Below are 57,671 nucleotides of genomic sequence, written 5' to 3' on the forward strand. Positions count from 1 at the left end.
CCATGTAATGGTCGGGGGCGAGCTTGGACTCGTCGGAGATGTTGACCTAGATCCGGTGGTTGTGCAAAGGTCGACAGAGCGGATTTTGGCTGCAGTTATCGGCTTGTAAAGCCCCGACAATATTATTAGGATTTCAAGTAACTATACAATAATAAATGGGAGGGGAAGAAGTCGTCCTCAAGGGAGAAATTCACACGAGCCGAGCCGATCACACGGAAGAACGGAATCTATTGGTCGAGGGCGTCGACACGCTTGTTTTGGAAGGTCAGGCGAAGGAAGCGCAGTACGGACTCCGACACCATTGGTTCGCATATGCGATGGCTATCTTCCAGTGGGTAATTGTCCGCAATCTTTACACCGATAATCGGCTTCTCATTGACCTTGCCGACGCGCAAGGGGCGGACATCGAGTTCACAAGGGAGGCCGACACCGACATCGTCACCAACAGCAGCCTCCTCGTCGAAATTTTTTCCGCCGCAGTGTTCTACATTCTTGCGTTCATCTCCATCTTATACGGCCTACTATTGGGCGACGTGGTGACTGGTGCGCTCCTCCTCCTGATGAGCGCCCTCCTACCAATTCTCATCATCCGAGTCTACGAGACGATGCAAGCCGAGGAGAACCGTGACGAAATCATGGCTGACATCATTTCTGATGCCGCAGAGCGCGGTGGGCGCGTCGTCGCCATAATGGGTGGGAAGCACTTCGAAGTAGTGCCCGACCATCTCCCCGATGACATCGATCCCAACCTGCGTCCGCCGCGGCATGGCGTTATCTCCCTACAGACGCTTAAGGACATCGGGGTTCCGGTTTTCGAGGCGTTCAGCGACCTCTTTCTCCTATATACAATTCTCCTGCTCATCGTCAGATACGGTGTGATGGTTCTGTAGCGCCACTACACCCTGCGATAACTCCTCAGGCAGTGTATTAACCTCGATGGCTTGGAGTTCGTGGTCGCCGGTTTGCCGGTGGCCGATATGCAGACCTACGTAACGAACCATTCAATTCAGATTCAGGATTAAACTGGACAAAGAAATCTCTTGCCGACCGTTGCTCTGGAAACGGTTGAATCGGTGGTGGGGGGCCATCGATCACCACACTGTCAATAAAAACGTTTGAATCGGTGGTGTGTCTCAATTACGGAACGTCGATCGTAATCGCTCGCAGATCACCATCGAATAGATAACACTGATTTGTCCGTATTTAGTGACGATGCGAGAACATCGATCTAATTGTCGTGTTATCGTTCATCGCTGCTGCTGCGATCGACTGTTGCGCTATTTTCGGCCCCATTAACACACGCCGTTCCGCTGGTCGCGATCGCGCTCCATCGGTGAGCCGTCGGGCGAATTCCGCTCATGGGCCGTACTTGTCGTGATCGAGCAGCGCCCACGGGTTCGGTGGCTCGTCGTCCCAGAACAGCAGCCCGCCGATCGGATCCTCCGGGTCGCCGTATCGCCTCGGCGGAAGCGTCGCATCGAGCAGTGCGTCGATCGCTTCGGTGAACGTCCCGTCGACGACGTCGGGCCAGGTTGCCGATTAGTGGCCCTCGTCAGTTGCGAACGACAGGCCGAGGCGATACTCGCTGTCGGTGACGACCAGGACACCGAGAGCTTCGAGTTCCGCTTGGTGGTTGTAGATCGTCTTTTTCGAGACGGCGGCCCTATCGGCGGGGTCGCCCTTCGAGAGCGATTCGTCGGCCGCCAGCAGTACCGAGACGCGAGGGTCGTCAAGGCGATCGTCGCCGATGGTCGCGAGCGGTTGACGCTCTCAGATCTTCACGAGCTGTATCGCGGCCACACGGACGTTCGATCGAAGGAAACCCTGAAAGAGCACACGAAAACGTTAACGGCGACCGATCTGTTCGAAATCAAAAATCGGGCTCTGTTGAGACCCTCAGAATGTGTCAGGAATGTTGTGCTGAATACAAAGCGCGAATGTCGCATGAACCGAGGGTGATCAACACCAAGGGCAGATTGATCAGTACAGCCCAAATACGTAGCGGGTTACGTTTCACACCCGATGGCAATGACAGCTACTATCTGATAATTGTCAAAATAAATATAAACTCCGGCAGGATAATCAAGATTCTCATAGTCTGGCAATGAGTCCAATACTTCTTCGCCTTCTTCAAATTCTTCGGCGGATTTTGGATTTACAGTGAATTGTTCATATTCTCCTTTTTGTCCTATCGCTGTCCCGTGGTCTTTATCCGGGTCAGTAGCTTTCTCAAAGATCCGTCTGATAATCGCAACTTCAAATAATTGCTTTTCTTCAGCTGATACTACTGGCGCATCTTTTGGTGGGTCTTCAATTATTTCGACATGAAAAAAGCACTCCTGCCAGCCGGGTTCTTGATTATCAGCCGATGTGCCATCATTCCAAGAGCCACAACCAGTTAAAAGAGTAGAAAGGAAACCCCCTTTGTTACTATGAATGCTCGCCGGTTCATACAAATATTTCTACGAGACAACAGTTAAACCCCCTGTTAGTTGCAACAGCCGCTTTACCTACAATCATTGGTCAGTGCGCACGTGTAGTGAGCGGGTGGTTCACTACTTTCGGTGTGAAACAAACGGAATCGTCGTGCTGCACTAATACTCTATATTCAGCATAGTCACGCAAAAATATCAGTGATTGGGGGTTTCAACAGAGCTAAAAATCGGGGGATGCGAACCACGACGTGGCGGTTTACCGGGCTTGATTAGGCGTAATAGACGAATATGTCCTCGTCGACAATACCCTTGAAATTCTCCCCGTAGAGTTCTTCCAACTGCTCCCCTTGGTCGGGTGACTGTGAACGGAATGCGACACCGACGTTTTTCAACTCGCATAGACGCGTGACTCGTGAGGGTGGGTGGTACTCAGACATCGTTCCCGTTCCGTGAGTCTGTAGCCGGCGCGGTAGATCGGTGGTCTGACCGATGTAGAAGATTCTGTCGGAGGTATACAACTCTGTCGCGAACTCGATGCACTCACCGAACAGCTCCTTTGACCGTCGCTCGAGCGATCGAATTGATTGGGCGTACAGTTCGCATTCGATGCAGTATACGACCGAGTCGTATCCCTTCGCGAGTTGTCGACCTATTTCTCGTAGTTCCATCCGTCCGTCGGTGTCCTCGAGTTCAACCCAATCGTCGGAGTCGATTTTGGGCGGTCTCGTGTCCGCGTTCCAGTCGACGAATCGGTCGTACGATTCGACCTTGTCAGTCCGTATGCTCTGGTCGAGCACACTCTCTTTCGCTTCATCAAGTGAAACGGAGTATTCAAGGAGTTGTGCTAATTCCTGTTCAGCCTGGAACGCATCTAAATTCGTTTTCGATTCCAATTCGCCGACTGCCGATCGGATATCGGCTTCGGGTTCGGGGAATCGGTCGTAGTCAATTCCGTTCATTAATATCAAGGTTCGTATTAGTCCGCCGTCACTATTCCGGTCGCATCCGCGAGTGTCGTCTGATCCGGCTTCTCACCAATTGTCACGACGTCGTGTTCGAATCGCTGTGCTGCGCAGGGTTTGGGTTTCAGTAACGGCACGAGCACGTCGATCCAGTCGTCGATCCAGGCCCCGACCGTCGCGATGAGTGTGGCCCGATCCAACGGCTGACCGAACGCGTCGATCAACGCCGGATCGCCGAGGTCATACCCGAGTCGATCCAGTGCGTCGTACAGAACGCTGTCGACCGTACTCGAACCGATCGTGACCGAGGCGCCAGCGTCCTTGCTCGCGTCGGTCTCGGGGACGTACCACGGAGCGATCGTTGCCGTCCACTTGCGGCCGTCAACGCGTTCGAGCAGTTCCACCGCCTCCAACCGGTCGATGTGCTTCCGGTACGTCTCGCCCGAGCAACCGACGCGATCGAGGATTTCGGAGCGACCGATCGGGTCGTCGGCTTCGAGCACTACTTTCAAGATCTTTCCTGGCGTCGGCGCCCTGACGTCCGGGAGCAGTCGATCCGCCGAGAGCGTCCCGAGCGCGTGTTCGATATCGCCAATCGTCACGTCGCCCGGTCGGTTCGATCTCGCGAGCGTCGTCAGCGCGTCCACGACGTCGAAGGTCGATCCGGTGTAGGCTTCGAACAACCGGACCGTTCGTCGCATGGCGTTGGATTCGCGAGCCGGTGTGAGATTCTTCTTTTCGAGGACAGTCTCGACAGCGTGGCGCATCGCGACGTAGTCGCCGGTCGTCGTCACAGGAACCTCGAGTTCGACCGGGCGGTAGTCCGTGCGATCGTCGAGGCGTTGGTCGTCTCGGGCGGCGATCGCCCTGCGGAGACGTTCGGACAGATCCGAGATTTTGGGCCCAGAGAGCACCCACGACGCCCGGAGATGACCGGACGGGTTGGACGGGTCTGTCTCGAATCCTTTTGCCGTCTTGCGTTTGTGGCTGTCTGGCTCCCAGAAATTGCGGTGCAGCGAGTGACCGTTGTACGATGACTGACGAGTGACAACCTCGGAGACGAACCGGCAGAACTCCGATTCGTTCAGGTTGTTCGGCTCCGGAATCCGGAGTTCGATCGAAATGTCGATTCCGAGAGCGTCGTAGATCGCTGTTGCGGACATAAGCAGGCCGTGGGCACGCCGCATGAGGTCCTGGCGTTCGTCGGGTTCAAGATCGCCGAGCTTGCCGAGTTTCTCGAGCAGAATCGATCGAACCGCGACGTATCGGCCCCGGAAGCGATCGTATTCGCGTTCGTCCCCCGAGAGCCAGCCGACCTGGGCCGCACGAACGAGATGATCGAACGTTTCGCGGGCGGAGAGATTGTCACCAAAGCATCCTTCCAGTTCGTCACCGACCGCCGACGGCGTCAGGACCTTGCCCCATAGCTTATCGTCAAGTAACGCCGTTGCAAGCCGCACCAGTGTGGGTATCGGTCCGCCGTACTGCGTACTCACGGCCAGGTGGTCGTCCATACAACTCACGTAGGTCACGCGTCCATCATCCCACCGCTGTACCGGGTAGTCGTTCATGTTCACACCGTCACGGGCTGTAGCGGCTGTAATTCGGGCATGTAGGGGCCAGCTGCTCCCGTTCAGTTTCGGTAGCCACTGTACGTAACCGTCGCGCGCGGCATCGCCTGTGGCGGCCAGCGCCTCCTCCGCTGTACAGCCGCCCTCCCCCACACCACTCTCGTCGCCGGTGCCATACACTGTACTTGCTGACTGACTTGGGGTCTCAGTAACGCCGCCGGATTCGGACTCGGATTCTTCACCGTCTGATTCCACGAACGTAGCGAAAACAGTCTCCTGACCCGGGTGAACGACTCGAAGGTCGTCCGTGATGAGACTCGCCGCGACCTCGCCACGATCGGAAAGCCCCATCGTGTTTTCGGTGCCGCGTGTGTCGACGTCGACGAACCCGTGGTCGGATTCGAGAGCCTGGATGTATGGCCGAACGGAACCGCGAGAGAGGTCGAGCTCCGGATCGTTGGCGATGTCTTTGACCGTTGCACCGGGATTGCGTTCGAGGTGCTTGAGGATCTGAAGCTTGCCCGCGCGCTTGTTCATCGCCTCGAGCGTGGCGTAGATCGCCGTCGGGTCGGCCGTGTTCGCAGGATCGTCGCTCGCGGCTTGCCGACGCCCCGGCATGTCCATTTCAGTAACGCGATCGACGAACTCTAGGTGGCTCGATTCGAGCTTGCGCGCGACTCGTGGCGAGGTCACGATCGTGACCTCGGCGGCCATCGCCAGTTGTTCGAGCGCGGTCAGCGTCTTGCGGCGCGTCGATGCATGATCTGATTCGAGCCACATCTCGCCGTCGAACCGAACGACGAGTTCGGGGTTAACATCGGCCCCCCGGAGCACCGGCACGATCGTGGCCGCGAGGTCATCGTGTGAAAGCCCGAGTGCGTTACGGCCGGTTCCGATATTTGTCAGTGCCGATCGGGACCACTCGCGAACCTGCTCGTGGAGCTTGCGGTTATCCTCGAGCAAGTCGGCGTTGGCGAGATCGACGTCGTGGTACTGACAGGCGTACGTCGCGAGGACCGATGCAAAGCCGGAGCGTTGGTCCGCGAGGTCGAACTCCGAGACGAGTCGACTGGCGACTGCACTCGGATCGTCATCGCTGGCAACATCACGGACGGCTTCGACGACGGCTGGCAACAGTGCCTCAAGTACGCCCGGCAGCCACGACGAGACGGCCGGCGGTACGTCGGCAGTAATCGTGTTGAGCCGCTGTTGGGCTGGTGGCGTCGGCCGAAGCGCCAGGGACTGAACGTCGAACTCGGGAGCCGGCCGTGGCTTCGGCGGCTCGGGGTCGGTAAGCGTTCGGTCGTCGTCGCCGTTGGCCTCGCCGTAGTAGGCCTTGAGCTGTTCGTCGAGCGGAACGGTTTCGCCGGTCCAATCGGACCACTCTGTGAACTGCTTGCGGAACTGTTCGAGGCGGTACTCGGCCAGCGTCTCGAACCGCGAACGGTTGTGCTCGAACACCGACTCGGCGTAGGTTTCGTACCGATCGCTCTCAACCGGCTTGAGGTCCATCTTGTCGACGTCGGTAACGAACGAATCGATCTGGCGATCGACTTCGGCGGCTTGCTCCGAGTACTGCCCGCAATCGAGGGTGAAGTCATTGTACAACTGAGCCTCTCCAGCACGTTTCGCGAGATAGCGGGAACGCCATTCGGCCGCTGCCTCGCGCGTTGGGAGGCTCTTGAGATATTTCACTTTCGAGGGGGTGTATTGGGCACCGCAGTGTGGACAGTTGACTGTCGTTTGTGCGCGCCACTGCCCGTGTTCGGTCCACTCGTCGACGGGCCGAATCCAGGGAGTCTTGCACGTGGAACAGACGAGCACGTCCCACTCGTCGCTCATCGGTCCCTCACCTCGGCGGATTCAGGCCATATAGCACTCTCCCCGCTCATCCAATCGTGTGCGATCATAGATGTTGAACTCCGATCGCAGAACGCACACCCTCCGCCCGCGAGTCGATAGGAGACTCATGAACGCGAGTCTCGCCAGTCGGCGTGGGGGAAAGTTTAAGGCCAAAGCCGACCAAAACCAGGGTGTTACTAGGGTCCTGGCGTGGCCGGCTTCGGCCTCGCGCCCTGCGGTCAATTTTCCTTAGCTGTGCATATCTGCAACGAACGAACTGCCGGTCCTTAAATCTAGTTTGAGCGTCTGACGTTGTATCCATCAATTTCCCAGGGGAACACTGTGGCCGTGCGTGGCCACGGGTTGGCTGCCCTACCAGCCGAAGACGTGTTTCGAGCCTGCTGCCCTAACAACAGGCCGCGCTGTCCAAGTCGCCGATCGTATTTCATCGCGCGAGCTGCACCTCCTTGATCTCGAACTCCGCAAGCACGCGCTCGATCCACGACGGGACCCGCTCAACGTCGGCGATCGTCTTGCCGGGCGCGCGCAGCGCGGTCACCTCTGCGGCGTTGCGGGCACCTTCGACGGTCCACGAATCGCCGCGGCGTTCGAGTTCGATCACGAAGCTCGAGCGCTCGCCATGGCAGGTCAGATCGACGGTCGTGCCGCTCGGCACGTCGAGTCCGAGTGCTGCGAGGTCGATCGTGGTCGTCGCACCGAGCGCGCCCGCGATCGCGTCGGTTGTGTCTGCGTTCGTGACTGCCATGACATCGGATAGGTCCGATCGGGACTTAACGCTGCGGGGGGTGCTTCCACCCGTTCCACCCTCGCAGTCTTGCGATTTTCTCGAGGTCGATCGTTGTCGATCGATGAGCGAAACCGTCTCGAAGACGGTAGTGTTTTGGGCGCGGGTTTCGTTTGCCATGATCGTAGGCGTCAGTTTGCGGCGTCTGGGCGGCGTGAGTCAGCACGTCCGCCCGGTTTTCGAACGGATTAATCGCCCGGTGAGTCGCATTAACTGACAGTCACTACGATAATGTCGCGACTACTTATAGTTTGGCACCGATATCGATTCCATTCGGAAGTTATAACGATATCAAAAAATTAGTATCCTGTAATACTATGCCTAATCCACCCCGCGATTCGGGCGACGAAATGCACCATCAAGTCGCCTGGATGAAGCCCTCAGACCGCCCTATTGTACGGGAAATAGCAAATTATGGAGGGTGGATGAAACCGGCGACTTTGGCGCTCAATGTTCCATACACTCGAAATCATGTTGCGGCTCGATGTCGAGTTTTATCAGATCACGGTTTGATCGAACGTCACGAAGACACGGCCGCGTACCGGATCACTTCTCTCGGAGAACGGTTTTTATCGGATGACATCGATCCAAGCGAGTTAGAAGACGACGGCGACGGCGAGTGACGATCGACCGTATTACCCACCGACAGGTACATCACACTCCCGTACCTATCTGAACCCAGATATGTACGACCTCACTGGATTCCAGCGAGATCTCCTGTACGTCATCGCCGGCCTCGACGAACCACACGGCCTCGCAATCAAAGAGGAACTCGAACAGTACTACGAGAAAGAGGTCCACCACGGACGGTTGTATCCGAACCTCGATACGATTGTCGACAAGGGACTCGTCGAAAAAGGGGAGGTCGATCGGCGGACCAACTTCTATAGTGTGACTCGCCGTGGCCGGCGTGAGATTGAGGCGCGCCGCGAGTGGGAGGATCAGTACGTCGACGAACTACTGTCCGAATCAGCGTAGCGATCGGCATGGGGAAATTAGAAGGTGACGACGGCAAGTGACGATCCGGACGAACCGGCCCCACTCAGTCCTCGATCGTAGCAACGATATCGGCGAGTACGTTATCGATCATCACCTTAAACTCCAATACTGATGACCACTCATATAGCCGATCGTTTTCATCGAGAGTGCTGAAAAGGGATGTAGTCTGCATCCAGCTATAGTTTTCATGCAAATGCGTGCCTGGATATGACCGTTTCATCATGAACGTTTTATTTTGATACTTTTCATACTCTCGAATAATTGCTTGCTCCCAAGTGACACCGCCCTCATCATCTTCGATAATGGGAACGATCGCGTCTGCATGGTCGGCAATCACTTTGAACTTACAGTGGCCACCGAGATGATCTTCAACGTTTTCTAAAAATTGATCCATTCGAACGGCAGCGAGATCTGCACGCCCCCACTCGTGTGCTTGTTCTCTGAAGTCTGTGATTCTTTTTTCCCTTCGCCCGCGGTCATAATTACCAAGAACGAATATGAGCCCATCATACTGGGGCCGGATTGAGTTGAGTTCAGAATCAAGCCGGTAGACATCTTGCCGCTCGCGAGGAGAAAGCCCCTCATCGCTCAACCACGAATGGTCAACCTCATTCATTGTGTAACTATAGTGATTTAGTAGAACAAAAGCATTTCGACTGATGTGGTGTAGATCAATGTGGTTGCGACCACAACGTTTTTCTTCACCGGTATTGTAGGACAAGACAGATATGCAAAACAGCAATCGTGGCTTGGCGAGAGTGGACCGACAACACGTGCGATCGAAGCCGGCTTTCAATTTGATTCGGTAGTGAAGGAAAAACAACCCCCTGATAGAATAATACAATCCAAATCGACTACGGAATCACACCAGCGATTACGCTGGGTTGGGATATCGGCGGTAACGTCGATACTTACGATGTACAAACAAAAGCGAAATACAGCAGAAAACAAAGCACCAGATCAGACTGAGTTCGACAGCGGTCCGAAAGGAGACCGTAGTACGGAGTTCGTGGCAGAGCGACGAGAACTACTGAACGTTATAACCCAGGAAACGAGATTTGAAATAATTCAAAATATCGTAGGTCACCCGGATCAGTTACCGACCCTGAAAGAACTCGATTACTTCATTCCAGGGGTGTCGAAGAGCACGATTCGGAATCATCTCGACCAATTGCTTGAGAGCGGTGTCGTAGCACGCGTTGAGTTGCCTGAAGATGATCGCTCTCGTAGCTTGCCCCATGTCTTCTATGGGCTGACGAAAGAAGGTCGGGAGATTCTGGAGTCGGCAGACCTTCTCCGTGCTGAGAAGAGTCTACAGGAAACAACGATGAATACGCGACTCACTGAGGACGTGGAACGGTATTACAACGCCCCACGTCCGGATTGGGGGCCAGCCAACCCGTTGAATGTAGACGCTGAGTAGGTTGGTGGCTTCACGACCACAACCATTTTTTTGCGAACTGCAACTTGAGTTTTCACTCCACGATCACCCGCGCCGCGTCGGTCAGGGCGTACTCCTGCGGGTTCCGATCGTCGAGTACGCGTACCAGATTGTACTGCTGGAACTTCTCGCCAAGCCACCCACGGACGGCCCGATCGCCAAACGGATCGTCGACCTTGGATGCGTAGGCGTCGTAGATCGTGGTGCTCGTCGCGGGGCCGATCTCCAACAGCACCTCAAGGACGACGCGCTGATCGCTCGTCAACGAGGAAATCCGCGCGCGAGCGATATCCTCGCCTGCTGAGACCACCGCGTCGCCGATCACGGCGTCCGTGACGACGTCGGCCCTGCCAGTCGCAACCGTATCCAACGCGTTCCGGAGGATGGCTATCGCTTTTCGCGCGTCGCGTTCGGCGGCGTCGGCGATCGCTTCCAACGCAGCCCCCGAGACGATCTCTGATCGGACGCCGGCCGCCTGAATCCGATCTTCGAGAATCGCGACCAGCTCGTGATCGTGGTAGGGTTCGAACTCGACGCGGGTCGCCGTCCCGAGTCGGGAATACACCCGCGGCTCGAGGTCGCCAAACACCTGATGGGGGTTGTTCGCCGCGAGCACGAGTCGGACGTCACCGATCTCGTACAGATCGCGCAGTACGAGTTCGTCGGTGAGTTTGTCCGCCTCGTCGAGAAAAATGATCGTCGGTTCGTCGATCGCGTCCTTGATTCGATACAGCAGCTCATCTACCGCGGTCGAATCGCGCCGGGTCGTGGTCGTGCCGACAAGTTGCTCGAGGATCGTATAGAGCACGCGCGAAGGTTTGTGGTCGGTCCAGCAGTCGGCCGTGACGGTCGTCACGCCATCAAACTCGGCGTCAACTTCGTTCAGGACGGCAGTCGTCGTGCAGGTTTTTCCCGTGCCCGGTGGACCGTGTACGAGTGCTGCTTTCGAAATACCGCCGGCGATATAGGGCGAGAGAAGCGAGGCGAGGTGATTCATCTCATCGTCGCGGTGACGGATCGTCTCCGGTGCGTGATCGTCGCGGAGAGGCGCGCGATCGCGGAGAATATCCTGGCCTGGATGTGGAAACATACTGTCCTGTTCGAATGCGTGTTTCTTAAACTGAGTGGCGATTTCCGAGAGGGCGGTGGTGCTGATATTGCCCGCGTGTGGCGGACGTCCTCTCGATCGGCACGACAGCGAGTAGCGATCGGTCGTATTGCTCTCCGACAGGTATACCATATTTCCGTACCTATCTGAACCCAGATATGCATGACCTCACTGGCTTCCAGCGAGACCTCCTGTACGTCGCCGCTGGCCTCGACGAACCAAACGGCCTCGCAATCAAGGACGAGCTCGAACAGTACTACGAGAAAGAGATCCACCACGGGCGGCTGTATCCGAACCTCGATACGATTGTCGACAAGGGACTCGTCGAAAAAGGGGAAATCGATCGGCGGACCAACTTCTACAGTGTGACACGTCGAGGACGCCGCGAGATCGAGGCGCGCCGCGAGTGGGAAGATCAGTACGTCGATGAACTACTGACCGAATCAGAATAGCGATCGGCGCGCTCGTCCACGAACGGTGGGCTTTTTCTATCACGCATCCGATCAGTGATTTGTGGTGTTCAACCACTCACGCAAGGTCGAATTGCGTGACTAAATAAGAAAGTCGACAGGAGGTGACATCGTGCCTCCAAAAGTTCGCGCGGCCTTGATTGCGGCAGGAGCGACCCTGTGGGCGCAGGGGATTCCATATGGAATCGTGTTCATTGCCGTTGGCGCAGCCGCACCATCCGACGAATCGGTGAACGACCGATAAGTCTGGCCGTCACACCGGCCAGCGTATCGCCTTTTTCTTTGATTCGGCGGTGTAGGCAGGCTTGGTATTGGCGGGTGGCCTACACGTAGTGTTTGTACTGCAATGCCCAAAAGTGTTGTTATGCAACACAGTCCTGAATGTTCGAATATGGTATTATTTAGAAATGTAAATTCTTGTTGCGAGGGATAGACGGTGTCTGGCCCGTCTATTAGAGTCTGTACCGTGGGATTCACAGACCGATCAACCGATCGAGCGGCCGCTCTTGCGCGCGTATCGACTGTGCTGACCGATCAGCGTTGTGGGTCTGAAAATCATACTTTGTATCTGGTATATTGGTCCAAAAACTGGGCACCAATAGCAGTATTAAACTATATCGAATTTCTGGTAAGAACACCAATTTTTATGGTCACGGAGCGCTAGGATACGCATAGCTCAGAGGGGTGTCGTTTCACAGAACGGCCGCGTGCTGGAACACGCGACCCCTGAGCTTCCGAGGTATTAGGAAGCCATGAGTCAATCTGAGACCCGATCTCAAAAGCGTACCGACGACCAACCGATTCGCCACGATCGATCGTATCATACGGTCCCGGCCGACTGGATGCGTCTCGGTCGCGACGAACACGTTCTCGACGATCGCCGCCGCTTCTACGCGAGCAAAGTCTGCTACGAGTACACGATCGAATACGACAGCGCCGCGGCCGGCGGCCTCATCGAGCGTCACCGGCTGTACGTCGCCTACGTCTGCCCCGGGACCGGTGAAGCCGTCGAGCGCATCTACCGTGCGGCCGCGATCGAGACCGACACCGACGCGATCGAGGTCGCGACGTCGGCCGCCGATGGCGAGATCGGCCCCGACGGCTGGGGGACGATCGAGTACGAGGCAATCTGCCCGACCGGTGGCGTGGCCGTGCTCCCGAAGTGCGTCCACCAGGGCGAACCGTTGAACTTCCGCGCGTCCGTGGCGCCGCACCCGGACGAACCCCGGATCGGAGAGAACCGGGACCGATGACGATCGCGCTCGAGGACGCGCTCATCAGCGGGATTCCAATCGGTCCCGGTCAGCGTGCACGTTGCGATCGCTGTGGTACCTGCCCGCGACCGAACCATCGCGTCGAAGTCCTGGTGCTGATCGACGCGACCGAGGTCGACGTCGTCACGATTCGGTGCCGATCATGTCACGAGGTGAGCTCGCGCCGGAGACGGATCGGCCCTGCTGGCTCGCCCGCGGGACGATCGTGGCCTCGGTGGATGTCGCTGGCCGATCGCGGTTGATTCTAAGTGGTGCGTCAGTGATCGATCGGGCTGACAGATAAGGGCCGATCAGCTACTCGGTTTGTGCGATCGCGAAAGAAAGGGGTAGTCGATCCTGAGTCTGGCTCTCTAGCACCACGCCGCTGTGATCGGCTGACGGCCGTCGCACTGGATTTAAGCAAGACTCTCGTATGATCGAAGCGTGCTAACCGGCGTCAGCACGCAGTTTCAGCTAAGATCCACGAAGGGGTTGAAGCAACAATCAGACAGCAGCGTGCTCGTCCCGATCGCGTTTGAGCACTGTGACTGGGTCGTTAAGTATATGTCATAAGCGTATAATTAACGGATCGTGCCGACACACATCAGCATTCAAGACAGTGGTGGCAGACGATGAGATTGCTGACGCGGTTGCAGGCGCGTGCAGACTCTTCCTACGATAATGCCTACCATCACAAGCTCAGGGGGCGGATGTGGGGGGCTCTTGGGGATACACCATTTGACGACCGTCATGACGAAGGACAACCATCCGGACTGTGTTTCTCGAACCCATTTCCTCCTCGAGATATGCGAGAAGAAGATGAACGGACATTGCTTGTCGCATCCCCAGAACGGAGGTTACTCGGAGTCATAGCTGAAAATCTGGACGAACAGCGCGAACTAAATATCGGCGAAATGCCCTTCGAGGTAACGGATATATCGCTACTGGCACCAGACGTTGGAGAACCAGGGACACGGGGCGTCCTTGAGACCGGTACTGGCGTCCTCGTTCGGATCCCTCCCTGGAAGTGCGAGGAGTACGGGATCGAAACCGACGGCGAGAACCCAACGTTCTGGGAACCCGAACATACCCTTGAGCCGCTGAAGACGCAACTTGAGAACAACCTGGACCAGAAACACGATCTGTTCTGTCCGGACGATCTTCCGGGACCAAGCGATCGGCCCGAGGAATTGTTCGACAGCTACGAACTCATCAAAACCTTTGCGCTACCGGTGACGGTTACGCAGGGTGTCGAGATGACCTATATCCTGAGCAAGTGGCGGTTCGGATACGAAGTTCAGGATGACCACCACCGTCGACATCTCAACCTCGCACTTGATTCCGGCATCGGCGAGCGTAATACCCTCGGATTCGGCTTCCTCAACATCGATGAGGATTCGGTGGTTCCCGCCGGAGAGGCTGCACTCGAGACGAGCGATCGGCAAGGGAAAGCGGAATGAGCGGACTCGATGCGGAGACGCTTGAGCAGTATCGTCCGCCGGGCCTGATCACGTCACTCCGGCGAGTTCAGGCGCTCTACGGAGCACTAGCTGAGGCTGCGGACGGGGACACAGTTGGCGGCAAGATGGGCGAGGAGTTCGGGCTCTACTACACGCCAGGCGAACTCGAGGGGTTCACGACGAACGACCCCGGCGAGAAGCAGCGCTACCTGATCAGCGTCGATGTCGACATGACGAGCGATACGATTACAGTTGATGATATTGATATCACTGTAGATTTCCTTACGCCAGAAAAGGTAGATCAGTTAGGATACGCATATTATCGCTGGAAAGGACCAGACAACGGTATTACATGGAGGGGGGCTAAAGGAGGATCTGATGCCCAACAAACTGCTGGTTACTGTATCAGCTGTTTAAACCAATGGACGGACGGAACTGGAAGTGAACCAGCAGTTGGTGCTATTGCAGAAAATCACCCCGATGGTTGGGTGATTAAAATCCTGCAGGAATTAGGTGGGGATAACGACGTACAAGACCACATTCGAAAATTAGTCGAAGAACGCTACACTGACGAAGAACGAGTTGTCGTTACTGTTCGACTTAAGATCGATCCAGAAGAATTAGAGAACGAACCGGATGGGAATGAACCAGAGTGGTTCTATCCAGCAGACGTACACGTTCTCAATGCCGGGATGAAGGCTAGGAAGGATTCAAAGTTAGCGAACAAGAATTTGCCAGATGGCGTATTCTCCCGCGGAGAGAGTGCATGCATGGTGACCGGTGATCGGCAGAAGGTATTCGGAACCACCGAAGATCCCCTCGAATTGTTTACCATTCAACACGCCGAGAAGTTCGACGACATACAGCGAAAAGAATCATGGCGAGATCACCCGGTATCATCGAACGCCGCACTTCTAATCCAATCCGGTGCATCCCTCATCGATGCCTGCCGGACTACCCGCAATGGGCTCAGAGTCTACACCCTGCCGTACTTCCTCGAGATGGATGACCGGAAAGCGGATGCGCTGTACAATGCTATCGACAGCCTAGAAGCATCCGAATTCGAGGAATCTGACCGTCACCAGATGTACCAACTCGAGTGGAGCGTAGAGATGGCTGGCGATCCGGAACTGGCGGAGCAGCTCCGGTTTTACGTGATCTCGTTGCGAAACGACAGCGGCGACATCAACGTCCTCCACGAGGTGCCGGACGTCTCGCTGTACTGGCCCAAGCGGATCGGGGAGGCACACGAAACAGTTCTCCACGACACGAACGCGTTCGGAACGAACGGGCTCGGCGGCCTCGAGTTCGTGGAGAACTGGCAGCCGATCACTGAGGGGACGGGCGCGACCGACGTGGTCAACGCTATTGTCAGTGGTCGATACGCCTGGGGAACAATGCCCAAGATGGCAGGCGACGACGGCGCGATGGCCGACGACATGGCTGAGTGGCTTACCTACGCCCTGTTGACGGGCGAATCGGTTCCAGTCGAACGACTACTCAAGGCCTACGTTGACCGAATTGAGCAGGAGTACGAGCAGGACGACCGTCGGCTTCCGACAAAACAGATCAAAACACAGTTCGCGCAACTCGAGGCGTTAGCCCAAGCTGGGCTACTCGATGGCAGCTCCGAGTATGGCGATCTCGAAACACCATCCAACGCAATGACAGACAAGATACCAACGAGAGACGACATCGCCGAGAACGGCGACCCGACACGCATCGACGTGAGAAGATACCGACTCGAGAACTTTATTGAGGGCCGTGATTCGCTCGCGGCAAATCCAGACCGACAGAGCGCGTTCCTGATTGGTGTACTCGTCGGAATGGTGAGCCACCATCAGACGAACACGCGAAACATGAATCGGACAGTGGTCGATCAGTACCCGCCCGACCGGATAACACTCGACAAGCTCGTCACCGTCTGGCCCGACCTCGTTCATAAGAGCAAAGTGTACGCCAAGGACGTCGACTGGGCCACCGAGACGCTCTTCCCGGAGGTATTAGATCGAGAGACTGACGTCCTCTTACATCCAGACGACTGGGACCTCTCCCTGCGAGACGTCCGGTTCTTCTACGCGCTCGGGATCACCTACGGCCAGCGTGCCGATGCCCGGGCGTACGAACTCGGAGAGGCGATCGATGCGACCGATCCGAAACCGGCCGATGCCGCATAGAACGCTAAACGACTACCAGCCGACCACCGATCAACCCATGTCTGAAACCGACGCCGAATCCGTCACGAACCGCTCCGAAATCGTCTTCGTCACCGACGCACAGGACTGCAACCCCAACGGCAATCCGATGGGAGAGAACCGGCCGCGAATCGATCAGGTTACTCAACAGGCCGCTATCACCGACGTTCGGCTCAAACGCTACCTGCGCGACCAACTAGAGTCTGACGAACATCCGATCTTCGTCAAAAAGACGGGAGACGGAGCCGACGTCCGTGCCGCACTGGCGATCGACCTGTTCGAGAACGTTGAGTCAGTCGACGACCTCAATGGACTCAACGACATCGAATCGGAGTTTCTCGAGCGAGCGACCGACGTTCGCTACTTCGGTGCGACGCTGTCGTTCAACAAAGACCCCGAGGATGATCTCTATCAAGCAGTCAAAGAGCAGTTTCCGAGTCAGTTCACCGGTCCCGTCCAGTTCTCGCCGGCTCGCTCGCTCAACGCCGTCGAAACCAACGAGGAGACCAGCATGCTGACCAGCGTCATCGCGACGCAGGACGACAAGGAACAGGGCGGGTTCGGGCTCGACGACCATCGGATCAAGTATGGAATCTTCCCCTTCCACGGTCTGGTCGACGAACACGGAGCGACGGACACCGCGCTGAGTAGTGCCGACGTCGAACGGCTCGATACGCTCTGCTGGCGCGCGCTGAAGAACCAGACGATCTCCCGAAGCAAGGTCGGACAGGAGCCGCGGTTGTACGTCCGCGCCGAGTACGCGACTGATGGCTACCACGTTGGCGACCTCCACAACGACCTCAAGATCGACGACGAGAAATCGAAGCCAGACGGGGAGTTGCGGTCGGTTCGAGACGTCTGTCTCGACGTGACGAACCTCGTCGAGACGCTCGCACGCGTCGCGGCCGCCGGACACCTCGAAACGGTTCACGTTGCCGGAAGCAGCCGACTGAGCGTAACTTGTGACGGGACCGAGATCGAAACTGCCGACGAGATTGCGCTGGCGCTCAACGAGCACGGCGTTCCCGTTCACGAAATCGACGTCTACGACGAGTTCGACCGGACGCTTCCAGCGGAGTGAACCGATGGCTACACGAGACACCGAAAGCGAGGCAGCAGTTCCGGACGGACTCGAGAGAGTCGATCCGCCGACAATCGAGGAGGGAATACCGTCGAAGTGTCTCTCGTTCGTACTCCGAAGCGACTGGGGACACTTCCGGAGAATAGACAGAACGGTTACTAAACAGACCTACCGGATTCCACCTCGTACGACGGTCGCGGGAATACTGGCGGCAATCGCTGGCGTTCGACGGGACGGCTACTACGATGTCTTCGCGCCGGACAGTTCGGCGATTGCGATCACGCCGATCGATACCGTCCGAACGGTAACGCAACCGACGCTCGGTCTCGGTACGCATCCCGGAGAGACGATGGTCGATGCCGGCGGTACCGGTCGGAAGACGATCAAAGTCAAGTATCCCGACAGCACCGACAATCGTCAGATCCACAGCTATGAACTCCTCATCGATCCAGCGTACCGCATCGACGTCGCTGTCGAAGACGAACGTTTCTACGGCGTTCTGAAACACCGTCTCGAGACTGGAACGTCGTACTATCCGCCGTCGATGGGACTCTCGGAACACCTCGCCTGGATCGAGACCGGCGAAAACGGCGAGGTCGAATTCGAAACGGACACCGTAACGACCGACGGAACCGTGGCGGTCGACAGCGCCGTTCCGGACGGCGTCGACGATGTCGTCTTACAGCCGGACGTTCGTTGCGACGTCGAGCGCGTCCCGGCTTACATGGAGGCTTACGACGGTGGCCGCCGGACGACTGGATTTATCGACTACGCGTTTTCCGACGGGGAACTCGAACTCCGTCCGGAGTCGGTGACCCCGACCACGGTCGGCGACCGAACTGTCGTCTTCGAGTGATCACTACGGACGGTTTCCGAATCATGGAATACGAAACGATTATTTCGCATCCGCGTGACGGCGACGACTTCCTCCTCGAGAACCATCTCGCAGAGGTCGCATCGCGAATGCTCCGTGTAGGGCGGTTCAGAGAGGACGGGTGCTGTTCGGAGCGGACCGTCGCTAGGGTCATCGGCCGACTTCACGACTTCGGGAAGGTAACGCCAGCGTTTCAGGATTATATACACCCCGATCGAACACACGTTGGACCGCAACAACTCACGTATCACGCACGTTTGAGTGCGTTCGCCACTTACTGGGTCATCAACGAACTCGGCGGTGAGCAACGCGACGCTCTCGCTGCCTTCGCGACGGTCTCGAGACACCATGGTGTACTGCCGGACCTGGCTACGCATGTCATCAAAGATATCTACTACAACGAAGTCGACAGCGGCGAGCCGCCGAAAGCGTGGGCCGTTTCACAGGTTGAAACGATCGACGATGCGACACCTCACGCGCAGGCAGCGAACGAGTTTCTGACCGAAGCAGGCTCAGATCGGACGACGTGGAATCGGTTCCGAGACGAGATGCGAGACGGATCGCTCCTCGAGTCGGTCGCAGACGATGTCGCCGAGAGCGTCGGTTTCGGTCTGAATCGAAGTGCGGATCCGAACCGATTTCCCGACACGACGTACGACAGAGCGATCCGCTACTTCGGAGCGCTGACGCTCGCGGATAAAACGAGCGCAGGCGACGTTCCCAAGTCGAATCTGCGGCGAGAGCCGCTTTCTCTTAAGCCACTCGATAACTATGTTGAGCGCCTAGAGGCCGACAGCAAACTCGAACAAGAATTGAACGAGCGACGGGAAGCCGCACGCGAGGAGGCACGAACGAACACAGTCGATCGACTCCTAAGGACTGACGCGGATGTGGGGCGATTAACTCTTCCGACCGGGCTCGGAAAGACGTTTTCGGGGATCACAACGGCGTTTACGCTTCGAGACGAAATCCAAGAGCGGCGCGGTCTAGAGGAGAAGCCGACAGTGATCTACGCGCTCCCCTTTACGTCGATCATTGAACAGACGCGAGAGCTATTCGAGGACCCGGAACTCTGGAACGCCGATCCGCATGGACACGCGTTTACCGTCCATCACTACCTCAGCGAGACAGTAACGCAGGTTGATACCGAACGCGGCACAGACGGTGATCCCGAAACGGATCAGGGAACACGCAACGATGCGCTGCTCGGCGAGAGCTGGCGCTCGGGAACGGTCCTGACGACGTTCGTCCAATTGTTCGAGAGCCTTGCCGGCCCGACGAACAGTGCCAGCCTCAAACTCTCCGCACTGCAGGACGCGGTGATCATCCTTGACGAGCCACAGGCACTTCCAAAGCGGTGGTGGGCCGCAGTTCCGCGTCTCGCTCGGACACTATCGGACGAGTTCGATGCGACGCTCATCGCGATGACGGCCACCCAGCCAGCACTGTTCGAAGCGAGCGACGACTGTGAAACCGTCGAATTGCTCGAGGATACGAAAGCGTACTACGAAGCGGCAAAACGGGTTCGATACACGGTCGACGATTCCGTTTGGGCACTTGGCGATCCGGAAGCCGAGACGACACCCGTCGATCACGAAACTGCTGGTAACAGGATTGTTACTGCGGTGACGACCAATGGGCTCACCGAAGACGAGCCACCACGATCCGCGCTGGCAGTCTGCAACACGATTGCCAGTTCACGGCGACTCACCGAAACTGTAACCGAGGCCGCACCCAGAAACGCCGTTCACGTCGGCAAAGTGTACGAAGAGGTCCTCGAACGCACTTCGATCGACGTTACCAGTCGCTGCAGAGGCGACGACTACGACGAGTTCAATGCCGATCCCGACACGCTCTTTACCGACCCCGACACTCTCGCACATCGAACGCTTGAGCGACTCGGACTCACCGTGGTAGACGAGGACACTCGTGGCGAAAATGAGTCAGTCACCGACCTTCGGTGGGAGTGGGACGACCACATCCGGCCGTCGCTGGCCGTCGCAACGTTCAACTCTCGGTACCGACCGCGCGACCGTCGTGTCCTCATTCGACTGGCCGATGTGCTAACAGCAACCAAGACGCCGTTCGTTCTCGTCTCGACCCAAGCCGTCGAAGCTGGCGTCGACCTAAGCTTCGGACAGGTCTTCAGAGATATTGCGCCGTTAGATAGCATTGTCCAGGCTGCCGGTCGCTGTAACCGTTCGTTCGAATGGGGGCTCGAAGGCGGGACAGTCACGATTTGGCTGCTGGCGGACCCAGACGCACCCAATGCTGGAATCGACCGAACCCCTGCCGCGTGTGTCTACCAGAACGATGTCGGTGAACACCTGTCGATCGTCGCCGAAACGCTCCGTGAAGAGCTGCCGTCAAGCAGCGATATCGACGAACTGCATTTGACCCGAAACGCAGTGCCGGCGTATTTCGATGCGCTACAGGAACAGTCTGTCGCGAGCCAGCAGTTACGGACCTACATCGACGATTTCGAGGCAATGGCGCTCGGACGGACGTCGCTCATTCAGCAGGATTACCCGACCGTCGACGTACTCGTCGCGGTAACGGCTACCGAACGTCGGCTGCTCGAGGACATCGGTGACGCCTTTGCGGCCGGAAATACGCCCAGGGCATACGAGCTTCTACAGTCGGCTGCCGATCTGCGGTTGTCGGTGCCGGCTCGAGACGCCGACGAAGCGCTTACGAGCGTGCCACGCGCCGATCGAAAAGACCGCGGCAATCCGGAGGGCGTACACGTCCTCGCGTTCGACGTTGCTCGAGACGGTGGTGGCTCGTACGATCTCGATGGTGGCGGATTCGTTGCCGACGATGACAGCACAGTCGGAGGGAGATTCACGATATGACCGATGAACTCAGTTACTCCGATTCCGAGCGGATCGACAACCTGATCGAACGCGAACGATCGCCACATCGCGAGCCGTCAGTTCGAATTACCGGCTTGATGGTCCAGTACTATCACGTCTGTAGACGCGAACTCTGGTTCATGTCTCGCGGTATCGATATCGATCGCGGTGCAGCGAACATCCGACGCGGAAGCTATGTTGACGAACATAGCTACCGAAACAAGCGTCGCTCATTTTCCATTGACGGCCGCATCTCGCTGGATCTCCTTGACGACGGCGATGTGATGGAGGTAAAAGTCTCCTCAGCGCTCGAAGAACCGCCTCGAATGCAACTGCTGTACTACCTCTGGTATCTCGACCGGATTCACGAAGTAGAGAAATCCGGTGTATTGGCGTATCCCAAGGAGCGGTCGCGAGAATCGATCGCACTGACCGAGGACACCGCACTGGAGGTCGAGGAAACACTTCGGGGAATCATCGATACTGTCGAGGCCGATAGTCCACCGGACCTCGAAAAGAAACCGTACTGCCACTCATGTCTGTATCAGGACATTTGCTGGCTATAATCATGCCTCAAGATAACCACCACATCTTCGCCGATGGCAAACTGTCGCGTAGTGAAGACACTTTGCGAATCGACACTCTCGCCGGTGAGATGAAACACCTTCCAGTCGAAAGCGTTGGAACGCTATACCTCCACGGACAGATCGATTTCAACACTCGTACACTCGGTCTCCTAAACGATTACGGGACGACCGTGCACGTCTTCGGCTGGAACGACTATTATAAGGGTTCTTATCTTCCAAAACGACAACACCAGTCGGGAAACACCGTCGTCGAACAAGTCAGAGCCTACGATGATCAGGATCGACGGATGCCGATCGCCAGGTCGATGATCCAGGCCAGTATGCATAATATGCGTTCAAACCTGAAATACTACGATACGCGGGATCACGAGTTCGGCGACGCAATCGAGCGGATAGAGCAACAACAAGAACTCGTCGCAGACATCGCTGACATCCAAGAGCTCCGCGGTGCCGAGGCAACTGCCCGCAAAGCATACTACGGCTGTTTCGACGACGTTCTCCGAGACCCGTTCGAACTCTCCCGACGAGAGTATAACCCTCCGTCCAACGAAACGAACGCGCTCATTTCGTTTCTCAACGCGATGGTGTATACCACCTGTGTCTCCGCAATCAGAAAGACGGCACTGGATCCAACGATCGGTTACGTCCACGAACCCGGTGACCGTCGGTTCACCCTCTCGCTCGACATCGCGGATATCTTCAAACCGATACTCGCTGACCGAGTCCTCTTTCGACTCGTCAACCGTCGCCAGCTCAATCTCGACGACTTTGAACGGGAGCTTGAGGGGTGTCTCCTAAATGAAGGCGGCAGACTCACCGTGCTGGAAGCCTACGAGGAAACGCTCGACGAAACGGTCGCCCATCCGCGCTTGAATCGAAACGTGAGCTACAAGACCCTCGTTCAGACCGACGTGTACTCGCTCAAAAAACACATCCTGACTGGAGAGCCATACCGGCCAACTGAACGGTGGTGGTAACGATGTTCGTTCTCATCACCTATGACGTGCCAGCCGATCGGACCGGAATATACCGAAAACTCCTCCGAAAGCACCTCGAGCACATCCAATATTCCGTGTTCCACGGAGATATTACCAAAGGACAACTCGTGACGATCATCCACGAAATTGAAGACCAACTCAAGTCTGACGATTCGATCTATATTTTCCAAGCTGAGGTCTCTGCAGCAGTCGAATGTACAGTTCTCGGTGATGCGGAAGAACCAGGGCAGCGATTCACCTAATTTCGTCGATCCCCCGCCTGTCTCACACAATTGCTGGTCGACGATAGTCGGTCCTCAGAATCAGGAGTATTAAACCCTATGTGGCCGTTACTCCGGATGGTTTCAGCAGGACCTTTGTAGGGTTGAAGCGAGTTCTCGCGTCCCGAGATCTCGCGGTACGTCGCGTTTCAGCAGGACCTTTGTAGGGTTGAAGCTGCATCCTGACCATTCGGGGGAGGGCGAATGACGACGGTTTCAGCAGGACCTTTGTAGGGTTGAAGCGACGAGGACGCGCATGCCGCCCGTGGGCTTTACCGGGTTTCAGCAGGACCTTTGTAGGGTTGAAGCAAGCGCTCTCGCGGCCGATATCGGGCGACTCTACTGTGTTTCAGCAGGACCTTTGTAGGGTTGAAGCGTGGGATGATGATCTCGCGCTCTGGCAGTGCCGAGAGTTTCAGCAGGACCTTTGTAGGGTTGAAGCATGGATGAGTTTGACGAAACCAACGAAATGCTGGTTTCAGCAGGACCTTTGTAGGGTTGAAGCTCATCAGGGATCCCCTCCGAGTTCGTTCAGCGAGTTTCAGCAGGACCTTTGTAGGGTTGAAGCGAAGCAAGGGAGGCCATGAACCGAGCCGAAGATGACAGTTTCAGCAGGACCTTTGTAGGGTTGAAGCGTCTTAGACCGGATTCGGTTCTCACACTCGGTACACAGGTTTCAGCAGGACCTTTGTAGGGTTGAAGCGATAAGCGGCAACCACGTAACGGCAACAATAACGGTTTCAGCAGGACCTTTGTAGGGTTGAAGCACCATAAAGGGAGTAGAAAGGAATTGAACCCTTCTGGTTTCAGCAGGACCTTTGTAGGGTTGAAGCAAGAGCCATGGAGCGACGTGCCATCTACCCATAGAGGTTTCAGCAGGACCTTTGTAGGGTTGAAGCAAACTCTCTCGCCAGGAGACCCGCGAGGCGGTCGGTTTCAGCAGGACCTTTGTAGGGTTGAAGCTTGACTTTGATGAGGTCTCCCTCGACTCGCTCGCGAGGTTTCAGCAGGACCTTTGTAGGGTTGAAGCGAGGGCGATCAGTGTCCAGAGTGCACTGCGCCGCTCGTTTCAGCAGGACCTTTGTAGGGTTGAAGCAAGATGAGAGACGACACACGGATACAAAATTATTCGTTTCAGCAGGACCTTTGTAGGGTTGAAGCACCACGGGCGACGACGAGGAGAAGGACGTCCGAGGTTTCAGCAGGACCTTTGTAGGGTTGAAGCTCGACCCGTAGGAACAAGTGCCAACCAATTCCTTGTTTCAGCAGGACCTTTGTAGGGTTGAAGCAACGGAACGGAGTACGAAGATGACCCACTAACGGCCGTTTCAGCAGGACCTTTGTAGGGTTGAAGCGCGTTGACAGGCGGCATCAACGGACACTTACCTAGTTTCAGCAGGACCTTTGTAGGGTTGAAGCGCCCCTTTCGACCCGGCGGACGTCAGACCGTCCCAGTTTCAGCAGGACCTTTGTAGGGTTGAAGCACCGTCGACCTGCAGACGGAGTCGTGCACCTGCCCGGTTTCAGCAGGACCTTTGTAGGGTTGAAGCGCAAATATTCTATTAATTCATCCCAAGTTTCAGGCGTTTCAGCAGGACCTTTGTAGGGTTGAAGCAAGGAGTACGCGGCGGAGAAGGCGGCTATGCTCGTCGTTTCAGCAGGACCTTTGTAGGGTTGAAGCGCTCTACTCGCAGACGGCCGGCAACGACGGCCGGCTCGTTTCAGCAGGACCTTTGTAGGGTTGAAGCTTCGTCGAAGTCTCCGCTGTCTGGTCACATCCGACGGTTTCAGCAGGACCTTTGTAGGGTTGAAGCACGAGTGCGCGATCTCGAAGTTCCTCGATCGCCTCGTTTCAGCAGGACCTTTGTAGGGTTGAAGCGGTGGTTGTCCCGCTACCGGGGGGGCCACCCAGCATGTTTCAGCAGGACCTTTGTAGGGTTGAAGCACAAGATCCGGATGCAAAACTAGAGGCCGATCTGGTTTCAGCAGGACCTTTGTAGGGTTGAAGCAGTACCCGCAAGGCATCAGCGGACACCTCCGAAGACGGTTTCAGCAGGACCTTTGTAGGGTTGAAGCTGCCAGTTGGCCCGCACCTCGCCGTAGTCGTCGGTGTTTCAGCAGGACCTTTGTAGGGTTGAAGCGCGAGGTATCGCGACCAGTCCGTCATCTGACGCGTTTCAGCAGGACCTTTGTAGGGTTGAAGCGAAGAATTAGCAAGTAAAGCGACCCAAGCTGTAGAGAGTTTCAGCAGGACCTTTGTAGGGTTGAAGCGAAGCGAGGGAGGCCATGAACCGAGCCGAAGATGAGTTTCAGCAGGACCTTTGTAGGGTTGAAGCATCTCCGACATATTCGTTGCCTATTGTGACATCGGAGTTTCAGCAGGACCTTTGTAGGGTTGAAGCATCTCCGACATATTCGTTGCCTATTGTGACATCGGAGTTTCAGCAGGACCTTTGTAGGGTTGAAGCGATCCGGACGACTCGGCGCCGTGGCGATGGAACCTCGTTTCAGCAGGACCTTTGTAGGGTTGAAGCTACACGGAGGGATCGACCGGGTCATCCGGAGAGGAGAGTTTCAGCAGGACCTTTGTAGGGTTGAAGCGGTGAGGTGCCGAAGGGCAGCTCGATATTCGTCAGCGTTTCAGCAGGACCTTTGTAGGGTTGAAGCATCAAGAGGTTCGAATCATGGCTGTAGACGATCGCGTTTCAGCAGGACCTTTGTAGGGTTGAAGCAGGTTGTCTGTCAACCCGGCAATCACGGGGAGAACCGTTTCAGCAGGACCTTTGTAGGGTTGAAGCGGGCCGTAGTAGTTGTCCGCCTTCGCCTTCGCGATCGTTTCAGCAGGACCTTTGTAGGGTTGAAGCGTGTGATACGACGATCGTTACGATCGCTTCGATCCACGTTTCAGCAGGACCTTTGTAGGGTTGAAGCTCGATCGAGGACCTGCGGCGGGCGCTCGCCAACGGAGTTTCAGCAGGACCTTTGTAGGGTTGAAGCTGGCGCGAGATCGAGATCTGGGAGGACGACGAGGAGTTTCAGCAGGACCTCTGTAGGGTTGAAGCGTGGAACCATCAAGGCATAGAGCCTGAACCTGGGGGTTTCAGCAGGACCTTTGTAGGGTTGAAGCGGTATCGAGGTTTCGGCGGACATCGAGCAATACCCGGTTTCAGCAGGACCTTTGTAGGGTTGAAGCGCTACTGAGTTGGACCGATCGTCGCCGCGACCGCTGGTTTCAGCAGGACCTTTGTAGGGTTGAAGCACTGATCCAACTTGTGGGCCTGGCCGCACGCCCGGTTTCAGCAGGACCTTTGTAGGGTTGAAGCGCATTTTGATGGAGATCCCCCCGCGATTCGAGATCGGTTTCAGCAGGACCTTTGTAGGGTTGAAGCAGAATGGAGGTAGAAGAGCCATGGATCTGAGTCACAGTTTCAGCAGGACCTTTGTAGGGTTGAAGCGTGAACGTCACGGACATCGGTCTCGAAGACAGTAGCGTTTCAGCAGGACCTTTGTAGGGTTGAAGCACGGAGGATGACGACGGAACCGTTCAGCCGTGGCAGTTTCAGCAGGACCCTTGTAGGGTTGAAGCGATCTAATTGATACCTTCATCCAACCCGAATTGGGTGTTTCAGCAGGGCCTTTGTAGGGTTGAAGCATCAAATACGTCGAGGACATCCTCGAGCACTACGGGGTTTCAGCAGGATCGTTGTAGGGTTGAAGCGTCGATCGGACGAGTTCTCCCGACGCACAGAAATGGTTTCAGGAGGACCCTCGATGAAAATCACACTCAAGGACGCACTCGTGAGCGGAATTCTGATCGGGCCCGGCCGACTCGCGCACTGCGATCGATGTTTGGCGTGCCTGCGTCCGAACCACCGCGTCGAAGTCCTGGTGCTGATCGACGGCACCGAGGTCGACGTCGTCACGACGCGCTGTGCGAGTTGCGCCCGCGGTGAGCTACATTCTGAGACGTCGCGCCCGTGCTGGCTCGCCCGTGGGACGATCGCGGCATCCGTCGACGGCGCCGGCCAATCGCGGTTGATTCTGAGTGGTGCGAGCGTGATCGATCGGTCGACCGATTAAGAGCCAATCTCCTCGATTCAAAAGAATGGAACAAAAAGTCAGCTTAATTTGCCGACCTTATTGTCACTACGGCGCCGTCGTATCGAAGTCAGCGATGCTGGTACTATCGGACACCTGTGAGTCAAGGGAACTCCCAGAACTGACACTTCCAGTGGTCCTATACGCATGGACAGTGTAGCTACTGTCAGTACCTGGGTTCACAGTTATCGTTGTGCCAGTTGAAGTGGCTACATCCGTGACTGCACCGGAACTGTCGACAACAGCAACACCGTCAGCGTTCCCGAGATTGTTCACGGTGACTTCGACCGTAGGAGTTCCGTCACCTTCAACAGAGACGCCTGCATTAACTGGTTCGCCGCCCATGTTGCTACCCAGATCGAGCACGAATGCGGCTATCACAGCGGCCAAAATGACAGTGATAGCTACCATCAATATGACACCTATGACAGGTGACACTGCGCGTTCTTCCTCGTTACCGATCAGCTTCGGGCCAATTTTGTCTAGCATGATTTCTCATAGCACCACTGAACGGTAGGAAAGCTTATACCCAGGACTATGGTAGCCCGAGACGCGCACAGGAATGGGGGCTTCACACCATCCCAGAGCGCACCTTCCTGCCGTCCCGCATTTTGGTGCTGATAGCAACCAGTCTCCCGACTCCATATATAATTAAGGGATCGTGAATGTCTCGAAGACTGAAAAGGCTTTCAAACTTGATAATCAGGCCTGCATAGAAGGGTTACAGCACCCCCTTGAAGCGCCGCTGTCTATCGATTTCGAATCGGAAAGAGCAGAGCAATAACTGTTATGGCCGATGACTCATACCTACTGCTATGTCAGATTCTCCCCTTCTCGTTGCTCCGCCGGATCTGGCGCGCACCTACAGCGGCCGCGCCTACAGCGATCCGTGGGATGCGGTCGAAGACTACCAGCGCGTCCTCGAGTACAGCGGCCGTCGGCCCAACGCGGGCGGACAGGCGATCGCCTCTGCCCTTAGTCTCCCGCGCGGTCGCGTCCGCCCGTGGCTCGATGGTTCAATCCCGCGCCCTGTCCAGGGTATCCAAACCGCAGAATCACACGGCTGGCTCCCACTTTCCGAAGATAATGAGCACTTTGAGACGATCAACCGTCTCGTCGCATGGGTATGCTCCCTCGGGACGATCAAGCCCAATTTGTTCACGCCGTACTTCCGGTACCGATCAGACGCCGATCGCGATCGCCTCGAAGCGCTCCTCGAAACCCTTGGTCTCGAACCACAACCGTTCCGAACGGATAGTGGCCCTCGAAGTGCTGAAATCTCGATCAGCGAGGACGGCGCCGTCTTCGGTCGCTTACTCGTCTGCCTCGAAGCACCGACCGACGACGAAACGATCGATATCGCACCGCAATACCTCAACGACGTCTCGAAAGCGGCCCAGAGCGACTTCGCACGCGTGTATGTACAAAACCGAGCGGAGCACTGGGAGTGGAACGATCGGTATGTAATCGAGCACGCGAATCGCTCGGATCGCTACCGCCGAAGTCTCGCAACGTTCTTTGCGACGCTCGGGGCCGACGCTGACGTTCACGAGGACGCGATCAGTATCGATAGATGGTTTGTCGAGCAGTTGAATACTGGATCTGTAAATGCCGTCTGACGAGGAGTATCTCGAGGACCTTCTCGAGCTCGCCGACGAGCTGGGGAAGATTCCGAGCCGCACCGAAATGAACGACGAGGGACCACACTCGTCGACACCGTACTACAATCGGTGGGGATCGTGGAACGACGCACTCCGGGCAGCGGGTCTCGACACAAACCACGTGTATCTTTCTGAGGATGATCTCCTCTCCGATCTTAGACGGATCGCAGACGAACACGGCCAGCCGGTATTAGTCGAAGACGTCGAGGAACACGGAAAATACGACCCAGCGACGTATTTCCGACGGTTCGAATCGTGGTTCGACGCTCGGGAGCAAGCGGGTCTGATCGCTGAGGACATCCGGCCGGCACGCCAAGTTGACGAGGACGATTTAATTGAGGCGCTTCGCGATCTCGCGATGGATCTTGGTCGGCCACCGTCGCAATCTGAAATGAACCACCGGGGCGAATATTCGATCAAACCCTACCTTCGTCGGTGGGGATCGTGGTCGAACACACTTGACGCGACGGGTCTTGGAACGCGAGAGTGATCTTGACCGATCGACAGTTGCTTGACCCAAATCCTTTTCGTCGTTGCGTAGCGTAGCCACTACCCGTCCCCCGTCCCTGCCACGGCCACGGGGAGCTTCTATTCGCGGTTTTTCACGACGGTGTACTCGTCGGCTTCGTCTCGCTCAATCTGGTTCCAGATCGCTCGCTTTACCGCATCTTGGATATCGTCGTCGACCGGCCCGACTTCGAGCAACCGATCGAGTGTGTTCCCTGGCATCGAGAGGCTAATTCGTCTTGATTCCGACGAATCGTCACCGTCGGGCTCGTCGCCCATACCCCCATTGTGGCACGGCCAGTCCAATAATCTATGGCATTTCAGAAGTTCGCGACACCTCGCAAATTCTCGCAAATTCTCTTAGCTACTCGCATATCTACGCGAAAACTCACGAAGTCGCGATTGTAAGGGTAACCAATAAGTAAGCGCGCGTGTAGGTACGGATAAGGACAAAACCTCACGTCAGCCACCGTTTCCCGAATAATCCTGTGAAGGAGCGTCCGGGGGTCGGGATAGCCGAGAGGCGACACGTTAGGCGTGAGTATCCGATTCTCTATGAGTTCGACACAACAGTACCATGAGTCGGTAGCACAGGCTACCGAATCCTACGAGCACAACCCGGGGGAGGTGTTCGAGGAAGAGATCGAGCACGATCACACGATCTGCAATCGGTGTTTCCGCGCCCAGTTCCGGCTAGAAACGGTTGCAATCCCAGTCCGCTATGCAGAGGGCGAGTATGGCTACGATCCTGTCGAAGAGGCTGACGTCGGGCAGGAAACCGTTCTCTGTCAAACCCAAGAGCAGACAGCGAACGTCGAGACCTGCCACCCACCGCGGATTGAAGGCCCGATCTACGACCGATCATCGGACGATCCGATCGCGAAGGTCGAAATCCCGCTCGAATGGAAGCGAGCAAATCCGCCGGAGAAAATCTACTGTCGGTGTGGCGCTATCGACCAGGATGGGTCGCGACCACCACTCGCAAAACAAGAAGCTGTCGAGCATGCGATTCGGATCTCCAATCGACTCGAGGAGGCCGACATCGCGCACGATCGCCGGCTTCTAAAAGAACAGGTCTACCGCTGGAAAGGTGAACCGGAGCTCGCGAGCAAAGACGATACACTATTCGAACATGCTGTCCGCATGGCCGTCGAATCGGCACGTGGTCAGACGCCGATCGGAATTCGCGTTGAGGGCGGCGAGGTAGTCAGAAACGGCTGAGAACTCGTTCATGACACGAAAATCAACTCCGAACGACGCAAATAGCCGCTGGTCTCGGCTGATCGGCGGGATCAGCTCATCCATGCCGTCTATCAACTACGAAAAGTTTCGGATGGTGTTTCTTGCGATTGTCATGGTGGCGAGCACGGTCGCGATGCCGCTCTTATTCACAGGCGGAGTCCACGGAGCCACATCAAACCATACCGGATCGGCACTCGCTCAATCTACCGATGACACAAAATACGTCTATTCAGGTGATGGATCTGGAATTGTTAAAAAGATAGACCCCAGTGACCAATCTGTAGAATGTGAATATACGGCACCAGACCGGATTGATGCCATTTATGCCCATCCTGACGGAGAAACAATTTATATCGGTGGATATGGCGGTTATATTCAGGCAGTAAACACTATAGATTGTACGAGACAGTGGGTATACTCTGACTATGACGGAAATGCTGTATATGATTTCGCTGTTAATGGTGATGGGACCCTTTATGCCGGTGGGCATAATGGCAATGTAATAGCTCTTGACACTTCTGATGGATCGAAACTTTGGGAATACACCGGCCACACTAGCTCAGTTTCGGGAGTCGCATACAGTAACGGAAATGTGTATTCTGGTTCGTGGGACAACACGCTCCGTGCTATTGACGCTGACACTGGAACTAGCAAGTGGGTATACGGTGGACACTCGTATTCAGTCCGGTCCGTTGCAACTGACGGGAATGGGACGGTTTTCTCCGGCGGGATAGATGGCGAAGTCCATGCCGTCCATGCGTCTGACGGTACTAACAAATGGAAGTACAACGGTCACGGCTCGTCTAACGTTGAGGGCCTAACTGTTGGAGGGGACGGAACAGTATACACAGCCGCGAGAAACAACGAATCTCACTCGCTAAACCCCTCTGACGGATCACGAAATTGGATTTATGACCACGGTGACGTGGTAAGTGATGTAGCTGCAAGCGGGGATGGAAGTGTATATACTGTAGGTAACTCTGAACTCCACTCAATTTCCACTTCCAATGGTAGCAACGAATGGGTATTCACCGGGCATGCTGGTCCTATTAACGCGGTTGAAACAGCGTATAGTCCGTCAGTTGAATTGACAGACCCAATCACCGGCCGCGTCACCAATCAACACGGCGACCCAGTTGATAACGCGACAGTTCTGGCTCATTCGATCACTGAACCCGCACTCGACGAGTCGGACGCCCGATCGCTCGAACGGCAAGCCAAAGACCTCCGAGACGAGCTCACGAACCCGCTCCCCGAGCAGTGGGACGAGGACTATGATCTCGATGCTCACATGGAGGGCGCGAGCGGGACGTACGCACTCGTGCACGCCCAAGATGACTGGGGCATTTCGTCGTGGTCAACGTCAGCCTCGTCGAACGTCGACGAGCCGAGACTCCAGGTTGACTCGGACCAAACGGTCATCATCTCACTGTGGGACCCTGACGAGGACGGCGGCTGGTTCGACAACCAAGTCGACAATTCGTTTCCCGGCTCCACAACTGACGGCGAGATCACCATCCGGCAACTGAGTCCGACGGGCGAGCCGATCGACTCGACCACCCATGAAACAGAGGTCATCGCGACCACGACCGGCGGCCGGGTCTTCGGCGAAAACGAACATCACGGCGTCCGCGTCGACCTCCCACCAGGAGTCTACCAGGCGGTCCCGGAGGACCATCCCGGGCGCGGCTATACGTTCGTTGTCGGCTCACCGGACGAGCTCGCCCAAGAATTCCACGACGACCTCCGGGACGAAGCTGATCGGCTCACTCGGCGTACCGAGCGAATTCAGGACTTGCTGGCCGACGACGGCCTCGTGGTCGAGACCGCGCGTACGGACGCCAACGGCGAGTTCGCGATCGAAGCGCCGTCGAACGCCGTGACCACGGATCTCAAAGCGATGAAGGCTGACGGTACGATCCTCGAGACCGACGAAAACCCCGGTCTTGATGACCTCCGGAACGCCCAACTCTCCGACTACAACGGGTCGTTCTACCTTCCGAATCCGGTGCCGAAAACCGTCGAACCACCCGCGGAGGACGTGCAAATCACGGTCTACCGATCACCCGAAGTCCCGCTGTCGGATATGGAGTCGTTCGCCGACTTGATGGCATTCCTCGATGAACAGCGGCTCAACGAGACAATTGGAGACCTCCGAAGCGAGTACGATCAACGATTCGACGAGATGGAGCGATCGACTCTCGAACGCGTCTACGCTGACCACCGCACGCTCGTCGAGACGGTCCCCGGCGCCAAGGATCGCTATCTCGATCGATCGGACTTCGATTCGATCCAAGACGCGGAGGGCCTTTCTACGGACGAACTGAGCGAGGAGACCTCGCATATGCAGGTCGCGCTCGCGAACGTCGGTCAGATCGACCCGCCGGAGATCGACGATCCAGAGGACCTACTCGATATCGAGGACGGCCTCCTCTCCGGTGAGCATCCAATCCCTGACGGCGTCGAAGAGGACTCGATTAGCGTCGAACTCCATCCAGTTAATGGGGAGGGCGTCGAAGTCATCGACGAAGAGTATTGGTCGGTAGAGTCGGACGGCTTCTTTGGTGGCCGATCGGTCGTCGTCGAAGACTACCCGGTCGAAGCCGAGGACGCCGCAGCCTACCAACTGCGCGTCCGTGGGGCGGGCGAGGACGGCCTACTTGACTCACCGCTTCCGATCGCGAACCCCGCGTTCGACGGCGAGGTACCCAACATCCGCGCAGTCGATGTGTCGACGCTCTCGCCCGGCCCCGACGAGCGCGTGAGTCTGACGTTTCGGGCTGATGAAGACGCCGGAATCGGCGGGATCGAATCGATCGAGGCGATCGGCCCTGACGGCGAGCAGGTCGACACGTCGATCGACGGCGATACTGCCCGCTTTACGACCAAGGGTGCGGGCGAGCACTTCGTTCGTGCGACGGTCACCGACGACACGGGCTCGCAATTCGTCAAATCGTTCAGCGTGCGCGCGTTGGAGCAACCCCGATCGGACCCACCGACGGTGCGTGCCGAACGCGGCCCGATGGGACTCTACGCGCTTGCTGGCGAGGGCGTGGACGACGCCGAGATCGCTGTCGATGGTGATAAAGTCCGCGTACGGGCGATCGTCCCCGGCGACGAGACGCCGGGAACGATCCACGTCAAACCCGATGCTGCGCTCTCGGGATCGGCGTACGAGATCGATGTCGCCGTACTCGCAGGTCCCGAGGAACGACAGGTCTCGACCAACCTCGAGACGGTGATCCATCTGGATAGCCTCTCGGAAGAGGCCACGCTCTTCCGCGGCGAAGCAAGCACATGGGGCGACCCAATTGAGTGGGACGGCGGCAACCGCTATGGCGAGGTTGTCGAACGAGAGAACGGCAAGATAATTCTCCGTACGTACTCGAACGACAACGGTCAAATCACGGTCTCGATCGACGAGGACCCGGGATTCATCCGATCGAACCAGTACCGGCTTGCGCAATGGATTCCGAGCTTCTCGATTCCATTCCTTGGATCGGCGATCATCCCGGCTGCCGGTGTGGCATCGGCGATTGGCACTGTCGGTGTGGGGCTTGTGGTCGGTCGACGGCGCGTTCTTCCCTAGGCGATCATCATGACACGGAAATCAACCCCGAGCGACGCGAACAGCCGCTGGTCTCGGTTGGCTGGCACGATCAATCTATCCATGGCGTGTAGCGGACAACTCCGAGCGATCATACTCGCGTTTTTGATGGTCGCCTCACTTCCGGTGATGTCGATCGCGTACACTGGCTTCGGGGACGGTGGGACAGCAGTTGCCGCATCTGGAAACAGTTCCGTGACTGACGGGTTCGAGAACTATGATTCGGGCACTACCCCGGGCGGCGATTGGGAGGATACAGGAACTGCTCCTTCTGAAGTCACAATGAATCAGTCCTATGAAGGTGACAAAAGTCTGCAAGTGGGGACCTCCTCCAACAATGGTAAGGTATTTTACAGGAACCAGTCCGTTCATGCGACTGACATTGACGTTTCTGTCACTATGTATTCTCATTCTACTTCCGAGACACGATTTGCATTGCACCCGGAAGGAACAGACGATTCCCGGGTCATTGTGTCTATAGTTGGCGGAGACTTGCAGATCTATGATGGTTCATTCACTGTGATTGACAGTAATGTTAACAACAACGAATGGGTGACGGTCCAGATAAACAATGTTGATCCATCTAACGATACCTTTTCGCTCCGCTGGGAGTCGCCAAACTCGTCAGGAGAGGCTCACGATATAGGATCTGATGGGACGATACCTGACGGAAACTTGGACCCGGAATTGTATTCTGGCGCAGAAGCTCATTTTGATCAGTTTGGATATGGTATTGGATTAGGTGGATTTTCAGAGCCGATCACCGGAACCGTCGTTGATCAACACGGCGACCCAGTTGATAACGCGACCGTCGAAGCATGGGGGATCGCCGAACCAGCACTCGACGAAAATGACGCCCGATCGCTGAAACGCCAAGCCGAGGATCTCCGCGACGAACTCGCCGATCCGATCCCCGAGCAGTGGGACGCCGACTACGATCTCGACGCCCACATGGACGCGGACGGAACGTACGCACTCGTTCACAGTGAGAGCGATTGGGGCGTCTCGAGTTGGTCGACATCGGTCTCCTCGAACGTCGACGACCCACGCCTCCAGATCGACTCGGATCAGACGGTCGTGATCTCGCTGTGGGATCCCGCCGAAGACGGCGGCTGGTTCGACAATCAGGTCGACAATTCGTTCCCGGGCTCAACCACGGACGGCGAAATCACGATCCGGCAACTCGGCCCGACGGGAGAGTCGATCGACTCGACCACGTACGAGACCGAGGTGATCGCGACCACCACGGGTGGAAGAATCACCGGCGAAAACGAACACCATGGCGTCCGCACGCGACTCCCACCGGGCGTCTATCAGGCCGTCCCCGAGGGTCACCCCGAACGTGGATATACGTTCGTTGTTGGCGATCCGGACGAGCTGTGGCAGGCGTTCGAGTCCGACCTTCGTGACGAAGCGAACCGGCTGACCGGTCGCGCCGAGCGCATCCAGTCGATGCTCCAAGAGGAGACGATCGTCCGCGAAACGGCGCGTACCGACGAAAACGGCGAGTTCGAGATCGATATTGCGTCGGATGTGGTCACCGCGGACGTCCGCGCAATGAAAGCCGACGGCACGATTCTCGACGGCCTCGAAGATCCGTCACTCGACGATCTGCGCGAGGCACAAGCGGGCAACTACAACGGATCCTTCTATCTCCCATCGCCAACGCCGAACACTGTCGAACCGCCTGCGGAGGACGTCCAGGTCACAGTCTACCGGTCGCCGGAGGTTCCACTTGGGGATATGCAGTCGCTTTCGGAGCTGCTAGCCTGGCTTGAGGACCAACGCCTCAATGAGACGATAGAGGACCTCCAGAGTGAGTATGATCAGCGGTTCGAGGAGATGGAGCGATCGACGCTCGAGCGCATCTACTCCAACCACCGCATGCTCGTCGAGACGGTCCCCGGCGCCGAAGGTCGCTACCTCGATCGATCGTCGTTCGGCGAGATCCAAGACGCCGAGAGCCTGAGTACGAACGAACTCTCGACTGAGACGACCCATATGCAGGTCGCACTCGCGAACGTCGATCAGATCGAGCCGCCCGAGCTGCCGGATTCGCCGGACAACTTGATCGATCTTGAGGACGGTCATCTCTCCGGCGAGACACCATTACCTCCCGGCGTCGACGAGGATACGATCGCCGTCGAACTCCTTCCGGCGAACGGGCAGGGAGTCGAGACGATCCCCGAGGAGTACTGGCACGTTGAGTCGGGACTTTTCGGCGACAACACGATCGTCGTCGAAGACTACCCGGTACAGGCGACCGATGCACCGGCCTACACGCTTCGGGTCCGTGCAGGCAGTGATGAGGGCTATCTCGACGATCGAATCCCGTTCGTGAATCCTGGATTCGACGGCGAAATCCCAGGAATTCGGGCGATCGACCTGAATACACTTTCTCCCGGTCCCAACGAGCGCGTCTCGATGACGCTCCGGACGAGTGAAGACACCAGCGTTGATGGGATCGACTCGATTGACGTCTTCGGCCCCAACGGCGAGGAGCTCAACACGACGATCGACGGCGACACCACACGATTCTCCACCAACGGAAAGGGCAAGCACTTCATTCGGTTGGCGATCACCGACGAGACTGGATCGACGTTCGTTCGATCTTTCAGCGTGCGTGCGTTGGAACAGAGTCGGTCAGACCCTCCGACGGTTCGGGCTGAACAAAGCACGACTGGTCCGTTCGCAATCGCCGGCGAAGGACTCGATGACGCGGAGATCGCCGTCGACGGCGATGAAATCCGGGTCCGGGCGATCGTTCCGGGCGGCGAAATCCCTGGAAGCATCCACGTCAAGCCGGACGCAGTGATGGACGGCGACACGCACGAGATCGATATCGCTGTGCTCGAGGGGACCGACGAACGGCAGATATCCACGAACGTGGAGGCGGTGATCCATCTCGACTCGATCGCCGAGGACGCCGACGTGTGGCGTGGGTCGCCGAGCTTGCTTGGCCAGCCGATCAAGTGGGACGGAGGCAGCCGCTACGGCGAGGTCATCAAACGCGAGAACGGGAAGGCGATCGTCCGGACGTACACGAACGACGATGGCGCGACGACCATCACGATTGAGGAAGATCCCGATACGTGGCGATCGGCGCAGTACAGCATCGCGTCGAGGATCCCGAGATTCGATATCCCGTTCATCGGATCGATCGCGACGCCATCCGCGTTCGGTGGCATGTCGATCGGGGCGATTGGGATCAGCCTGGTCGTCCACCGACGCCGCACACTTCCCTGAGGTGATTCCATGCAACGCAGACAATTCCTATCGACGATCGGAGCAACGGCAGTCGCAAGTACAACCCCATCGTTCATCGGCCCGATTCGGCTCTCGACACCCGAGGTACTGACACCGCTGGCACTCGCTGACGACGTGGATCTCGACACGTTCGGCACTGAAGGCAACCCGTCGTTCGCTCTCCGCTACGAAAGCGCCGAGGACCGCACGGACCTCCGAAAGTGGGTCGAGTCGACCGACGAGGGGCACGTGATTCGCGACCTCAAATCGGTCAATATGATCGTCGCAACGGTTCCGTGGTCCGAGGCGGGCCGATCGCGCAAGTTCGGCATCGAGACCTTCGACGGCGGATTCGACGACCTTTCGTACCTCGAATTTGCCGACGCGAATACGTTCTTCGAGCGCCCGGAACCGATCGGTCCGGACGGCCTCGCGAGCAGTGCAGATGACGTGAGCCACGATCTTCGGCTACGTGATCGAATCTCGATCGCGGCCCGAACCGGGCGGACAAGCGTCTCGGACGGTATCGACGGCCTCGCGTTCGACGGCGACGCACCAGAAACGAATCTCCGGAACGCGCGCCGACACGTACGCGCGGGCGACGGAGTACTCGACACGGTCGATACGTCGACTGCTCGGGTGACGATCGCTGATACCGGTGCTGACGACGGCGCACACTTCGATGCCGGTGACGGCACGCTCCGGTTTCATGACGACTCGACCGACTATACCGGCGTCGACGATCCGACGGTCGGTGAGGATGGTGCGAGTGCGGTCGCCGACGGAGACGGCCACGGAAGTTGGGTGTCCGCGTGTATCGGCGCGAACAACGCCGACGGCCGGTACTCCGGGTTCGTTCAGGATGCCGAGTTGGTGATCGCGAAGGTACTCGGCGATGACGGTAGCGGATCGATCGGCGATATCGTCGCCGGCGTCGAGCTGGCGATCGAGACCAATTCGGACGTGCTCTGCATGTCACTCGGGTCGGCACAATGGTCCGACGCGTTGGCCGCGGCGCTGGCCGACGCGTGGGAGGCGGGCGTCTTCCCCGTGGTCGCGAGCGGCAACGATCGCTATGCGACGACGTTCGTGGCGCACCCAGCGTCGGCGGAGGACGGCTTCGCGGTCAACGCGACGAACGTCCCCGAATCAGAGGACAGGGACGACACGGAGATCGCGTACTTCGGGAACGTCGGGCCACACAGCGGCATCGGCGACCTCTCGAACGGCGAATCGGAAGGCGCGACGCCGCAACTCGCGGCACCGGGTATGAATATCAAAATCGAACCGGTCGGGACGCTGACCGGCACGAGCATGGCCGCACCGATGGTCGCCGGCGCCGCGGCCGTGCTCGCTGCCGACGGCCACGACAACGAGACGATCCTTGATCGACTCACGACGTGTGCGTACCCGATCCCGAACGCGGGCTACACCGAGACCGAAAACGGGCTGCTCGACCTTGAAGCGGCGCTCAACGGCGACGAGTACGAGGAAGAACAGGCCAACGTCCGATCGGAAGAAGCCGAGATTCGGGATACGATCAACGAGGCCTATTCGGAGACGCGGGGCCGAAAACTCGCTGGGTTGTTCTGACATGTCGATGATGACGCGTCGATCGGTGCTCCAGACGGGCGGGACGATCGCCTTCTTTGGCTGGTGGCCGTTCGGGTCGGACGAGGACGATGATGATCGCGACGACGATCTAAAGTACGACACTAACGGTATCCCTGAGTTTCCTGAGCACATCACTGCTCGCGATGACCTCGGCGACTTGGAGAACTACCAGCCGCGACTCGTGGTCGGGTCCCAACAGGCGAGACACGATATGCAGGGGATGTACGGATGGATCGCCGAGAGCGAGGAGCACGACGTCGACGCGTACTATTACTGGATCCGATCGAACACCCAGCGATCGATCTTTCAGCACCTCTTTGGATTGGATATTGAGTTCAAGGATACGCATTACCTCGATCACGAGCCGATCATCGTCTTCGTCAACTCGGACGGGACAGTTGACAAGGTCGTCTACACGGCCGGCCACCACCTCGCGGCAGAACTTGATGGCGAGTGGGGCCGGTTAATCGAGGATCGCGTTGCCGACCGACGAACACACGTCGTCCTCCGGCAAGTCCGGCCGCACAACCACTTCATGGAGGCTTCAAGCCTGGAGGACGGTGTCTGGGTCCAGGGCTTCGCAGAGTTCGATAGTTGGCTCGATCGACGAGAAACGTGGTACCGAAACGGACGCTACGACAACACGGCCAATGTCGCCGTCATGGACCCATTCGAGTTCTACGAGAGCGACGGACGCACGTTCTGGTGGGCTGACGGGACGACCGATGCGTGGCTCGCGAAAAACGTCTACGTGCGACGGCTCACGATTGGCGATGAACGTGACGAACTTCGATTCGAGGATTGATACCATGACACGACACGCAATCCGCTACACAGTTGGAGGGATCCCACCACCCCCAGTGGTTCCACCGCCGATAAAACCCTACCACACGACGAGCACCAATCGCCGACCAACCCCTTCATCCGAACCTCATTCCAATGAGACCAATCATCAAGAAAGTCGCAACGCTGTTTCTCGTCCTGGCGCTCGTCACGGGCGGCATGGCAGCGTTCGCAGGCACCGCAGCCGCAGACACCACGACCCTCGCCGGCGACGGCACCGACACCGTTACCGGATTCAACGCATCGTCATCTGACTACATCGAACGCTCGATCAACGCCGACGACGGTACGAACGGCTTCGACGGCGACGGGACCGAGACGCTGTTCATGAACGTCTCATACGACGGCCACGACTACGCCGAGATCTCTGCGGCCGTCGACGACGGAACGGCGACGAGCCAGACGGTCAACATGAGCCATGACAAGCTCAAAAAGCTGCCCGGTGATGCCGGTAAAGTCACGACGGTCAACGTCACCACCTGGGGCGAGAATGCCTCGGGCGACACCACGACGGCGGCGACCGAGTTCTCGGTCGATATCACGTTCGCCGACGACCACGCCGTTCGAACGATCCACTCATCGAACAATTCGATCGTCGAGAACATCGAATTGTCCGACGACGATGACGATGGCTGGGTAGCCTCACTGTCAAGTCTCAACCCGCTGTCGAGCAGCGACGAGCTCGTGACGATCGAGGATGACGTCGGGATCGCCGGCTCGCAGACCGACATCAAGGTCTACTCCGAGGATTCCGACGTGACCGAGGTCATCGACAACCAACTCGAAGACAGCGAGGACGGCGATCGCGTCGGGATGTTCATGACCAGCGAGGTCGGCGACGGCATCGTGTACGTCTTCGCCAACGAACCCGGTGAGACGATCACCGGCGACGAGGTCGACGAGGATAAGGATACCTACATCGTCGCCCACGAGGGCGGCCAGATGGACGTTAACCTCGGGTCGGACGACTTCGACGACACCGACGAGACGGCCTCGCTCTCGCTGACCGCGGGAGAGAAGTTCGATCGCAAAGCACTCCAAGACGATCTGGGCTACTCGTGGAGACAGGCATACGGCCTGAGCTTCGACACGTTTAGTCTGAGCGATCTCTGGCCGTTCTGACGCGATCGGCCATCTTCCGATCCGATACATCTTTCGCTCCGTCGGCGTACCGTGGTTCGATTCCACGGGGAGTGCTTATGGCTACGACTGACAGCTACAGCAGTGTCCAGCCGAAGACGTCTCGCGATCGATCGACTCGTCGACGACTCCGCGAGGCATGCACAACCATCCTTGAGGCAGCCTGCCGACCGACGAGTTTCGAGCCCGCCGGCCGGGTCGACCCCGACGGCTACTTTTTCCGATCGGAGGATCACCTCTTTCGAAAAACGTGGACCCGACAAGTCGCAGACGGCGAAGAGCGCGTCCAACTCCGAACAGACGGCCCCACAAGCACGTGGGAACTTGTCTACCAGGGGCCAGATGGCCGATCGACGCCGATCGAGACCGACCTCGAACGCGATAAGGCATACACAGAGGCTGAACAGTACATGGCCGAACTCGATCAGGTTCCGATATTCTGCCGAACGGGCCGTGCGGTGATGTGAAAATACTCGCATTCCCACAATTCAATTTTCTGAACTATGACACAACCAAAACCTGACCGCTATTCGAGACGGCGAGTGCTCAGAACATCGGGAATGGCGTTGACCGCGATCGGGGCGTCGGGCTTTGCAGCGACGAGTGCCGCTGCGGAGAGTTCGTCCCTCCCGCAAGGGATTCTCGCAGACGGCCTCGATGTCGAGGGCGGAGACTTCTGGGCGTTCTTCCGCGGCTTTCGGAGTGCCCGACAAATCCCGTTTTCACGGAAACCCTCGATCGAGAACGTCGCGGACTCGATTCGCAACGAGTTCACCGCTAACGAGGAGCACTGGATCGCATACGGCAACTGGCTCATCGACAAGTACGACGTCGAACCGCTCGGGACGACGACCGTTCAGGTCGATGTGATCGAGGTAAATCGGCTCAGTGACGATGAGCACGTTCCGACGACGATCCAATCCGAGTATGATGAAACGACCGAGCAGCTCACCGCGATCGCGTGGGAAATCGGAGAAGCGGAGGATCCTGATTATCAGGTCGGGATCGAGGACAAACACGCTCGACTCGCGACCGAGGACCTCCAGGAATTCCGGCGTCGGTACATCGACGAATCGGGTGACGGTGAGCACGAACTCCCGGACGGTGAGTACGTGGAAGAACTGAAAGGCCGCTACTGGGACGGCCTCCGCTTCGGCGAAGACAGCCAGACCGTGATCGAACTCCTGGTCGGCGAGGTGACGTCATGACGGGGCACCTCGCACGTCCGATCGCCGTCGCCGCGGTCGTGGTCGCGTTGCTCTCGGTCGCGGCAGTGTCGCCGGCGGCGGCCAGCCACAAGTCGGACTCGAACCCGATCGACGAAATACTCACCGAGGAGGATGACGAGGGCGGTGACGGGTGGGTCGACAAGGCAAAAGGATACGTCCCGACCTACATCGTCGAGGGGATGGCCATTTTTGATGGCCAGTTACAACGGTTTTACTCGGGGTTTAGCATCAACCCTCTCTCGGATGATACCCCCTCGAACGCTGAGCTCGCATCGGAGTTCTCCGCTGCGGTAGCTGAGAACAGCGCGACGTACGAGGCGTTCCTGACGGCCGAAACCGGTCCGTCGAAGGCGTACGACACCCACCGGATCACCTTCGATCATGCGGACAGCGAGGCGCAGACAGTGTATCTCGTCGGATCGGTTGACAACGGATCTTATGAGGACGTAACGGTGCTCTCGGAAGCAGAGTTCGACGAGACCGGCCGCACGGTCGACGAGGAGTGGGTCGTGGTCGGGGACGGTGCGAAAGAGTTCCCGGCGCTCACCAAGGAACTCGCAAAGCGAATCGACGACGATCGCGAGATCGATCGGACGCTGCGGGCACAACTCATCGGGCGGTACTGCGACGTCACAAACCCGATGGGCAACACCTCGCCCGACGACGGGTCCTGCGAGATCCGATCGACCCTCTGGATGGACCACGAGGCAGTTCCCAACTGATCTGATACCCATGACACGCAAACGACGCAATGGACGTCGACGACGCGTTCGGGGAAGCGACGGAAAGCTCTACGACCCAAAGAAACAGGCCGATAACGGCTACCAGGCCCACGAGAATCGAATCCAGACCGCTGCCAGACGCACCCGATGGCGATCGACGGGTGCGATCGGGTGGCTGATCGGGCTCATCACGAGTCTCGTAAGTGGACTTCTGGGGACTACGACGTGGCTGGTTCGGACGTTGTTGGTTCGGCCGGTGAAGATGATTCTGCGCACGCCAGGATCGCTCCTTGAGGGCGGGACTACCCGAATCACAGGCCGTCGTCGACGGAGGCGATAGCGATGCCTGCGATTCGCGACGTCGTTCTGTTTCCGGTAACGGTTATAAGACAGGTCGGACAGATCGCCTCCGGATTATGGTCGTTCGTCCGTACAGTTCGACTTGAGACGTTCATTCCGGAATGGCTCCTCCGACTGACGATCTATGCGATCCCAAAGGCGATCGCGGGCAAGACCCCGGAGGATCAAATCGAAGGGTCGATCATCCTGATCGGCTGGTCGATCGCCACATCGCTGTTCACGGGATTCCTCACGATCGGTTTCGTGCTGTTCTGGGGGATCTTCCTCGGCATCGGAATCGTCCGGTTCAGCGACTGGGGGTCAGCAGCGTGGGATCGCAAACCGTCGATTTCACTGCCCGGGAAAGGAAGCGACGGGCGTTACAAAACCCGCCGGAGGTAACGCTCAGTGATCTTTTCCCCGCTGGGTTGGCTCATGGAGCAGCTCGGTCGCGTTCGCGTCGGCGGCCGTGAAGTTGGCAGCAGGATTCCAACCGAGCACGTCCCGAATCCGGTGCTCAAAGTCGCCTTCTGGCTGATTATCGTCGTTCTCTTCGTCGACGAGTTCCTGATCCTGGTCGCGATTCTCGGCGGCCCGATCGCGCTGCTCGTCGTGGTCGGATTTGTGGCGACGAGTCTGATCGTCACCCGGACGAAGCGAGGCTCCAGAGCAAAACGATCGGTCAAATCTCGAGTTTCGAGGTCGATTTCGGGACGCGAGAAGCGGGGGTACCGAACCCGACGCAAAAGCAAGTGATTCAATCATGCCAAATTCAGGACGAAAACCTCGAGGACAGAATCGTAGTCGAACCAGTACCGGAGGTCCACGCATCGAGAACTTCGAACGGTGGCTCTTCCGGGCCACAGGAAAAGTGCTGTTCCTGTTCATTTTCTGTGCATTCATCTTCATCGGGATGACCCACGATTTGTTGTTCATCGTGGCTCTCGCGGGGATCGCCGTATTCCTCTGGGGTGCGGTGATCTTCCCGACCCAAGAGTTCAAACAGACGGGTCAGTACCTCTGGAGCGGCCGCGCCGGCGAGGATGTCCACAGCCTGTGGTGCCGGATCTTGCCGTGGCGAGGGGGTGGTCGTCGATGACGCGCTCGATCCAACTCGCGTTGGCGATCGCGCTCGTGGTCTCCGTTGTCGTGCCAATCGGCGCGGCGGGCGTGGCGGCTGCCGAAGAGGAGCGTCAGTGTTCGACAGAGGTCTCACACGACGGGTTCCTCACCGACGAGGCCGTGCTCGAGGAGTACAACCAAAGCGGATCAGCGTCGGATGTCGAGCACAATACGCGCCTGACAATCGAGGAAACCTCGGCGTTCTACAGGCTGCAAGCCGAGAACCCGAATTCATACTGCGTTCACATCACTGCGGAGGTCTCGGCAGAGATCCTCCCGCCGACGAATCTTGGCACCGTCGAGTCGAACAACGGGAACACGAAAGCGGAGTGGATCGATATCCACGACTTCGACCAACAGGAGGCCCATACCGAGATATCGTTCGTGATGCCCTCGAATTCGACCGTGCTGTTCGCTCCCTCGAAGCCGACGGTGCTCCTCCCAGCATGGCGAGATAGCCGAAAGCACGATGCAGAGGGAATCATCAAGACAGTCTCTGAGTGGCTGGGGGATGGCGATCTCGAAAAGCGCACGTACACGTTCACAGCAGACGGTTCTCCGTCGGTGACGGTCCCGCTGGTGAATGACGAGAATGACGAACAACGGATCGACGATTGGAACGCTGTCTACCGGACGTCGAAGTCTGAGCCATGGGCGCCGGTCGATCGGAACAGCGACGATCCGGTGTTCTACCAGGAGGTCGACGATGGTGAGAAAATCCGATTCTATTTCAACGACGAGACCGCCGAAGTTGAGTTCAAAGCCAACCCGACTGTACCGGATAAGGCGATCGCCGAGTACCGATCGTTCCGCCGATCGCTCCACGATCTCGGCGACTTCTGGCCGTTCGGAATGGTCGTCCCGATCTCCGGGGTGGTGACATGGTAAGCCTCCAGAATATCGCACTGGGGGTGATTATCCTCACGATATTCGCGGTGAGTATGCTGAACCCCGGTGGGTTCTACGTCGCGCTTATTCTGTCGGCCTTCATCGTCGGACTCGTACTATTCGTCCCGTTCGTACAAGAGTACGTCTTGAGCGTCAACAAGGGCAAAGCGGCCCGGAAAACGCCGGACAAAGGCAACGGAGGGAGTCAGAGAAAATGATGTTCGAACCACTGATCATAATCGCGGTCAGTATCGTCACCGGATACTACCTCTCGACTCAGTACGCTGGCCACGCAACGACTCTCCAGTGCCTCTTTCACCTACTCGTCGCAACGATGTGGCTCCTCGCGGCGATCGTGACGATATACACGGGGTTTTACTTCGCAGGTGCGGTGTTACTCATCCTGTTTTCGTTCTTCTGGCTTTCGAATTACCGGACGATTCGGGATTCGGACCTCCGCCGGAAGACGAGTTCGTGGAACCCCTTCGGATACGAACAGAAGTGACGTCTTCAAACTTCGCCTGTTGTAACGATTATAACGCCTACGATGACCGATATGGAACGATACAACCGTAATCGACACCGCTGGTGCCGGCACCGAACACACCACACAGAGACGAGGAGAGTCCCGTGACACCCCCACCGCTGTTTCTGACGGGGAAGTGTCATCCGAATAAATCGGCGATGCAACTCTACGTTGCAGCCGACGTCGTCGAATCGAGCGACTTCCCCCTTGAACCAGAGGACGACTACCGGGGCATGACCGTCCCAGGAACGGACGCGGTGCTGTTGTGGCCCAAAGGGTGTTCTCCAGAGTTCCCCCTGGAGGTCGACGACTACTCGGATGAACTTGTCCCGTGGCCGCTGAAAGATCGAACGGCGCTCACAAACCGATAATCGAAATTCATGAAATCGCACACAAATACGAACCACGAGCAACGGCGATCGGAGCTCGCAGAGCTTCGGCGAGAACTGCGCGATAAACAGGGGTACCTGAGCGACGACAGCGAGGAGCTGTGGAAGGCGATTTCCCAGTGGATCCTCGAGTCCTACAACGTCCCCGTCGGCAGCTTACAGACGAAGGTCCAGACGGAAATGGCGGAACTACAGGACGACCCGTTGCACAAGATGTATGATCATGCCGACGTCGACGACGGGGAAGAAGCATTCCCCAAGCGGTGTAAGGGCTGTCCCCACTACGGCGTACAGTGCCCGCCGCTGGCCCGGTACCACCCGAAGAAAACCTTCGAGCGGATCCTCGACGAATCGGAGGACGACGACGAATTGCAGGCGGAACTGTCCGCCTACGCGGCGAAACACCATTGCAGCGTCCTACAGGAGATCATTTCAGAGTGGGAACGCGGGTACGCGAACTTCCTGAGCCGCGGTGAGCAACTCCGAACCCTCCTGAACGCGGATATCAAGGGGATTGATTTGGAGACCGTCAACGGTCTCGAACTGGAGTTCGAGAGCCCCGGTGACGCCCTCTCCAGCCCCGCGACGCCGTCGCCGTCGACGGCAGCAGGTCACGGTGATGAGCCGCCGGCGGAAGCGGCTGAACGGATCGAAACCGTTACGGAGTCGATCATGACTGAGGACGAAACCGAGGGAGAAGCATGATCGACGTGCGGAGTGCGATAATCGCCGCGATTGCGGTGCTGGCCGTCGTCGGGATCGGGTACCTCCTCTGGATGCGCCGATCGTCGTTGAACGGCGATCGCGAGCAGATCGAACGCACCCAAGAGGACCTCCGGATGGAGTCCAAGAACGCACAGCGTCCCGAACGCGTCGGGTTCACGACTCGGGCGCGGGTCCAACCGACGACGACGCTGCTCTTCTTTGGTTCTGTGGCCGCGTTCCTGCTCGTCATCTTGGTCGGTGCGTATCAAATGGCGAAGTCGGGCAGTCCGTCGGAAATGGCGTACGCCGATCAGATCGAATTCGCGATTTCGATACTGATAGCCGTCGCGGCCGGCGTCTGGTTCAAGATGCGGTTAGACAGCAAGGCCGGCGAATTGAATATCACGTACGAAGGCGAGACGTCGAACGCGTCTGAGACGTACTACTACGATCGGAATCTCGTCCAGCCGCTGTTTGACGATAAAGGGGATCGCGACGCGCTCTTGGTACCGGTCTTCAAGAAGAATCGGATTCTGGGGCTGTTCTGGTCGCCGAAACTGACGGCTGACGACGACAAAGCGCGCGATCTCGACAAGAACCTCCCTGGCGATCAAGTGACGTACGAAGTCCCGCTCGACCAATCGTCGACGTGGGACCAAGAAGAGGCTCGTATCACCGTTCGGGCAAAAGATGACAGTCTCATTTCGAATCCCGATCGGCGGGCAACGTACGAGTTCGTCCCGTCTGATCGGAAATCTGGCGCCGAAATCCAGACTATGAAAGACGAGATCGAGCAGCTTCGGAAGCACCTCGATCACGAGCGCCGGCTGAACGGCACGCACACCGAGATGATCGAGGCGATGGAGGAAGCCCTGGAGAACCGCAACCACGGCAGCCTCGAACACCTCGACGACGCGAAAAAGATGTTCCTCGATATCATCGAATCGGTGAACACCGACCACGATCGGCGATCCGATCGCTCCGAGTCTCGGAACGACTCACGTGATGGAGTGCTGACCTCGCGGAGTACGGCGAAGGCCGAGTAACACCACCGATTTCACACCAATGAAAACACACACCCAGAGAGTCGTACGGCTAGTCCTCGCTGCACTGCTCGTCCTGAGCGCGATCGGCGCCGCGGCGCCGGCCGTTAGCGCAGCGGGGACGTCGGCGACTCCCGACCCCGTATTGGCTGTCCAAGAGAACGGAAACGCGACTGTGAACGATACTGCCGGCCCGACCGAGGCCTCGCAGGTCCGGCTCACACCAGATATCCCTGACGCGGACTGCGTGTCGATCGAGACGGTCGAAAGCGACGAGACGTACAACACGAGCGGAACGTTCGCGACCTTCTCACTCTCGCAACCGGCCGAATCCGTCCGGGTAAACGAACCCGGAGCAGAGGCCACCGTCATCGGCGACGGATCGGTTGTCCGCGTCGAGTACGGGCCCGACGCGGCGCCGAGGGATTCGGTTTCGCTGTTCTCGCTCGAGCTGTACTTCGCCGACGAGAGCACGAAGACGGTCGAACTCTACGCGACGAATACGGACGTCTCGGCGAATACAAGGATCGACCCGTCCTACCTCGGATTCATCGAGTACGTCGAAGGGAAAGCCGAAGAGGAGGGCTACGAGACCAATCCAGACGGGCTCGAAGCGTACGTCACAGACACCGAGGAACGAGCGCAATTCTTGGAGGGGCTCTGGACTGACCAGATCAACACGTTCATCAGCCTCCGTATCGCGCAGTTGTTCTCGCCTCTCGACTGGATTGCACTGATCGCGGTTATCGCGGGACTGTCGCTGTTCGCGATGCGGAAACACGAGTGGGTCCTTCGAGCACAACAGATCGCGACCTCGAAGGCAGCACTCGCTCGCGAGGCGGTTCGACAGGAACACGAGAAACAGCGGAACGCAGCGGCGAAGCACGCTCTCGAAGAGGTTGAGGGGATCGGACGGAACGACGCTCGCTACTGGAAGAACGTCGGGATCGAGACCGTCGACGACATGATACAGGTCGCCTGCCGCGGGATCGTCGCCGTCGACGAGGACGGCCATATCGTGCAGGACGAGAACGGCAACGACGTCTTCGAACATCACGGTGTGGACGACCTCAAGACACTCGACCCAATCACCGAGAAAGGCCTGCGCGAGAAGACGTGGCTGAAGCCGCTCATCGTCGAAGGCCGGCTTCGAGCGACGACGGCACTATCGAACATCGAACGGGCGCTGTTGACAGCAGAGCGGGACTACTCCCGCGGAAACGAGGTTCGCGAAACGAGGATGCAGGTCCAAGAGATGATCGCCGAACTCCGCGGTGAGCGCGAGTTCGCGAACGCGAAGACGTCGACGTACGGACCGCGCGAACTACCGAGCGCAGACACGCCACGAGACAACGCAAGCGGTGCTACGGGGGCTGATTAGATGAGTCTCGATTTACTCGATCGCGATCCGCACGACCCGAACCCAGGTATCAAAACGCGAATCGTCCGTCGAATCCTCGGCGATCCTCGCAAGGCTCCGACCCGGCTTATCGGCGCCGCGATCTTCGTCCTGATCGGGGTTATCGTCGCCGGCGTGTGGGCAGTGATTCAAACCGAGACCACGACCTCATCATCGTCCTACTGGTTCGTCCGGCTCGTGGGGAGCATCGTCAACACAATGTGGGTGCTCGTCCCCGTCGCGATCTACCTGTTCTGGCGCTATATCGGGGTGCTTCGGAAGCGATACGCCGAGTCGGCCGCCGAGATCACGGGATGGCTTCCGGAGTCGATCGAGCACCTGTCCGACGAAATGCGATCGACCGATCGGACGACGCGTGTCATCGCCACAACCGATCACTCGTTCGAGGAAATCAGGTCGAACGTCGACGCAGCCCTCCGCGGTGAACCCCACGAAGGCGAAGTTGTCGACTACTACGGACGGTACGAATCGAACAACGGTGACGGTCAGCCGGAGGCCCCGGCGTCGGACGATAGCGATCTCGAGTCCCGCCTCGACGAACTCTCGGCTCGCGAGACCGAACTGATCGAGGAGTACAACCGAAAAACCGAGCGGATCGACGATCTTCTCGATGACGCCCTCGGTGCCGATCTCGACCTCAGTGATCCCTCGGCACTCGACGATCGGGTGTCGATGTACGATCTCATGGATGGGGGCGGCCAAGACGCCGTCGACGAAGCTGACCAGCTTCTCGAGGAGTGCGAGGCGATCGAACAGGAACTCGAATCGGTCCGCGACGAACTGGCCGCCGTCCGCGCCGAGATCGAGTCGGAAATCGAACCCGAGAGCGATCTGGATGTACGGTCCCGAGGCCATGATGATGTGTACGCTCTCCCGGAACCGGAACCGGAAACGGACGACGACCACAGCACCGATCGAGTCGCATCGGATCGCCAGTCGATCGGGGACGTATGGGCCAACGCGGACGGGCTACGTGCCAAAGGTCGAGCGGTCGTCGGCCACTGCTATCGGAGGGCGGTAGACGTCGCAATCGCGTCGATCGGCTGGATTGTCGGGCTGATCGCGGGCGTTCTCGGTACGATTGCGAACCTCGTCTCGGGTAGTCCTGGCGATGAACCGGAAGACGAGGACGAGGTCCCGTGGAAGGTCCGATTTGCGGAGGAACTCAAACACTTGGTTCTCGATCTGAACGCGGGACTGCACTCCGATGACCTGCTCTGGAAGTTCGGACTGCCGGCGTTCGTGACGTTCGTTTCGCTGCTGATCCTCGCCCGTCTGTGGGTGCATCCGATCCTTTACATCGTCTTCATCGCGATCGCGATCCTCGTCGGCCTGTTCACGTTCTGGGTGTCGAAAAAGCGCCGATCGAGGCGGCTGCAAATCCACCGACAGCCGGAGGAGTGGAGCTACTGGGACGACGCCGCCGGCCGCGTGAAAACCGTCGAGACGGCGGACGTAGAGTGCTATATGGGCTGGCTTCCCGGTCGTCGGTACGTGTCCTACGATCGCGAGGAGTTCATCACCGAGTTCTCGCTTCGACTCTATCAGCTCACCCACGACGAAAAGGTCTCCCCGTCTGTACTGGAGCAGTACGCCCGAAACATCGCTCAGATGAAGCCGAATCTCCGGGGCCACTTGGAGCAGACCGAGAAGCCGGCAATCCAACAGGAGATCAAAACGGTCGTTGAGGACGCCCCCGAGCAGGTGATCGACAAAGCTGGCCTCGCGATGGAGGTGATCGAGCACCCGCACGAGGATAAGCGGCTGTCGTCCGATCTTGGCCACGACCCACGACTTGTCGCAGACGAATACCGCTGGCTCGTCGAAGAGGGTCACGTTCTCGAAGAGATCGACGTCGAATTTGAGGATGCGAGTGGCCGAACAACGACGAAAACGCTCGTCTACCCGGCCAAAAAGAAACGGCTTCCTGATATGGAGGCGCTGCACTCGCAGTTCTCCGATCGGTTCACCGGATCACACGGCGATCCCTACTACAACCTCCCCGAGTGCAACCCGACCGAAGATCTTCGCGGGTTCGTCCCGTCGCCGCGGGCGGCACAACTGTTCGAAACTGGGGGTGTATAACCATGTCTTCGGAACGAGAGAACCCGGCTCTTGCCCGGTATGACGAGATCCAGGCGAGAGATTCGACCGACGTCGGAACGGCACTGAAAAACCTGAAGCGAAAGCGGATTCAGCGACGTCAGCGCCAGTCGCAGGCGGAACACGAGGCGTTCGTCCGGAAACTCGTCACGGAGGCCCGGGCCGCGATCGCCGGCGAGAGCCACTACCACATCGAGGACCTGCTGCTGACGCTCCACTGGACGATCAAGCAGTCCGAGAACCTGCCGACGGTGCTCGATCCGTCCTACGAAGGCCTGGATGCGGAGACGAAAACTGCGTTCCACGACCACGATCACGTTCGGTCACAGGGTGGATCGCCACCAGACCCGGAGCGAGAACTCGAGACGCTTGCAGAAATCGCGGAAGAACTCGGAATCATGAACTCGATTATCGACACGACGAGATACGCACCTGTACGATTCGCATCGATCGACGAACCCGGCGCAAAGACGACCGTCGACGAACCGACACCGGTCGGTCGGCTTCGGATCCCGAGGGACTCGGCGGTCGACCTCGATGATCGCCTCGTCGAGATTCCGCACCAATCGTGCGATCACATCGGCGCGATCGCGCTCCCGCGTCGCGGGAAGGACTCGACGCTCGTCTCACTCGGGAAGAACCTCCAGTCAGAGCACGGCTACTCGTACATCTCGATCATGGACGACGGCCGGATGGAGACGCCGATGATCGCGATTCCGAACGACGAGCAGGTCATCCAGCAGAACCTCGATCGATTCGAGCAGGAATCCGACGCGATGGCCGCGGACGTGTTCGTGCCGGCGATGGGCGACATTCCCAACCTGCTGCCCTCGAACTTCCGGCTGTTCACGATCGGGATCGACTGTCTTACGCCGCACCTGATCCTCCGCCTCGCGGGCGTCACGAAGAGTGACGAGACGGTCGAGGCCCGGATCAAGAAGGCACTCGACGAGACGCTGACGAACAGCGGGTCGGTGTCCGAGCTCGTCTCCCGACTCCAGGTGTACGCCCGCGAAATGGAGGCGACGATCGAGTGGACCGAGATCGAGGAAAAACGCGCTGGCGAGACCTCGACGTCGACGTACACGGCGCACTATCAGATGGACGCCGAAAGCGCCCTCGAAACGGCGGCGCAACGTCTCGGTCAACTCGCCGCGGAGGGACTGATCACGTCGCCGTCGGCCGCGACGAACCTCGATATGGTCGACGTGATCGCCAATCAAGAACGGGCTGCCGTTCTCTGCTGCAACTTCCTCGGTAGCGGCCTCGAACCGCTGAAATACGTCATCATGGACCTGTGGCTGCGGCTCATCTACAAGGCCCGTGACGAGAACCCCCGGTTGCCTCGCGTTTGTATCGAGATCCGCGAGTTGAAGAATATCGCTCCGTCGAAGATGGCCGACGTCCGGTACAAGGACGATATCAAGACGCTCCGGCAGACGATATTCTTCCTGACAACGCAGGGCGGAAGCCGGCGGATCCTTCTCCTCGGATCCACGCAGAAGTGGAACGACGTCTACAAGCCGGTTCGATCGAACATCGCGATCAAGTTCCTGTTGCAGCTCGGCGAGGACGAGATTGACACGCTCGACAGGACGCACCATTTCTCGTGGGAACAACAGCGCCAACTCTCCGAGTTCGATATCGGCTGGGGAATGATCATCTCCGAAGGGAAGCCCGACTACCCGGTCGAACTCCGCGGGGCGCCGTGCGGCCTCGGCCTCGGCGATCGCCACTGGCGCGATCGGTACGGGATCGCGTGGGGCGCTCGCGTTCGCGAGCACGAGCACGACTCGTGGCGTGGCGACGAGGACGATCCCGAGTGGTGGGTCGACGTCGTCGACTGTGCGGTCTACGAGATCGACGCCGACGGGCCACCGGCGATCGGCGATTGGTTCCTGCTCCGCGAAGACCTGGAGGGCGTCGATACGCGGGTCGCTGACGGGGCGCCGGTCGCGGGCCGGTTCCTCGAGACGCCGGCGGACGATCGGCGGGCGTGGGTCGACGACGCCCTGGAACAGCGCCGCGAGCTCGAGATTCCGAATGATTTGCTCCTACAACCGAGCGGCCACCACAACAAGCAGCGAAGCGTCTCACTCGCCGCAGACGACCTCACCGCAACCGTCGAGGATGTCGCGGACGAGTACGGCGTTCCCGAGCAGATCCGGCCGTGGCTGGAGGATCCGCCGGGCAAACGCGAGAAGCTGATCGAGGCGGTGACCGCTGTCCACGAACACGACGGTCTTCGGACGACTGGCGACGTCGCCGAACACCTCTCCTACAGCGCGTCGACGCTGCGAAACTACTGGTCGAAAGACGACGGTCTCGGGCCGTGCTGGGCGCAAAAAGGGAAGGACTACGTGACGACGCCTATCGGCAAGCAGGCTGCGACGCTGGATTGGGAATCGATCAACGACGACCTGTCTGAGTACGAGTGACCATGAATCGAGACGAATCCAAGATCAAAGACGAGTACCACACGCTCGTCCGTGACGTCTTCGAGGGGGTTGTACGTGAGGTCAACAGCCACTACCCCGCGGAGCGATCGGTCCGACTCGACTGGGAACGGATCAGAGAGTTCGACAAGACGATCGCGAAGACGTTCCTTCGGAACCCGCAGCGGGCGCGCGGCAGTACCGCGGAAGCGATCGAGTGCTGGAACGAGGTCGATATCCCGGACTCGATCGTCCGTGTGCACAACATCCCCGACGAGTACCAGTTCCGCGTCGGGAAGCAGCGAACGATCCATCTCGGTCGGCTCATCACGATTACCGGCGAGGTCGTTGAAATGGACGGCGTCAAACCGTTCGCGAAGATGGCCGCACTCGAATGCCACCAGTGTGGGACGCTGAACTACGTTCCCCAATCGTACGGGAAGATGATCGACCCGCACGCGTGTGAGGGTTGTGAGAAAAAATCCGGTCCGTTCCTGTTCCGGCGACAGCAGTCGGAACTGCTCGACTACCGCAAGGTGATCCTCCAGCGCGCGGATACAAATCTTGACGACGATCCGCCACAGCTCGCCGTCTATCTCACCGAGGACCTCGTCGATCGGATCGGACCTGGAGATCACGTCTCGCTCGTCGGCTACTACGATACCGGCCGCATTCAGAAAAAATCAGTTCTCCAAACGTACCTTGAGACGTGGGATATCGAGTCTCACGAGGAAGGCGTGCTCGCCGATCGACTCTCGCCGGATGAGCTTGCCGACGCGATCTGCGAGGAAGTCGAAGCGAAACAGGACGAAGACCCGTCGTCGTTCGGCGCCGATCGCGAGGCAATCATCGAAACACTCGTCGACGAAGGTGTCCGCCGCAAGGAAGTCGAGTCACAACTGGAGGACCTCATCGATCAGAAGGAAATCAGCGAGATCGGCGGCGGCAAACTGATGGTTACGTAGCAGCCGATCGTCCGTCCGAGATCCCACCGTCGTCCGTACGCGCGTCCATCCTCCGAGGACAACCAGATGTGGCAGAAAAGGCGATCAGCGACCAATCTGAGCGCGTCTGAGGAAACGGTCGTCTGCGTGTCTCCGAGCGCCCGCGGCTACGCGCGTACAATGTAGAGTCTCCGGTGGTTGAAAGACGTCCAGCAATTCAGACCGACACCGTGGTGTCCGGCGAAGTGTTCAGACGTGTCTTCCCCCGAGAACTGTGAGGAAAACGAATATGGAGACAGTATCTGGATACAGATTACCGCTGCCCGTTCTTGTGCTGCTGGACGCGAGCAACGTTTTCTGGATACGATCGATCGCTGTCGAACAGCGGATCGTCGGGAAAGACGCGATCGCGGCAGATCGCGTCAATATCACTGCCGGGTTCGGGCCGATCGCCCGTCACCTTCTCGACGGCGTTGTACCACGACGTCGTGTGCCCCGTCGGGAACACGGGCCACTCGTCGATCGGCGGATCCTGTACGCGCTGCAAGCGCGCGAGCGAGTCGTGAGCGGCGTCGGTCAACCCGACGGGTTCGCGGTCGCGGGACTTGCCGAAGACGTCGTCGACGGACTACCGGCTTCGCCTGTGTAACTTCGTGCTGTCAACTCTGATCTACAATCTGTGGCAGCTGACGGACTACTCCGGGGACTCGTCTAACAGTACTGGTACCGATGGCGTTTGAGACGGCGATCCAACAGTTGAAACGCGACTTCATTGGCCGATGTGATTCTGATAGTCCTCGAGTCCGTGCCTTCTACTTCGGAACAGGGCAGTTGCTGTTCAACTTCTGGTTGCATTCAGCTATGAACTCTCCTTCCATTTCGATCACACCAGGGTTCGAGTGCTTGGACCCAAACTTCTCGACGAGGTTCGCGAAGCCGACTTCGAAGCGGCAAAAGCAAGGAAGTTACCTGGAATATAGCGCCTAAATTCAAAATTACTGCTATAGAGTAAAGACCCTAACTTTGAGAGTGATCATTCAGAGTATTCAATTCTATTAGTCACAACACGAGTATCGTCATCTTCAGTAGGGTCGAAATGATTTTCAACTGCTTCTACTATATTTGGAAGGGTCGATTCCAATCCTAAAGTAACGGAATACGGCTTATGATCCAAATCATCAGTACATGAGCCGGTGAACAATCCAGTCTTATTCCCCTCCTCTACCCAACCAACACTAATATGTAATGTATTTTTTTCATTCTCAAAATTAAGCTTCTCAACTGTTATAGCATTACATGTACTTGAACCATAAGTTAGAACACCTTCGACATATACTTCGTTTTCTTCACTGTCAAAATTTATGATAGGTTTCTCAGATGGGGGTGTGTTTTCGTCAATTTCACGGGTGGGGATCTCACCCCAGTCAAACTCCGCTGAGTCTATTTCTTCCGGTAGGTTGTCTAGTGGATCTGGATCTGATCGCAAAAATAACCACCAAGAACCAAATCCGGAAATGGGGACAACGACTCCTATTTTCATCAATCTGCGTTTTGTGATTTTTAGATTTTTATTGGTACTCATGTTACTGATTATGTGGGGTTCTGACTGTTTGTTGCTAATTGTCCCGACCGTATTAAAGATTCACCAACTCTACTTTCAGTTGACCTTATGACCCTAACTGGGCATTCACAGCATCTAAAGCTTCATCACCAGCAACACCGGCGTCCCATTCATCTATGATATAACCGCCTACTTCGATATAAACCCGTCCGGAATGGAATGCAACTAGTTTCCCATCATCATCAACCCAGGGTCCTCCGGAATCGCCACCCTGTGCATTTCTAGAGTCCATATTGACTTGATGTTCAGCACGTTCGCCACCTGCAGCCGCTCCTATTACCCTATTATCTTCAGTACAGCTGTTTTTCCCAGAGAGGGTACAGTCAATCGTGTCCCGGATTGTATTTTCAAGTATTCCATCCCAGGTCCAGACACCAGTGACATCTGGCGCCGCACCGACAACACCCCCATGATCAGGAGAGGTTCCAGAATCTGAATTAAATTCGTATGAAGTAATATCTTCACTTTGGTCTCGTGAAGAGAAGGATCCAACAGGGTTTGAATCCACTTGATACATGCTTGAATTGCCCTCCATAACGTGATCTGCAGTGATTAGAACTGTATCGTCAGTATCAGTCCCATCTCCGTAGCAAACCAGACCGAGAGTTCCAGAAGTAGTAGAAGGAATAGTACTGATTCCAAGTCCTCCCTCCAAAGTGGTTCGATCATCACCGCGATACCCACAAGCGTCACCCTCTGATTTTATATTTTCTTGATTGATTTCAACTGGAAGCCGCTCGGGTTCATTATTTTTAACCGCTTGTTTTGCTTGTTTGTTTTTCTCTTTCACTTCCCTTGATCGGATTTCATTTTCCGGTTCTGGGACAGTAATCTCAATTTTAAGATCCGTTCTACTATCGGATTGCTGATGAAGTGTTATGCTTCTAATTTCATCTTTGTCTCTCACTTTTTCAGAAAAGTCCTTGTATGCCTGTAGTAGTTCGTACCTTTCTTCTTCAATTATTTTGACTTTATCTGGACGTCCTTGTTTATCTTTGGTAAGGGTTAGTGGAACACCTTCAGGCTCTTCC

49 protein-coding genes and 1 CRISPR repeat array (1 of these 50 running past the window's edge) are annotated in these 57,671 nt (G+C 57.6%); of the genes, 38 read left to right on the plus strand and 11 right to left on the minus strand.

Annotation, left to right across the window (positions count from 1 at the left end):
• Positions 1 to 155: 155 nt before the first annotated feature.
• Both MUH00_RS22355 and MUH00_RS22360 read left to right on the plus strand, forming a co-directional pair.
• Positions 156 to 890, plus strand: coding sequence for a hypothetical protein (locus MUH00_RS22355; protein ID WP_247005129.1), 735 nt, complete (start codon positions 156 to 158; stop codon positions 888 to 890).
• Positions 891 to 1,374: 484 nt separating this feature from the next.
• A complete protein-coding gene (locus MUH00_RS22360; protein ID WP_247005131.1) occupies positions 1,375 to 1,959 on the plus strand; it encodes a hypothetical protein in 585 nt (194 codons plus the stop codon).
• Between the two features lie 47 nt (positions 1,960 to 2,006).
• On the opposite strand, the gene MUH00_RS22365 is transcribed toward MUH00_RS22360, so the two are convergent.
• The 4 genes from MUH00_RS22365 to MUH00_RS22380 form a co-directional block, all read right to left on the minus strand.
• A complete protein-coding gene (locus tag MUH00_RS22365) occupies positions 2,007 to 2,456 on the minus strand; it encodes a hypothetical protein (RefSeq protein ID WP_247005133.1) in 450 nt (149 codons plus the stop codon).
• Positions 2,457 to 2,704: 248 nt separating this feature from the next.
• Complete coding sequence (locus tag MUH00_RS22370) at positions 2,705 to 3,394, minus strand: hypothetical protein (protein ID WP_247005135.1); 690 nt, start codon at positions 3,392 to 3,394, stop codon at positions 2,705 to 2,707.
• Between the two features lie 17 nt (positions 3,395 to 3,411).
• Positions 3,412 to 6,810 (minus strand): winged helix-turn-helix domain-containing protein, encoded by a 3,399-nt coding sequence (locus MUH00_RS22375; RefSeq protein WP_247005137.1) that lies wholly within the window; start codon positions 6,808 to 6,810, stop codon positions 3,412 to 3,414.
• A 445-nt stretch (positions 6,811 to 7,255) separates the two neighbouring features.
• A complete protein-coding gene (locus MUH00_RS22380; protein ID WP_247005139.1) occupies positions 7,256 to 7,576 on the minus strand; it encodes a hypothetical protein in 321 nt (106 codons plus the stop codon).
• A gap of 723 nt (positions 7,577 to 8,299) precedes the next feature.
• Here MUH00_RS22380 and MUH00_RS22385 point away from each other — a divergent pair.
• Positions 8,300 to 8,593, plus strand: a complete 294-nt coding sequence (locus MUH00_RS22385) for a PadR family transcriptional regulator (RefSeq protein WP_247005141.1) — start codon at positions 8,300 to 8,302, stop codon at positions 8,591 to 8,593.
• A gap of 64 nt (positions 8,594 to 8,657) precedes the next feature.
• Here MUH00_RS22385 and MUH00_RS22390 read toward each other — a convergent pair whose 3' ends face one another.
• Positions 8,658 to 9,230 carry a hypothetical protein gene (locus MUH00_RS22390; RefSeq protein WP_247005143.1) on the minus strand — a complete coding sequence of 191 codons (573 nt, stop codon included), beginning with the start codon at positions 9,228 to 9,230 and terminating at the stop codon, positions 8,658 to 8,660.
• A 60-nt stretch (positions 9,231 to 9,290) separates the two neighbouring features.
• Here MUH00_RS22390 and MUH00_RS23050 point away from each other — a divergent pair, with 60 nt between their 5' ends.
• Positions 9,291 to 10,037, plus strand: coding sequence for a helix-turn-helix domain-containing protein (locus MUH00_RS23050; protein WP_321576110.1), 747 nt, complete (start codon positions 9,291 to 9,293; stop codon positions 10,035 to 10,037).
• A 52-nt stretch (positions 10,038 to 10,089) separates the two neighbouring features.
• Here MUH00_RS23050 and MUH00_RS22400 read toward each other — a convergent pair whose 3' ends face one another.
• Entirely contained in the window at positions 10,090 to 11,145 is a 1,056-nt protein-coding gene (locus tag MUH00_RS22400; protein ID WP_247005145.1) for a Cdc6/Cdc18 family protein, read from the minus strand.
• 176 nt (positions 11,146 to 11,321) lie between these two features.
• On the opposite strand from MUH00_RS22400, the gene MUH00_RS22405 reads away from it, so the two are divergent.
• The 11 genes from MUH00_RS22405 to MUH00_RS22455 all read left to right on the plus strand — a co-directional run bounded on the left by MUH00_RS22405 (position 11,322) and on the right by MUH00_RS22455 (position 27,276).
• Positions 11,322 to 11,615, plus strand: a complete 294-nt coding sequence (locus MUH00_RS22405) for a PadR family transcriptional regulator (protein WP_247005147.1) — start codon at positions 11,322 to 11,324, stop codon at positions 11,613 to 11,615.
• An 860-nt stretch (positions 11,616 to 12,475) separates the two neighbouring features.
• Entirely contained in the window at positions 12,476 to 12,886 is a 411-nt protein-coding gene (locus tag MUH00_RS22410; protein WP_247005149.1) for a hypothetical protein, read from the plus strand.
• Positions 12,887 to 13,518: 632 nt separating this feature from the next.
• A complete protein-coding gene (cas6, locus tag MUH00_RS22415; RefSeq protein WP_247005151.1) occupies positions 13,519 to 14,346 on the plus strand; it encodes a CRISPR-associated endoribonuclease Cas6 in 828 nt (275 codons plus the stop codon).
• Positions 14,343 to 16,523 carry a type I-B CRISPR-associated protein Cas8b/Csh1 gene (gene cas8b, locus MUH00_RS22420; RefSeq protein WP_247005153.1) on the plus strand — a complete coding sequence of 727 codons (2,181 nt, stop codon included), beginning with the start codon at positions 14,343 to 14,345 and terminating at the stop codon, positions 16,521 to 16,523. Before cas6 ends, cas8b begins: the two co-directional genes overlap by 4 nt.
• 37 nt (positions 16,524 to 16,560) lie before the next feature.
• A complete protein-coding gene (gene cas7b, locus MUH00_RS22425) occupies positions 16,561 to 17,622 on the plus strand; it encodes a type I-B CRISPR-associated protein Cas7/Csh2 (protein ID WP_247005155.1) in 1,062 nt (353 codons plus the stop codon).
• A gap of 4 nt (positions 17,623 to 17,626) precedes the next feature.
• The gene (gene cas5b, locus MUH00_RS22430; protein ID WP_247005157.1) at positions 17,627 to 18,478 is read left to right on the plus strand and encodes a type I-B CRISPR-associated protein Cas5b; all 852 of its coding nucleotides are present in this window, start codon (positions 17,627 to 17,629) and stop codon (positions 18,476 to 18,478) included.
• Between the two features lie 23 nt (positions 18,479 to 18,501).
• A complete protein-coding gene (locus MUH00_RS22435) occupies positions 18,502 to 21,351 on the plus strand; it encodes a CRISPR-associated endonuclease Cas3'' (protein ID WP_247005158.1) in 2,850 nt (949 codons plus the stop codon).
• Complete coding sequence (gene cas4 / locus MUH00_RS22440; protein ID WP_247005160.1) at positions 21,348 to 21,917, plus strand: CRISPR-associated protein Cas4; 570 nt, start codon at positions 21,348 to 21,350, stop codon at positions 21,915 to 21,917. The genes MUH00_RS22435 and cas4 overlap by 4 nt, the downstream gene beginning before the upstream one ends.
• Positions 21,918 to 21,919: 2 nt before the next feature.
• Entirely contained in the window at positions 21,920 to 22,915 is a 996-nt protein-coding gene (gene cas1b, locus MUH00_RS22445; RefSeq protein WP_247005162.1) for a type I-B CRISPR-associated endonuclease Cas1b, read from the plus strand.
• A 2-nt stretch (positions 22,916 to 22,917) separates the two neighbouring features.
• Entirely contained in the window at positions 22,918 to 23,178 is a 261-nt protein-coding gene (gene cas2, locus MUH00_RS22450) for a CRISPR-associated endonuclease Cas2 (RefSeq protein ID WP_247005164.1), read from the plus strand.
• 99 nt (positions 23,179 to 23,277) lie between these two features.
• Positions 23,278 to 26,914: a CRISPR direct-repeat array (repeat unit 30 nt; unit sequence GTTTCAGCAGGACCTTTGTAGGGTTGAAGC).
• A 53-nt stretch (positions 26,915 to 26,967) separates the two neighbouring features.
• Positions 26,968 to 27,276 carry a hypothetical protein gene (locus MUH00_RS22455; protein ID WP_247005166.1) on the plus strand — a complete coding sequence of 103 codons (309 nt, stop codon included), beginning with the start codon at positions 26,968 to 26,970 and terminating at the stop codon, positions 27,274 to 27,276.
• 66 nt (positions 27,277 to 27,342) lie between these two features.
• Here MUH00_RS22455 and MUH00_RS22460 read toward each other — a convergent pair whose 3' ends face one another.
• Positions 27,343 to 27,783: an archaellin/type IV pilin N-terminal domain-containing protein gene (locus MUH00_RS22460; protein WP_247005168.1), complete on the minus strand. Its 441-nt coding sequence runs from the start codon at positions 27,781 to 27,783 to the stop codon at positions 27,343 to 27,345.
• A gap of 326 nt (positions 27,784 to 28,109) precedes the next feature.
• Here MUH00_RS22460 and MUH00_RS22465 point away from each other — a divergent pair, with 326 nt between their 5' ends.
• Positions 28,110 to 28,913, plus strand: coding sequence for a hypothetical protein (locus tag MUH00_RS22465; RefSeq protein WP_247005170.1), 804 nt, complete (start codon positions 28,110 to 28,112; stop codon positions 28,911 to 28,913).
• Positions 28,903 to 29,445: a homing endonuclease associated repeat-containing protein gene (locus MUH00_RS22470; protein ID WP_247005171.1), complete on the plus strand. Its 543-nt coding sequence runs from the start codon at positions 28,903 to 28,905 to the stop codon at positions 29,443 to 29,445. Before MUH00_RS22465 ends, MUH00_RS22470 begins: the two co-directional genes overlap by 11 nt.
• Positions 29,446 to 29,543: 98 nt before the next feature.
• On the opposite strand, the gene MUH00_RS22475 is transcribed toward MUH00_RS22470, so the two are convergent.
• A complete protein-coding gene (locus tag MUH00_RS22475) occupies positions 29,544 to 29,684 on the minus strand; it encodes a hypothetical protein (protein ID WP_247005172.1) in 141 nt (46 codons plus the stop codon).
• A 333-nt stretch (positions 29,685 to 30,017) separates the two neighbouring features.
• Here MUH00_RS22475 and MUH00_RS22480 point away from each other — a divergent pair, with 333 nt between their 5' ends.
• The 21 genes from MUH00_RS22480 (at position 30,018) to MUH00_RS22580 (ending at position 55,040) form a co-directional block, all read left to right on the plus strand.
• Entirely contained in the window at positions 30,018 to 30,683 is a 666-nt protein-coding gene (locus tag MUH00_RS22480) for a hypothetical protein (protein ID WP_247005173.1), read from the plus strand.
• A gap of 82 nt (positions 30,684 to 30,765) precedes the next feature.
• The gene (locus MUH00_RS22485; RefSeq protein ID WP_247005174.1) at positions 30,766 to 34,293 is read left to right on the plus strand and encodes an outer membrane protein assembly factor BamB family protein; all 3,528 of its coding nucleotides are present in this window, start codon (positions 30,766 to 30,768) and stop codon (positions 34,291 to 34,293) included.
• A 147-nt stretch (positions 34,294 to 34,440) separates the two neighbouring features.
• Positions 34,441 to 37,557 (plus strand): carbohydrate binding domain-containing protein, encoded by a 3,117-nt coding sequence (locus MUH00_RS22490; protein ID WP_247005175.1) that lies wholly within the window; start codon positions 34,441 to 34,443, stop codon positions 37,555 to 37,557.
• A 9-nt stretch (positions 37,558 to 37,566) separates the two neighbouring features.
• Positions 37,567 to 39,150: a S8 family serine peptidase gene (locus MUH00_RS22495; protein ID WP_247005176.1), complete on the plus strand. Its 1,584-nt coding sequence runs from the start codon at positions 37,567 to 37,569 to the stop codon at positions 39,148 to 39,150.
• 1 nt (position 39,151) lies between these two features.
• Positions 39,152 to 39,976, plus strand: a complete 825-nt coding sequence (locus MUH00_RS22500; protein WP_247005177.1) for a hypothetical protein — start codon at positions 39,152 to 39,154, stop codon at positions 39,974 to 39,976.
• Positions 39,977 to 40,110: 134 nt separating this feature from the next.
• The gene (locus tag MUH00_RS22505) at positions 40,111 to 41,136 is read left to right on the plus strand and encodes a hypothetical protein (protein WP_247005178.1); all 1,026 of its coding nucleotides are present in this window, start codon (positions 40,111 to 40,113) and stop codon (positions 41,134 to 41,136) included.
• 77 nt (positions 41,137 to 41,213) lie between these two features.
• On the plus strand, positions 41,214 to 41,621 hold the full coding sequence (locus MUH00_RS22510; protein ID WP_247005180.1) for a hypothetical protein: 408 nt from the start codon (positions 41,214 to 41,216) through the stop codon (positions 41,619 to 41,621).
• 93 nt (positions 41,622 to 41,714) lie between these two features.
• On the plus strand, positions 41,715 to 42,362 hold the full coding sequence (locus MUH00_RS22515; RefSeq protein ID WP_247005182.1) for a hypothetical protein: 648 nt from the start codon (positions 41,715 to 41,717) through the stop codon (positions 42,360 to 42,362).
• Positions 42,359 to 43,105 (plus strand): hypothetical protein, encoded by a 747-nt coding sequence (locus tag MUH00_RS22520; RefSeq protein WP_247005183.1) that lies wholly within the window; start codon positions 42,359 to 42,361, stop codon positions 43,103 to 43,105. Before MUH00_RS22515 ends, MUH00_RS22520 begins: the two co-directional genes overlap by 4 nt.
• Before the next feature lie 342 nt (positions 43,106 to 43,447).
• Positions 43,448 to 43,846 carry a hypothetical protein gene (locus tag MUH00_RS22525; protein ID WP_247005185.1) on the plus strand — a complete coding sequence of 133 codons (399 nt, stop codon included), beginning with the start codon at positions 43,448 to 43,450 and terminating at the stop codon, positions 43,844 to 43,846.
• Between the two features lie 6 nt (positions 43,847 to 43,852).
• Positions 43,853 to 44,200 (plus strand): hypothetical protein, encoded by a 348-nt coding sequence (locus MUH00_RS22530; RefSeq protein ID WP_247005187.1) that lies wholly within the window; start codon positions 43,853 to 43,855, stop codon positions 44,198 to 44,200.
• A gap of 90 nt (positions 44,201 to 44,290) precedes the next feature.
• Entirely contained in the window at positions 44,291 to 45,454 is a 1,164-nt protein-coding gene (locus MUH00_RS22535) for a hypothetical protein (protein ID WP_247005036.1), read from the plus strand.
• Positions 45,448 to 45,672, plus strand: a complete 225-nt coding sequence (locus MUH00_RS22540) for a hypothetical protein (protein ID WP_247005038.1) — start codon at positions 45,448 to 45,450, stop codon at positions 45,670 to 45,672. The genes MUH00_RS22535 and MUH00_RS22540 overlap by 7 nt, the downstream gene beginning before the upstream one ends.
• The gene (locus MUH00_RS22545; protein WP_247005039.1) at positions 45,669 to 45,959 is read left to right on the plus strand and encodes a hypothetical protein; all 291 of its coding nucleotides are present in this window, start codon (positions 45,669 to 45,671) and stop codon (positions 45,957 to 45,959) included. The genes MUH00_RS22540 and MUH00_RS22545 overlap by 4 nt, the downstream gene beginning before the upstream one ends.
• Before the next feature lie 125 nt (positions 45,960 to 46,084).
• The gene (locus MUH00_RS22550; RefSeq protein ID WP_247005040.1) at positions 46,085 to 46,351 is read left to right on the plus strand and encodes a hypothetical protein; all 267 of its coding nucleotides are present in this window, start codon (positions 46,085 to 46,087) and stop codon (positions 46,349 to 46,351) included.
• 9 nt (positions 46,352 to 46,360) lie between these two features.
• Complete coding sequence (locus MUH00_RS22555; protein WP_247005041.1) at positions 46,361 to 47,074, plus strand: hypothetical protein; 714 nt, start codon at positions 46,361 to 46,363, stop codon at positions 47,072 to 47,074.
• A complete protein-coding gene (locus tag MUH00_RS22560) occupies positions 47,071 to 48,120 on the plus strand; it encodes a hypothetical protein (RefSeq protein ID WP_247005042.1) in 1,050 nt (349 codons plus the stop codon). The genes MUH00_RS22555 and MUH00_RS22560 overlap by 4 nt, the downstream gene beginning before the upstream one ends.
• A 172-nt stretch (positions 48,121 to 48,292) precedes the next feature.
• Positions 48,293 to 49,498, plus strand: a complete 1,206-nt coding sequence (locus MUH00_RS22565) for a hypothetical protein (protein WP_247005043.1) — start codon at positions 48,293 to 48,295, stop codon at positions 49,496 to 49,498.
• Positions 49,499 to 51,622, plus strand: a complete 2,124-nt coding sequence (locus tag MUH00_RS22570; RefSeq protein WP_247005045.1) for a coiled-coil domain-containing protein — start codon at positions 49,499 to 49,501, stop codon at positions 51,620 to 51,622.
• 2 nt (positions 51,623 to 51,624) lie between these two features.
• Positions 51,625 to 54,078: a hypothetical protein gene (locus tag MUH00_RS22575; protein WP_247005046.1), complete on the plus strand. Its 2,454-nt coding sequence runs from the start codon at positions 51,625 to 51,627 to the stop codon at positions 54,076 to 54,078.
• 2 nt (positions 54,079 to 54,080) lie between these two features.
• On the plus strand, positions 54,081 to 55,040 hold the full coding sequence (locus tag MUH00_RS22580; protein WP_247005049.1) for a minichromosome maintenance protein MCM: 960 nt from the start codon (positions 54,081 to 54,083) through the stop codon (positions 55,038 to 55,040).
• Positions 55,041 to 55,332: 292 nt separating this feature from the next.
• On the opposite strand, the gene MUH00_RS22585 is transcribed toward MUH00_RS22580, so the two are convergent.
• The 3 genes from MUH00_RS22585 to MUH00_RS22595 all read right to left on the minus strand — a co-directional run.
• Positions 55,333 to 55,599 (minus strand): hypothetical protein, encoded by a 267-nt coding sequence (locus MUH00_RS22585; protein ID WP_247005051.1) that lies wholly within the window; start codon positions 55,597 to 55,599, stop codon positions 55,333 to 55,335.
• 453 nt (positions 55,600 to 56,052) lie between these two features.
• The gene (locus MUH00_RS22590; protein WP_247005052.1) at positions 56,053 to 56,601 is read right to left on the minus strand and encodes a hypothetical protein; all 549 of its coding nucleotides are present in this window, start codon (positions 56,599 to 56,601) and stop codon (positions 56,053 to 56,055) included.
• 85 nt (positions 56,602 to 56,686) lie between these two features.
• Positions 56,687 to 57,671: the 3' portion of a hypothetical protein gene (locus tag MUH00_RS22595; protein ID WP_247005055.1), read on the minus strand. Its footprint extends 131 nt past the window's final position; the window shows 985 of its 1,116 coding nt (coding positions 132-1,116); the start codon falls outside the window, past its right edge; it ends in the stop codon at positions 56,687 to 56,689.

Origin of the sequence: Halosolutus gelatinilyticus, assembly GCF_023028105.1 — an archaeon.
Taxonomy (GTDB): Archaea; Halobacteriota; Halobacteria; order Halobacteriales; family Natrialbaceae; genus Halosolutus; species Halosolutus gelatinilyticus.

Bases quoted from the DNA above. Each gene is read 5' to 3' on its own strand.
- MUH00_RS22590 (WP_247005052.1), bottom strand. From the start codon at position 56,601: ATGAGTACCAATAAAAATCTAAAAATCACAAAACGCAGATTGATGAAA.
- MUH00_RS22370 (WP_247005135.1), bottom strand. From the start codon at position 3,394: ATGAACGGAATTGACTACGACCGATTCCCCGAACCCGAAGCCGATATC.
- MUH00_RS22570 (WP_247005045.1), top strand. From the start codon at position 49,499: ATGAGTCTCGATTTACTCGATCGCGATCCGCACGACCCGAACCCAGGT.
- cas5b (WP_247005157.1), top strand. From the start codon at position 17,627: ATGGCTACACGAGACACCGAAAGCGAGGCAGCAGTTCCGGACGGACTC.
- MUH00_RS22560 (WP_247005042.1), top strand. From the start codon at position 47,071: ATGATCGACGTGCGGAGTGCGATAATCGCCGCGATTGCGGTGCTGGCC.
- MUH00_RS22505 (WP_247005178.1), top strand. From the start codon at position 40,111: ATGAGACCAATCATCAAGAAAGTCGCAACGCTGTTTCTCGTCCTGGCG.
- MUH00_RS22510 (WP_247005180.1), top strand. From the start codon at position 41,214: ATGGCTACGACTGACAGCTACAGCAGTGTCCAGCCGAAGACGTCTCGC.
- MUH00_RS22390 (WP_247005143.1), bottom strand. From the start codon at position 9,230: ATGAATGAGGTTGACCATTCGTGGTTGAGCGATGAGGGGCTTTCTCCT.
- cas8b (WP_247005153.1), top strand. From the start codon at position 14,343: ATGAGCGGACTCGATGCGGAGACGCTTGAGCAGTATCGTCCGCCGGGC.
- cas4 (WP_247005160.1), top strand. From the start codon at position 21,348: ATGACCGATGAACTCAGTTACTCCGATTCCGAGCGGATCGACAACCTG.
- MUH00_RS22400 (WP_247005145.1), bottom strand. From the start codon at position 11,145: ATGTTTCCACATCCAGGCCAGGATATTCTCCGCGATCGCGCGCCTCTC.
- MUH00_RS22555 (WP_247005041.1), top strand. From the start codon at position 46,361: ATGAAATCGCACACAAATACGAACCACGAGCAACGGCGATCGGAGCTC.
- MUH00_RS22525 (WP_247005185.1), top strand. From the start codon at position 43,448: ATGCCTGCGATTCGCGACGTCGTTCTGTTTCCGGTAACGGTTATAAGA.
- MUH00_RS22375 (WP_247005137.1), bottom strand. From the start codon at position 6,810: ATGAGCGACGAGTGGGACGTGCTCGTCTGTTCCACGTGCAAGACTCCC.
- cas7b (WP_247005155.1), top strand. From the start codon at position 16,561: ATGTCTGAAACCGACGCCGAATCCGTCACGAACCGCTCCGAAATCGTC.
- MUH00_RS22410 (WP_247005149.1), top strand. From the start codon at position 12,476: ATGCGTCTCGGTCGCGACGAACACGTTCTCGACGATCGCCGCCGCTTC.
- MUH00_RS22465 (WP_247005170.1), top strand. From the start codon at position 28,110: ATGTCAGATTCTCCCCTTCTCGTTGCTCCGCCGGATCTGGCGCGCACC.
- MUH00_RS22475 (WP_247005172.1), bottom strand. From the start codon at position 29,684: ATGCCAGGGAACACACTCGATCGGTTGCTCGAAGTCGGGCCGGTCGAC.
- cas2 (WP_247005164.1), top strand. From the start codon at position 22,918: ATGTTCGTTCTCATCACCTATGACGTGCCAGCCGATCGGACCGGAATA.
- MUH00_RS22480 (WP_247005173.1), top strand. From the start codon at position 30,018: ATGAGTTCGACACAACAGTACCATGAGTCGGTAGCACAGGCTACCGAA.
- MUH00_RS22540 (WP_247005038.1), top strand. From the start codon at position 45,448: ATGGTAAGCCTCCAGAATATCGCACTGGGGGTGATTATCCTCACGATA.
- MUH00_RS22460 (WP_247005168.1), bottom strand. From the start codon at position 27,783: ATGCTAGACAAAATTGGCCCGAAGCTGATCGGTAACGAGGAAGAACGC.
- MUH00_RS22500 (WP_247005177.1), top strand. From the start codon at position 39,152: ATGTCGATGATGACGCGTCGATCGGTGCTCCAGACGGGCGGGACGATC.
- MUH00_RS22385 (WP_247005141.1), top strand. From the start codon at position 8,300: ATGTACGACCTCACTGGATTCCAGCGAGATCTCCTGTACGTCATCGCC.
- MUH00_RS22575 (WP_247005046.1), top strand. From the start codon at position 51,625: ATGTCTTCGGAACGAGAGAACCCGGCTCTTGCCCGGTATGACGAGATC.
- MUH00_RS22520 (WP_247005183.1), top strand. From the start codon at position 42,359: ATGACGGGGCACCTCGCACGTCCGATCGCCGTCGCCGCGGTCGTGGTC.
- MUH00_RS22495 (WP_247005176.1), top strand. From the start codon at position 37,567: ATGCAACGCAGACAATTCCTATCGACGATCGGAGCAACGGCAGTCGCA.
- cas1b (WP_247005162.1), top strand. From the start codon at position 21,920: ATGCCTCAAGATAACCACCACATCTTCGCCGATGGCAAACTGTCGCGT.
- cas6 (WP_247005151.1), top strand. From the start codon at position 13,519: ATGAGATTGCTGACGCGGTTGCAGGCGCGTGCAGACTCTTCCTACGAT.
- MUH00_RS22515 (WP_247005182.1), top strand. From the start codon at position 41,715: ATGGCGTTGACCGCGATCGGGGCGTCGGGCTTTGCAGCGACGAGTGCC.
- MUH00_RS22490 (WP_247005175.1), top strand. From the start codon at position 34,441: ATGTCGATCGCGTACACTGGCTTCGGGGACGGTGGGACAGCAGTTGCC.
- MUH00_RS22580 (WP_247005049.1), top strand. From the start codon at position 54,081: ATGAATCGAGACGAATCCAAGATCAAAGACGAGTACCACACGCTCGTC.
- MUH00_RS22545 (WP_247005039.1), top strand. From the start codon at position 45,669: ATGATGTTCGAACCACTGATCATAATCGCGGTCAGTATCGTCACCGGA.
- MUH00_RS22355 (WP_247005129.1), top strand. From the start codon at position 156: ATGGGAGGGGAAGAAGTCGTCCTCAAGGGAGAAATTCACACGAGCCGA.
- MUH00_RS22435 (WP_247005158.1), top strand. From the start codon at position 18,502: ATGGAATACGAAACGATTATTTCGCATCCGCGTGACGGCGACGACTTC.
- MUH00_RS22455 (WP_247005166.1), top strand. From the start codon at position 26,968: ATGAAAATCACACTCAAGGACGCACTCGTGAGCGGAATTCTGATCGGG.
- MUH00_RS22405 (WP_247005147.1), top strand. From the start codon at position 11,322: ATGCATGACCTCACTGGCTTCCAGCGAGACCTCCTGTACGTCGCCGCT.
- MUH00_RS22470 (WP_247005171.1), top strand. From the start codon at position 28,903: ATGCCGTCTGACGAGGAGTATCTCGAGGACCTTCTCGAGCTCGCCGAC.
- MUH00_RS22380 (WP_247005139.1), bottom strand. From the start codon at position 7,576: ATGGCAGTCACGAACGCAGACACAACCGACGCGATCGCGGGCGCGCTC.
- MUH00_RS22485 (WP_247005174.1), top strand. From the start codon at position 30,766: ATGCCGTCTATCAACTACGAAAAGTTTCGGATGGTGTTTCTTGCGATT.